Source organism: Mesorhizobium sp. WSM4822, from assembly GCF_055811155.1.
Window position 1 is genome coordinate 220,147 of the sequence record NZ_JBVVQM010000003.1, and the last position, 43,991, is coordinate 264,137.

41 protein-coding genes and 1 other RNA gene (1 of these 42 running past the window's edge) are annotated in these 43,991 nt (G+C 63.4%); 10 read left to right on the forward strand and 32 right to left on the reverse strand.

All coding sequences use genetic code 11. The annotated features are described in order from the left end of the window. Together AC0L3E_RS09140 and ssrS are read right to left on the reverse strand one after the other, a co-directional pair. On the reverse strand, positions 1-210 hold the start of the coding sequence (locus tag AC0L3E_RS09140; protein ID WP_127270386.1) for a 5-formyltetrahydrofolate cyclo-ligase. Its footprint begins 378 nt before the window's first position; only the first 210 of its 588 coding nucleotides appear in the window; the start codon lies at positions 208-210; the stop codon falls past the left edge of the window. A gap of 96 nt (positions 211-306) precedes the next feature. Continuing rightward, positions 307-462: non-coding RNA, 6S RNA (gene ssrS, locus AC0L3E_RS09145), on the reverse strand. A 148-nt stretch (positions 463-610) separates the two neighbouring features. Here ssrS and AC0L3E_RS09150 point away from each other — a divergent pair. The 4 genes from AC0L3E_RS09150 to msrB all read left to right on the forward strand — a co-directional run bounded on the left by AC0L3E_RS09150 (position 611) and on the right by msrB (position 3,937). Beyond that, entirely contained in the window at positions 611-1,450 is an 840-nt protein-coding gene (locus AC0L3E_RS09150) for an AAA family ATPase (protein ID WP_128306876.1), read from the forward strand. Positions 1,451-1,536: 86 nt separating this feature from the next. Beyond that, complete coding sequence (locus AC0L3E_RS09155; protein ID WP_473604636.1) at positions 1,537-1,983, forward strand: GNAT family N-acetyltransferase; 447 nt, start codon at positions 1,537-1,539, stop codon at positions 1,981-1,983. A gap of 7 nt (positions 1,984-1,990) precedes the next feature. Further along, positions 1,991-3,181: a vWA domain-containing protein gene (locus AC0L3E_RS09160; protein ID WP_473604637.1), complete on the forward strand. Its 1,191-nt coding sequence runs from the start codon at positions 1,991-1,993 to the stop codon at positions 3,179-3,181. A 351-nt stretch (positions 3,182-3,532) separates the two neighbouring features. Beyond that, a complete protein-coding gene (gene msrB / locus AC0L3E_RS09165) occupies positions 3,533-3,937 on the forward strand; it encodes a peptide-methionine (R)-S-oxide reductase MsrB (RefSeq protein ID WP_127270383.1) in 405 nt (134 codons plus the stop codon). A gap of 83 nt (positions 3,938-4,020) precedes the next feature. Here the strand turns inward: msrB and AC0L3E_RS09170 are convergent, their stop codons facing one another. From AC0L3E_RS09170 to AC0L3E_RS09230, 13 genes are all read right to left on the reverse strand, one after another. Further along, entirely contained in the window at positions 4,021-4,332 is a 312-nt protein-coding gene (locus AC0L3E_RS09170) for a hypothetical protein (RefSeq protein ID WP_127270382.1), read from the reverse strand. A 7-nt stretch (positions 4,333-4,339) separates the two neighbouring features. Further along, positions 4,340-4,780, reverse strand: coding sequence for a hypothetical protein (locus tag AC0L3E_RS09175; protein WP_128306878.1), 441 nt, complete (start codon positions 4,778-4,780; stop codon positions 4,340-4,342). A gap of 175 nt (positions 4,781-4,955) precedes the next feature. Beyond that, entirely contained in the window at positions 4,956-5,216 is a 261-nt protein-coding gene (locus tag AC0L3E_RS09180) for a DUF2312 domain-containing protein (protein ID WP_013529099.1), read from the reverse strand. A 157-nt stretch (positions 5,217-5,373) separates the two neighbouring features. Continuing rightward, on the reverse strand, positions 5,374-8,832 hold the full coding sequence (gene pyc / locus AC0L3E_RS09185) for a pyruvate carboxylase (RefSeq protein WP_473604638.1): 3,459 nt from the start codon (positions 8,830-8,832) through the stop codon (positions 5,374-5,376). A 284-nt stretch (positions 8,833-9,116) separates the two neighbouring features. Next, a complete protein-coding gene (locus tag AC0L3E_RS09190) occupies positions 9,117-10,235 on the reverse strand; it encodes a branched-chain amino acid ABC transporter substrate-binding protein (protein ID WP_027037229.1) in 1,119 nt (372 codons plus the stop codon). Positions 10,236-10,372: 137 nt separating this feature from the next. Further along, a complete protein-coding gene (locus AC0L3E_RS09195) occupies positions 10,373-10,720 on the reverse strand; it encodes a DUF6867 family protein (RefSeq protein WP_023811804.1) in 348 nt (115 codons plus the stop codon). A 112-nt stretch (positions 10,721-10,832) separates the two neighbouring features. Next, positions 10,833-11,561, reverse strand: a complete 729-nt coding sequence (locus AC0L3E_RS09200; RefSeq protein WP_127296224.1) for an ABC transporter ATP-binding protein — start codon at positions 11,559-11,561, stop codon at positions 10,833-10,835. Next, complete coding sequence (locus AC0L3E_RS09205; protein ID WP_473604639.1) at positions 11,561-13,129, reverse strand: ATP-binding cassette domain-containing protein; 1,569 nt, start codon at positions 13,127-13,129, stop codon at positions 11,561-11,563. Before AC0L3E_RS09205 ends, AC0L3E_RS09200 begins: the two co-directional genes overlap by 1 nt. After that, complete coding sequence (livM, locus tag AC0L3E_RS09210) at positions 13,129-14,724, reverse strand: high-affinity branched-chain amino acid ABC transporter permease LivM (RefSeq protein ID WP_128309784.1); 1,596 nt, start codon at positions 14,722-14,724, stop codon at positions 13,129-13,131. Before livM ends, AC0L3E_RS09205 begins: the two co-directional genes overlap by 1 nt. 4 nt (positions 14,725-14,728) lie before the next feature. Next, the gene (locus tag AC0L3E_RS09215) at positions 14,729-15,631 is read right to left on the reverse strand and encodes a branched-chain amino acid ABC transporter permease (protein ID WP_127267457.1); all 903 of its coding nucleotides are present in this window, start codon (positions 15,629-15,631) and stop codon (positions 14,729-14,731) included. Between the two features lie 334 nt (positions 15,632-15,965). Continuing rightward, entirely contained in the window at positions 15,966-16,967 is a 1,002-nt protein-coding gene (locus AC0L3E_RS09220; RefSeq protein WP_127327602.1) for a 4-hydroxyproline epimerase, read from the reverse strand. Positions 16,968-16,998: 31 nt separating this feature from the next. Next, on the reverse strand, positions 16,999-18,318 hold the full coding sequence (locus tag AC0L3E_RS09225) for an NAD(P)/FAD-dependent oxidoreductase (RefSeq protein ID WP_473604640.1): 1,320 nt from the start codon (positions 18,316-18,318) through the stop codon (positions 16,999-17,001). 63 nt (positions 18,319-18,381) lie between these two features. After that, positions 18,382-19,275: a dihydrodipicolinate synthase family protein gene (locus AC0L3E_RS09230; protein ID WP_473604641.1), complete on the reverse strand. Its 894-nt coding sequence runs from the start codon at positions 19,273-19,275 to the stop codon at positions 18,382-18,384. 111 nt (positions 19,276-19,386) lie between these two features. On the opposite strand from AC0L3E_RS09230, the gene AC0L3E_RS09235 reads away from it, so the two are divergent. After that, on the forward strand, positions 19,387-20,037 hold the full coding sequence (locus AC0L3E_RS09235) for a GntR family transcriptional regulator (protein WP_245472866.1): 651 nt from the start codon (positions 19,387-19,389) through the stop codon (positions 20,035-20,037). Positions 20,038-20,091: 54 nt separating this feature from the next. Here AC0L3E_RS09235 and AC0L3E_RS09240 read toward each other — a convergent pair whose 3' ends face one another. Both AC0L3E_RS09240 and AC0L3E_RS09245 read right to left on the reverse strand, forming a co-directional pair. After that, positions 20,092-20,391: a hypothetical protein gene (locus AC0L3E_RS09240; RefSeq protein ID WP_256747316.1), complete on the reverse strand. Its 300-nt coding sequence runs from the start codon at positions 20,389-20,391 to the stop codon at positions 20,092-20,094. A 414-nt stretch (positions 20,392-20,805) separates the two neighbouring features. Next, positions 20,806-22,302, reverse strand: a complete 1,497-nt coding sequence (locus tag AC0L3E_RS09245; RefSeq protein ID WP_023811796.1) for a CoA-acylating methylmalonate-semialdehyde dehydrogenase — start codon at positions 22,300-22,302, stop codon at positions 20,806-20,808. Positions 22,303-22,680: 378 nt separating this feature from the next. On the opposite strand from AC0L3E_RS09245, the gene AC0L3E_RS09250 reads away from it, so the two are divergent. The 3 genes from AC0L3E_RS09250 (at position 22,681) to AC0L3E_RS09260 (ending at position 26,257) form a co-directional block, all read left to right on the forward strand. Continuing rightward, entirely contained in the window at positions 22,681-23,562 is an 882-nt protein-coding gene (locus AC0L3E_RS09250) for a LysR family transcriptional regulator (protein ID WP_473604642.1), read from the forward strand. A gap of 98 nt (positions 23,563-23,660) precedes the next feature. After that, positions 23,661-24,104, forward strand: a complete 444-nt coding sequence (locus AC0L3E_RS09255) for a hypothetical protein (RefSeq protein ID WP_473604643.1) — start codon at positions 23,661-23,663, stop codon at positions 24,102-24,104. Continuing rightward, the gene (locus tag AC0L3E_RS09260) at positions 24,101-26,257 is read left to right on the forward strand and encodes a phospholipase D-like domain-containing protein (protein ID WP_473604644.1); all 2,157 of its coding nucleotides are present in this window, start codon (positions 24,101-24,103) and stop codon (positions 26,255-26,257) included. The genes AC0L3E_RS09255 and AC0L3E_RS09260 overlap by 4 nt, the downstream gene beginning before the upstream one ends. Positions 26,258-26,694: 437 nt before the next feature. Here AC0L3E_RS09260 and AC0L3E_RS09265 read toward each other — a convergent pair whose 3' ends face one another. The 10 genes from AC0L3E_RS09265 to rsfS form a co-directional block, all read right to left on the reverse strand. Further along, positions 26,695-27,951: a D-amino acid dehydrogenase gene (locus tag AC0L3E_RS09265; RefSeq protein WP_473604646.1), complete on the reverse strand. Its 1,257-nt coding sequence runs from the start codon at positions 27,949-27,951 to the stop codon at positions 26,695-26,697. Between the two features lie 119 nt (positions 27,952-28,070). Next, positions 28,071-28,613: a GreA/GreB family elongation factor gene (locus AC0L3E_RS09270; protein ID WP_473604647.1), complete on the reverse strand. Its 543-nt coding sequence runs from the start codon at positions 28,611-28,613 to the stop codon at positions 28,071-28,073. 14 nt (positions 28,614-28,627) lie between these two features. Beyond that, positions 28,628-29,050: a nucleoside diphosphate kinase regulator gene (gene rnk / locus AC0L3E_RS09275; protein WP_127267089.1), complete on the reverse strand. Its 423-nt coding sequence runs from the start codon at positions 29,048-29,050 to the stop codon at positions 28,628-28,630. A 274-nt stretch (positions 29,051-29,324) separates the two neighbouring features. After that, complete coding sequence (gene alr / locus AC0L3E_RS09280; protein WP_473604648.1) at positions 29,325-30,464, reverse strand: alanine racemase; 1,140 nt, start codon at positions 30,462-30,464, stop codon at positions 29,325-29,327. Between the two features lie 77 nt (positions 30,465-30,541). Then, positions 30,542-31,063 (reverse strand): RNA pyrophosphohydrolase, encoded by a 522-nt coding sequence (locus AC0L3E_RS09285; RefSeq protein ID WP_473604649.1) that lies wholly within the window; start codon positions 31,061-31,063, stop codon positions 30,542-30,544. 30 nt (positions 31,064-31,093) lie between these two features. Continuing rightward, on the reverse strand, positions 31,094-32,263 hold the full coding sequence (locus AC0L3E_RS09290; RefSeq protein WP_473604650.1) for a divergent polysaccharide deacetylase family protein: 1,170 nt from the start codon (positions 32,261-32,263) through the stop codon (positions 31,094-31,096). Positions 32,264-32,475: 212 nt separating this feature from the next. Beyond that, positions 32,476-33,807 carry a S41 family peptidase gene (locus AC0L3E_RS09295; RefSeq protein WP_024502881.1) on the reverse strand — a complete coding sequence of 444 codons (1,332 nt, stop codon included), beginning with the start codon at positions 33,805-33,807 and terminating at the stop codon, positions 32,476-32,478. Continuing rightward, positions 33,808-35,145 carry a murein hydrolase activator EnvC family protein gene (locus tag AC0L3E_RS09300; RefSeq protein ID WP_127267093.1) on the reverse strand — a complete coding sequence of 446 codons (1,338 nt, stop codon included), beginning with the start codon at positions 35,143-35,145 and terminating at the stop codon, positions 33,808-33,810. Between the two features lie 124 nt (positions 35,146-35,269). After that, complete coding sequence (gene rlmH / locus AC0L3E_RS09305; RefSeq protein ID WP_292655702.1) at positions 35,270-35,752, reverse strand: 23S rRNA (pseudouridine(1915)-N(3))-methyltransferase RlmH; 483 nt, start codon at positions 35,750-35,752, stop codon at positions 35,270-35,272. A 27-nt stretch (positions 35,753-35,779) separates the two neighbouring features. After that, entirely contained in the window at positions 35,780-36,157 is a 378-nt protein-coding gene (gene rsfS, locus AC0L3E_RS09310) for a ribosome silencing factor (RefSeq protein ID WP_013529073.1), read from the reverse strand. A gap of 242 nt (positions 36,158-36,399) precedes the next feature. Here rsfS and AC0L3E_RS09315 point away from each other — a divergent pair, with 242 nt between their 5' ends. Then, complete coding sequence (locus tag AC0L3E_RS09315; protein ID WP_473604651.1) at positions 36,400-37,251, forward strand: mechanosensitive ion channel family protein; 852 nt, start codon at positions 36,400-36,402, stop codon at positions 37,249-37,251. 9 nt (positions 37,252-37,260) lie between these two features. Here the strand turns inward: AC0L3E_RS09315 and AC0L3E_RS09320 are convergent, their stop codons facing one another. From AC0L3E_RS09320 to obgE, 5 genes are all read right to left on the reverse strand, one after another. Beyond that, positions 37,261-38,544 (reverse strand): MFS transporter, encoded by a 1,284-nt coding sequence (locus AC0L3E_RS09320; RefSeq protein ID WP_256747308.1) that lies wholly within the window; start codon positions 38,542-38,544, stop codon positions 37,261-37,263. Between the two features lie 68 nt (positions 38,545-38,612). Beyond that, positions 38,613-39,200, reverse strand: coding sequence for a nicotinate-nucleotide adenylyltransferase (locus tag AC0L3E_RS09325; protein WP_127327663.1), 588 nt, complete (start codon positions 39,198-39,200; stop codon positions 38,613-38,615). A gap of 72 nt (positions 39,201-39,272) precedes the next feature. Next, positions 39,273-40,559, reverse strand: coding sequence for a glutamate-5-semialdehyde dehydrogenase (locus AC0L3E_RS09330; protein ID WP_473604652.1), 1,287 nt, complete (start codon positions 40,557-40,559; stop codon positions 39,273-39,275). A gap of 3 nt (positions 40,560-40,562) precedes the next feature. After that, entirely contained in the window at positions 40,563-41,738 is a 1,176-nt protein-coding gene (proB, locus tag AC0L3E_RS09335; RefSeq protein WP_473604653.1) for a glutamate 5-kinase, read from the reverse strand. A 4-nt stretch (positions 41,739-41,742) separates the two neighbouring features. Beyond that, positions 41,743-42,774: a GTPase ObgE gene (gene obgE, locus AC0L3E_RS09340; RefSeq protein ID WP_473604654.1), complete on the reverse strand. Its 1,032-nt coding sequence runs from the start codon at positions 42,772-42,774 to the stop codon at positions 41,743-41,745. Between the two features lie 134 nt (positions 42,775-42,908). On the opposite strand from obgE, the gene AC0L3E_RS09345 reads away from it, so the two are divergent. After that, positions 42,909-43,778, forward strand: coding sequence for an endonuclease/exonuclease/phosphatase family protein (locus AC0L3E_RS09345; protein WP_128307902.1), 870 nt, complete (start codon positions 42,909-42,911; stop codon positions 43,776-43,778). Positions 43,779-43,991: the final 213 nt, after the last annotated feature.

The window sequence follows — 43,991 nt, forward strand, 5'->3', positions numbered from 1 at the left end:
GCGCAAGGCAAACATCAGCGGCCGAACGTCGACTTCCGAACGCATCGGCCAGAAGCCGGAAACGATCTGGCCCGGCTCGACATGGAGGTGATCGCGTGCCGTCTCGGCCATTTCAAGCGCGACCTCCACCCGCCAGAACTCATCGAGCGCATCGCGGCGTCCGAGGGCCTCACGGCGAAGCTGCTTTTTCAGGTCTTTGAGAGAGGTCATTCAGCCAGGGTAGAAAAGGTCAGATCTGGATGGAGTTTTGGGAGCGACGTTTTCCACCGCAATCATCCACCGAAATGCGGGACGCGTGGCAATAAGTGACGATCCACACAACCGGTGGAGAGAGCGATCCCGGGAACCTACAAAGTAGGTGGGCGCCGTGTGAGAAAACCCACGGGTCTTCCCAGGGACAGCTCCCTAAGGATCGTTAAGGCCCCGGGGAAAATGTTCTCCTGCCGGGAAGCACAGACCGTCCCGCCCAATATAGGCTGCCGGCCGGCTAAGCGCCAGTGAGACGGGCATATGTTTCCATCAGGGTTCAAGCCCATTCGCCGCGGCCGGCGCACCCTTGCACAGGGTGAGCCGCGTCCTTACGGTTGCCATGACCAACCGAGGAGCAAGAATGCGTTTCGAAGGCACGGCGGCCTATGTCGCCGACAAGGATCTGATGGTGGCAGTCAACGCGGCGATCGCGCTGGAGCGGCCCTTGCTGGTCAAGGGCGAGCCAGGCACCGGCAAGACGGAACTCGCCCGCCAGGTGGCTGCTGCACTCGGCCTCGACCTCATCGAATGGCACGTCAAGTCGACGACGCGGGCGCAGCAGGGCCTGTACGAATATGATGCCGTCTCGCGGCTGCGCGACAGCCAGCTTGGCGACGAGCGCTTCAACGACATCAGGAACTACATCAAGCGCGGCAAGCTCTGGGAGGCGTTCGCCGCCGGCAGGAAGGTCGTGCTTTTGATCGACGAGATCGACAAGGCCGACATCGAATTCCCCAACGACCTCCTGCAGGAACTCGATCGGATGGAGTTCTTCGTCTACGAGACCGGCGAAACCATCCGCGCCGCCGTCAGGCCGATCGTCATCATCACCTCCAACAACGAGAAGGAGTTGCCGGACGCGTTCCTGCGCCGCTGCTTCTTCCACTACATCCGCTTTCCCGACGTCGATACGCTGCACAGAATCGTCGATGTCCACTATCCCGGCATCAAGCAGAACATGGTGCGCGCGGCGCTGACCCAGTTCTACGAAATCCGCGACGTGCCCGGCTTGAAGAAGAAGCCGTCGACCTCCGAGGCGCTCGACTGGATAAGGCTGCTGGTCGCCGACGATATCGCGCCGGAAGATCTGCGCGCCGATCCGAAGAACGCCCTGCCCAAGTTGCATGGCGCATTGCTGAAGAACGAGCAGGACGTGCATTTGTTCGAGCGGCTGGCGTTCATGGCACGAAGGCAGCAATAGGTCAGCAGCAGCGCTTTCCCTCCTGTGGACCGTTGCCCGCAGCCGAACAGGCAGGCAGCCTCGGCCAAACCTTCAGAGGAGATGACATGTCTGAGATTATCGTCCGCCCGCTCGCGCAGTCCGACCACGCCGATTGGCGGCGGCTGTGGACCGACTACCTCACCTTCTATGAGACGAAGCTGCCGGAAGAGGTCTATGCCGTCACCTGGAAGCGGCTGTTCACCGAAGGTGAGTTCGAGCCGAAAGGCTTCATCGCCACGCTGGACGGCAAGGCGGTTGGGCTCACCCACTCTCTCTACCACCGCTCAGGCTGGTCGGAAAAAAACAACTGCTATCTGCAGGACCTGTTCGCCGACCCTGACGTGCGCGGCAAGGGCATCGGCGCGGCGCTAATCGAGGCGGTGAGACAGGAAGCCGAAAAAGTCGGCGTCAAGAACGTCTACTGGATGACGCACGAGACCAACACCACCGCGCGCAAACTCTACGACCACGTTGCGCGCCGCACGGGCTTCATCGAGTATGATCTGCTGTAGATAGACAATGTTCATCCCCTTCTTCCTCGAACTGAAGGCCGCGCGTGTTCCCGTTTCGCTCAGGGAATATCTGTCGCTGCTGGAGGGGCTGAAAGCCGGGCTGGTCGACTACGACGTCGAAGGCTTTTATTACCTCGCCCGTGCGGCGTTGGTGAAGGACGAGCGCCACATCGACCGCTTCGACCAGGTGTTTGCCCATGTCTTCAAGGGCATCGAAGCACTGGGCGGGCCGGATGCCGTCGATGTCGCCAATATCCCCGAGGAATGGTTGCGCCGCCTCGCCGAAAAGCACCTGAGCGACGAAGAGAAAAAACTGGTCGAGGCGCTGGGCGGTTTCGAGAAACTGATGGAAACCTTGAAGCAGCGGCTGCAGGAGCAAAAAGGCCGCCACCAGGGCGGCTCGAAATGGATCGGCACCGGCGGCACCTCGCCCTTCGGCGCCTATGGCTACAATCCCGAAGGTGTGCGTATCGGCCAGCATGAAAGCCGCAACCGCCGCGCGGTGAAGGTCTGGGACAGACGTGAGTTCAGGAATTTCGACGATGCCGTCGAACTCGGCACCCGCAACATCAAGATCGCGCTGAAGCGCTTGCGTCGCTGGGTGCGGGAAGGCGCCGAGGAGGAATTCGACCTGCCCGGCACCATCCACGCCACCGCCGAACATGGCTATCTCGACGTGCAGACGCGGCCCGAGCGGCGCAACGCGGTGAAGCTTTTGATGTTCTTCGATGTCGGCGGCTCGATGGACGACCACATCAAGAGCGTCGAGGAGCTGTTCTCGGCCGCCCGCGCCGAATTCCGCCAGCTCGAATATTTTTATTTCCACAACTGCCTCTATGAGGGCGTGTGGAAGGACAATCGCCGCAGGCATGCCGAGGTGATTCCGACCTTCGACCTGCTCCACAAATATGGGCCGGGCTACAAGGTGATCGTTGTCGGGGACGCGTCGATGAGCCCTTATGAGATCGCTCACCCCGGCGGTTCGGTCGAGCACTCCAATCCGGAGGCAGGCAGCGTCTGGCTCGGCCGCCTGCTGCAGCAATGGCCGAACGCGGTATGGCTGAACCCCGAAGACCCCAAGAACTGGGGCTACACCCATTCGATTGCGATGATCCGCGACATCTTCGGCGGCCGCATGTTCCCGCTGACGCTGGCCGGGCTCGAAGGCGCGACCAAGCAGCTTTCAAGGAAGCATTAGTTGTCAGAGGTGCGGAACCATCACCTCAGAGACCATCAATCGTGAAAGTTGGCGCCGCCCCTCACTGTCCTGCCGGACATCTCTCCCCGTAAACGGGGCGAGAGGGCCTGGCCGCAACGCCGGCGCCTTTCTTGCAACGCTGAAAATTGGCGAAATCGCGGACGACAGGGCCCCTCGCCCCGTTTACGGGGAGAGGATGCCGGCAGGCAGGTGAGGGGCGGCGCAGACGCCTGAAGAAGGGGGAATTCAACCTTGGAACGTCAGACACTGGGCAGTCGTGTAACAAATGCCTATCTTGACGCGAATATCCGGTTGCAATCAACAACGAGCCGGCAAGGCTGAGGAGATCACATGGACACCCATACCTACCCTGTAACTCGCACCGACGCCGAATGGCGCGCCCGGCTGACGCCGGAGCAGTATGCCGTCATGCGCGGCCACGGCACCGAACGGCCGGGAAGCTGCGCCTTGCTCTACGAGAAGCGCGCCGGCACCTTTTCCTGCGCCGGCTGCGACCAGCCCTTGTTCGAATCCAAGCTGAAGTTCGAGAGCGGCACCGGCTGGCCGAGCTTCAACGACCCGGTGCCGGGCTCGGTCGAAAACACCGTCGACCGCAGCTACGGCATGGTTCGCACCGAATGTCATTGCGCCCGCTGCGGCAGCCATCTCGGCCATGTCTTCGAGGACGGCCCGCCGCCGACCGGCCTGCGCTATTGCATCAACGGGGTGGCGCTGAAATTCGAGCCTTCGGCCTGAGCCATCCGGGTTCGACACTATGAAAGGGCGGCATCTGTCGCCCTTTTCGTTTAAGTATCCGTTGCCCCCCTCTGGGCAGACGATCAGACCACGATCATCGCCACCAGCCACAGCGTAGCGCCCAGCGTCATCATCCAGGCCTTGGCACCGGGTATCTTTTCGGTGGTCCGCCACACCGCCAAGGTCAGGAACAGGCTGTAGGGCACCGACGCGAAATGCACTGCCAGCACAAGCCCGAGCGGCAACTTCAGTCCGAGCAAGACGAGCGCCAGCACGGATGCGGCGATGCTGACCGCAGTGCCGACGAGGACAAGGTCGCGCCAGAACAGCCGGTCGAGCGGCACCTGGCCTTGCCAGCGTGAGCGGAAAAAGGAGCCGATACCCTCTGGCAACACCGGATGTCTATCCCTGCCTCAGGACTTCGGTTACCGCGCGCTCGATACGCGAGCATTCGGTCACCAGCCAGTCGGCCATGGCTGGCCAGTTATCCTCGGCATAGCAGTTTACCCGCCACATCGAATTGATGCCGAGGCCCTCGCAACTCTGTTCCGGCCTGAGCTTCAGCCTGGCCTCGATATCGGGCTGGAATGGCTTCAACCGCGACCAGGCTTGCGTGGCGCCGAACTTCTCGTTGCGGCCGAAGAAGACGCCGACCTGGCTCTGCGCCGGCGCGACATACATGGAAAGGACCAAGGCGAAGTCGGGCAGCCCGCGCTGCCAGAACCAGGGTCCGCGCCTCGCCATCGAAGCCGTTTCTTCCGGATGCCGCTCGGCGAACAGCGTCCAGAAGCCGCGCTGGCGGAATTCAGAGGCGCGGCGGGCGCCGAAGTCGAATTCGCTCATGGCTCGATGCTCGCTTCGGCATCATGCTCGGCCCGAGACTGTTTCGAAATTCGCTCTGGCGAGTCATATGGTGGTGGTTTCGAGAACCGGAGCGGAGCGTACTTAAAGTACGCGAGCACCGGAAGCGCAGAAAACGCCAACAGATGGCCGCCAGAGTAGAATTTCCAGACAGTCTCTACACCATACCGAGTGCGGCCTTGTACAGATCGAGGATGGTTTCCTCTTCCTGACGCTCGGCCTGGTCCTTCTTGCGCAGCCGGATGATCGTGCGCATCGCCTTGGTGTCGAAGCCGGTTCCCTTGGCCTCGGCGAACACTTCCTTGATGTCGTCGGAAATGGTCTTCTTCTCTTCCTCGAGCCGCTCTATGCGCTCGATGAAGGCACGCAGCTGGCCGGCGGCAACAGTCTGGCTGGTATCGGTGATATCGTCGGCCATATTTTTCTCCAAAAGAATCGGCTCCGCGACTCGCGGACGACTGCGCCAAAATTTGAGCCGGTTCGATGCCCGACCGGCGGCGGCGGGTCAAGCCGTTATCGAGCAAGCCACAAGGGGCTGCCGCCAGAAGCCGACAGCCAGTCCGTTTTGCGAACTCTTAATTGAAAGCGATCAGCAGATCCTTGGCATCGATCTGGTCGCCTGCCTTGACCAGCACCTCGGCGACCGTGCCGTCGCGCTCGGCATGCAGCGCCGTTTCCATCTTCATCGCTTCGATGGAAAGCAGCACGTCACCGGCCTTCACAGCCTGGCCGGCAGCCACCGAAAGCGACGAGACGACGCCCGGCATCGGCGCGCCGACATGCGCCTCGTTGCCGGGCTCGGCCTTGCGGCGGGCCTTGGCGGCGGACGCGCCATGCGCCCGGTCGGGCACCTTGACACGACGTGGCTGGCCGTTGAGCTCGAAGAACACGGTGACCATGCCCTTCTCGTCGACATCGCCGATGGCCAGGCAGCGCACCACCAGCGTCTTGCCCTTCTCGATGTCGACGAAGATCTCGTCTTCCGGCTTCATGCCGTAGAAATAGGTCGGCGTCGGCAGGACGCTGACCGGCCCATAGGTTTCCTGCGCGCCGGCGAAATCCGTGAACACCTTCGGATACATCAGCCACGAGGCGAATTCGAACTCCGACAGCTTGCGCTCGAGCTTTTCCTCGATTTCCTTGCGGTTGGCCTTGAGGTCGGCTGGCTTGAGCAGCGAACCGGGCCGCACCGTGATCGGCTTGTCGCCCTTCAGCGCCTTCCTCTGCAGCGCCGTCGGCCACCCGCCTGGCGACTGGCCAAGATCGCCGCGCAGCATCGAGACGACCGAGTCCGGAAAGGCGATATCCTTGTCCGGGTTTTCGACATCGGCAACGGTCAGGTCCTGGCTGACCATCATCAATGCCATGTCGCCGACGACCTTGGAGGACGGCGTCACCTTGACGATGTCGCCGAACATCAGATTGACGTCGTGATAGGTCTGCGCCACCTCGTGCCAGCGCGTCTCCAGTCCGAGCGAGCGCGCCTGTTCCTTCAGATTGGTGAACTGCCCGCCCGGCATCTCGTGCAGATAGACTTCCGAGGCCGGTCCCTTGAGGTCGCTTTCGAAGGCGGCGTACTGGTTGCGCACCGCTTCCCAGTAGAACGAGATTTTCCTGATCCATTGCGGGTCGAGACCGGGGTCGCGTTCGGTGCCCTTCAGCGCCTCGACCAGCGAGCCAAGGCATGGCTGCGAGGTGTTGCCGGAGAAAGCATCCATCGCCGCGTCTATGGCGTCGACGCCGCTTTCCACCGCCGCCAGCACCGTCGCCGCCGACAGGCCCGACGTGTCGTGGGTGTGGAAATGGATCGGCAGGTCGGTCGCCTCGCGCAGCTCCTTGAACAGCACGCGTGCCGCCGCCGGCTTCAACAGTCCGGCCATGTCCTTGACGGCGATGATGTGGGCGCCGGCCGCCTGCAATTCCCTGGCCAGGCCGACATAGTATTTGAGGTCGTATTTCGCCCGCGCCGGATCGAGGATGTCGCCGGTATAGCAGATCGCCGCTTCGATCAGCTTACCCTCGGCGCCGACCGCATCCATGGCGACGCGCATGTTGTCGACCCAGTTCAGGCAATCGAAGACCCGGAACAGGTCGATGCCACCGCTTGCTGCCTGCTTGACGAAATGCTGCACGACATTGTCGGGATAGTTGGTGTAGCCGACGCCATTGGCGCCGCGCAGCAGCATCTGCAACAGCAGATTGGGCGCCGCCTCGCGCACCAGCGACAGCCGCTCCCACGGATCCTCGGTGAGGAAGCGCATGGCGACGTCGAAGGTGGCGCCACCCCAGCATTCCAGCGATAGAAGCTGCGGCAAGGCGCGCGCATAGGTACCGGCGATGCCGGCAATGTCATGCGTTCGCACACGGGTGGCGAGCAACGACTGGTGGCCATCGCGCATCGTCGTGTCGGTGACCAGCACTTGCCTCTGATCGCGCATCCAGGCGGCGAACTTCTCCGGCCCGAGCACATCCAGCTTCTGCTTGCTGCCGCCGGGCACATTGCCGTTGAGGTAAGGCACCACGGGTGCGGCCGCATCGGCCTTCGGCTGCGGCCGGCCGCGCGTCTCGGGATGGCCGTTGACGCTGACGTCGGCGAGATAGTTGATGAGCTTGGTGGCGCGGTCCTGGCGCTTGACCTGCTGGAACAGTTCCGGCGTCGTGTCGATGAACTTGGTCGTGTAGGAATTGTCGGCGAAGCTCGGATGGTTGATGATCGCTTCGAGGAAAGTCAGGTTGGTGGCGACGCCGCGGATGCGGAACTCGCGCAGCGCCCGGTTCATGCGGGCGATCGTCTCGGCCGGCGTAGGCGCCCACGCCGTCACCTTTTCCAGCAGCGGATCGTAGAAGCGGGTGATGACAGCGCCCGAATAGGCGGTGCCGCCATCGAGGCGGATGCCGAAGCCTGTTGCGCCGCGATAGGCGGTGATGCGGCCGTAATCGGGGATGAAATTGTGTTCGGGATCTTCCGTGGTGATGCGGCACTGCAGCGCGTGGCCGTTCAGCCTTATGTCCTTCTGCGCCGGCACGCCTGATTCCGGTGTGCCGATGGCAAAGCCGTCGAGGATGTGGATCTGCGCCTTGACGATATCGATGCCGGTCACCTGCTCGGTGACGGTGTGCTCGACCTGGATGCGCGGATTGACCTCGATGAAATAGAATTTGCCGGTGTCGGCATCCTGCAGGAACTCGACCGTGCCGGCGCCGATATAACTGGTCTCGCGGGCGATCTTCAGCGCATGGCCGCAAAGCTCCTCGCGCTGCGACATTTCGAGATAGGGCGCCGGCGCCCGCTCGACGACCTTCTGGTTGCGGCGCTGGATCGAACAGTCGCGCTCGAACAGGTGCACCGCATTGCCATGGGTGTCGCCCAGCACCTGCACCTCGACATGGCGGGCGCGTTCGATCAGCTTTTCAAGATAGACCTCGTCCTTGCCGAAGGCGGCTTTCGCCTCGCGCTTGCCCTCGGTGACTTCACGGGCAAGGTCGGCTTCGGCGCGGATGGCGCGCATGCCGCGGCCGCCGCCGCCCCATGACGCCTTCAGCATCACCGGATAGCCGATTCCCTTGGCCAGTTTCTTGACCGCCTCCATGTCATCCGGCAACGGATCGGTGGCGGGGATCACCGGCACCCCGACCTCGATGGCGAGATTGCGCGCCGCGACCTTGTTGCCGAGCCGCCGCATTGTGTCCGGCTTCGGCCCGATGAAGGTAATGCCGGCTTCGGCACAGGCGTCGGCGAATTCGGGACTTTCCGACAACAATCCGTAGCCGGGATGAATAGCATCGGCACCCGACAGCCTGGCGACGCGGATCACCTCCTCGATCGACAGATAGCTTTCGATCGGCCCCATGTCCCGGGTCAGATGCGGCCCGCGTCCGACCTGGTAGCTCTCGTCGGCCTTGAAGCGATGCAGGGAGTATTTGTCTTCCTCGGCCCAGATCGCCACGGTTTTGAGGCCGAGTTCGTTGGCCGCGCGAAAAACGCGAATGGCGATTTCGGACCGGTTGGCGACGAGGATCTTCGTGATGGCCAAGGACTGGGCTCCAGCAACGGAAGGAAGAGAAATCGGCGCAATGATTAGCGTGAAAATGCTGCAGTGCAAACAAAATTGACGTGCGTTTAAACCGATTGAAATGGAATCATTGCGCCAGAAGCCCTTCGCATTCATCCGAACAGCAAGAAAAGCGCCGGCTTTGCAGTTAGCGCACGATCATTCACCGGCTAAGAACCCGGCTCTATCGGCCGCCCCCCGTGATGGCAAAAGAAAATGCCCGGCGCGAGCGCCGGGCATCGTACATGGTCTGGAGACTGACGAGCTTACATCTTCTGGATGTAGGTGTACTTGCCGTCGTCGCCCTTCTTCCATTCGTACATGACGTAGCCGGGCAGCGTCGGGTCGCCCTTGGCGTCATAGGACAGGTCGCCGAGCACGGTCTTGAACGGGCCGTTTTCATGCAGCGCCTTGGCAACTGCCTGCGGATCGTTCGACTTGGCAGCGGTGGCTGCCGCGGCGATCGCCTGCATGGCTGCGTAGGAGTAGAGCGTGTAGGCTTCCGGTTCGAAACCCTGCGCGCGGAACTTCTCGACGAGTTCCTTGTTGGCGGGGATCAGGCGCGGATCCGGACCGAACGTGTTGAGCGTACCCGCAACCGCGTCGCCCGCGATCGAAGCCAACTCGTTCGACACGATGCCGTCGCCGGAGACCAGCGTCGCCTTGAGGCCCTGGTCGGCGGCCTGGCGGATGATCAGGCCGGCTTCGGTGTGCAGGCCGCCCCAATAGATGATGGAAACGCCGGCTTCCTTCATCTTGGCGATCAGCGCCGAGAAGTCCTTGTCGCCGACATTGATGCCTTCGTACATGACTTCCGTCAGGCCCTTGGCATTCATCGCCTTCTTGGTTTCGTCGGCAAGGCCCTGACCGTAGGTGGTCTTGTCGTGCACGACGGCGATCTTGGCATCCTTGAAGTTGGCGGCCAGATAAGCGCCAGCAATGCTGCCCTGCTGGTCATCGCGTCCGCAGGTGCGGAACACGTTCCACAGGCCGCGTTCGGTGAACTGCGGGTTGGTTGCGGCCGGCGTCACTTCGACGATGCCGTTCTCGGCATAGACTTCCGAGGCCGGGATCGAGACGCCGGAGTTGAAGTGACCGACCACGAACTTGACGCCGTCGCCGACGAACTTGTTGGCGACCGAGATGCCCTGCTTCGGATCGGAAACGTCGTCGCCGACTTCGAGCTTGATCTGCTCGCCATTGATGCCGCCAGCCGCATTGATGTCGGCGACAGCAGCTTCGGCACCCTTCTGCAACTGCGCGCCGAAGGCGGCATTCGGACCGGTGATCGGGCCAGCGACGCCGACCATTACGTCAGCCCACGCGGCACCGCCGAACGCGACAAGCGCGGTCAGGGCGACGGCGGACAAAAGTGACTTTTTCATTTAAACGCTCCCATTAACGGAGTGGGCGTGGATGAAGCTTTCATGCGATGCCCACCCTTATCGCAGAAAGCATAGTTTGCCGATTTTCAGGCACTTGTCACGCCGATTCAATTTCGAGACGGCGTTAATGATGAACGTCAACCTTTCGGTTTCCAGCTCAAGAGTGAAGCTCTTTCGTAGAGCCAATTATACTGTGTCACCATCTGGTTGGTGCGCGTGTATTGATAGCCGACGAAGCCGAGGATCATCAGCACGATGGTGTCGACGACATAATAGTGCAGCGAGAACATGGTGCCGCCGAACAGCGCGTGATGGATGAAGCGGATCGCGATGCCGAGGCCCAGCATATAGGCGAACAGCTGGATGAAGCTGCGCCACGTCTGAGCACTGGCCTTGCCCGTCATCCACGCCGCCCAGCCGCCGAGCAGACAGGTGACGAAGAAGAACTGCCAGATCGAGGGTTCCTCGTAAAGAATGCCCTGCATGGTGAAGTCTCCTTAGCATGATCCCGAAAAGTTGCGGACTTTCCGGACAAAGATCATGCGACAAACAAACAATCTGGAGCGGAATGGCGGATGCACGCATTCCGCTCCGAACTCAGTGGTGTCCGCCTTCGAGATAGGCGGCGCGCACTTCCGGATTGGCGAGCAGTTCCTTGCCGGTGCCGCTCATCGTCACATTGCCGTTGACCATGACGTAGCCGCGCGTGGCGAGCTTGAGCGCGCCGAAGGCGTTCTGCTCGACCAGGAACACGGTCAGCCCCTGGGTGCGGTTCAGTTCGCGAATGGCATCGAAGATCTGCTTGACGATCAGCGGCGCGAGACCCAGGGACGGCTCGTCGAGCAAAAGCAGCTTCGGCCGTGCCATCAGCGCGCGTCCGATCGACAGCATCTGCTGCTCACCGCCCGACAGCGTGCCGCCGCGCTGGGTGATGCGCTCTTTCAAACGCGGGAACAGCGTGAACACCTTCTCGACGTCCTCGTCATAGTGCTTGAGGTTGTCGAGACTGGCGCCCATCTGCAGGTTTTCCATCACCGTCATGCGCGGAAAGATCCGCCGGCCCTCGGGCGACTGGGCAATGCGCATGCGCGCGATCTCGTGCGTCGGCATCTGGGTGATGTCGGTGCCGGCAAAGGTGATGGTGCCGGCGCGAGCCCGCGGCGCGCCGAAAATAGTCATCATCAGCGTCGACTTGCCGGCGCCGTTGGCGCCGATCAGTGCCACGATCTCACCTTCCTTCACAGTGACATCGACGCCGTTCAAGGCTCGGATGTTGCCGTAGTAAGTCTGCACGCCCTTGATATCGAGCAGCGTTGTCGCGGCCATCACTTGCCTCCTCCGCGCTTGCCCGCCACGGGCTTGGCAGCGGTCTTGCTCCCGGTCTTTCCGGTGGCTGCCTTTGCAGTCTTTGCGGAAGCATGGCTTGTCGCCACCTTGCCCGCATCGACGCGGCGCGAGAATTCCGTGTCCTTGCCCTGGCCGAGCAGCCTGGCCTGTTTGACCCATTCCTCGCGCGCGATACGTCCGTCAAAGGCGAGATAGGCTTCGGCGGCCTCGACGTCGGCCTTTTTCCAGGCGCCGATCTGGTCGAAATGGAAGATGCCGTGATCGTTGAGCTTCTTCTCGTTGACCGCGCCGATGCCCTTGATGCGGGTCAAATTATCGGCCTTGCCGCCGCGAGGTGCAGCCAGCCGGTTGGAGATCTCTCCAGCCTTTGCCGGGGCCTTGGCTGCCGGCTTGGCCGACGCGGTCGACGTCGCCGCCGCGCCGGTTGCCGCCTTTGAAGCCGCTTTCGGAGCAGGCTTTGCCTTCGCTGCCGGCACGGCTGCCAGCGGGGCTGCCTTGTTTGCCGCGGCGAGCGACCTGGCGTCGACCTGACCGGCCTTTGACGCTCCCTTGGCCACCGTAACCCGCTCGCCCGAACTATGGCCGACCGTGTCGGTCACCGGCCCGGCGAGATAGGACGACGACGTTCCCGGACCATGCGCGGCATCCGGCCCTGTATCGAGCTGTTCGATGACATCTTCGTCGCCGACTTCGGTAAGGACCGCTTCGACTTCCTCGTCGTCGACGCCGAGATAGGCGGCGATGACGCGCGGGTCGGTGCGCACCGACTGCGGACTGCCGTCCGAGATCTTGCGGCCGTACTCCAGCACCACGACATGGTCGGAGATCTGCATGACCACCGACATGTCGTGCTCGATCAACAGGATCGAGGTACCGGATGTGTTCTTGATGTCGATCAGCAGCTCGTTCAGCGCCGCCGATTCCTTCGGATTGAGGCCGGCCGCCGGTTCGTCGAGGCACAGAAGCTCGGGTCCCGTGCACATGGCGCGAGCGATCTCGAGGCGGCGCTGCGCGCCATAGGGCAGGTCGCCGGCCGGGTCGTCGGCACGGTCGACAAGATCGGCCTTTTCCAGCCAATGCTTGGCGAGTTCCACCGATTCGGCCGAGGCCTTGCGATAGCCGCTGAAGCCGAAAAGGCCGAGGACCGTGTAGCCCGATGCCTTCATCAGTTTGTTGTGCTGGGCGACCAGCAGGTTCTCCAGCAGGGTCATGCCGGAGAACAGCCGAATGTTCTGGAAGGTGCGCGCCACCTTGGCGCGCGCCGGGATTTCATGGTTGGGCAGCCGCTCGAGCAGGAAGGTCGAACCATCGTTCCGGTTGAGCGTGATCATGCCTTCCGACGGCTTGTAAAAGCCGGTGATGCAGTTGAACACCGTGGTCTTGCCGGCGCCGTTGGGGCCGATCAGCGCGGTGATCTCGCCGCGCTTGGCGGCGAAAGACAGATCGCCGATGGCCACCAGGCCACCGAACTTCATCGACAGATGATCGACCTGCAGGATAGCGTCGTTCGCGCCGGAATTGGCCTTCTGAACAGGGTTCGCATTCATCAGCCGTGTCCTTCCTTGGTGAAGGAGCTTGAGACAGCCTTTCGCTCCTTGAGGAAGGCGGTTGGTTCACGACTGCCGACGAAACCACGCGGCTTCCACAGCATGACGATGACCATGGCCATGCCGAACAGAAGCATACGGTAGAGTTCCGGGGTGAAGTCCGGCCCGAAGACCTGCTTGAGGAAGTCGAGTTCGCGCAGCGCCTCGGTGCCGCCGATCATCACCATGGCGGCAACCGCAATGCCGACCAGCGAACCCATGCCGCCGAGAACGACGATGGCCAGAATGATGGCCGATTCCAGGAAGACGAAGGATTCCGGGCTGACGAAGCCCTGCCGTGCGGCGAAGAACGCGCCGGCGAAGCCGCCGAACATCGCACCCGTGGCGAAGGCTGTAAGCTTCGTGGTGGTGGTGTTGATGCCGAGCGAGCGGCAGGCGATCTCGTCCTCCCGCAACGCTTCCCAGGCACGGCCGACCGGCATGCGCCGCAGCCGGATGGTGACGAAGGCTGTCAGCAGCGCCAGCGCCAGGATCAGGTAATAGAGGAAGATCTTGTAGTAGGCGCTCGAGGTCGCGAGATTCAGCACCTTGGCGATGTAATTGGGGTCCGACACGTTGAAGGTCATCAGGCCGAAGAAGGTGACCTTCGGGATGCCGGAAATACCGGCCGAACCGTTGGTGACCTCACGCCAGTTGATCAGCACCAGGCGGATGATCTCACCGAAAGCCAAGGTGACGATCGCCAGATAGTCGCCGCGCAGGCGCAGCACCGGGAAACCGAGCAGCACGCCCCAGAAGGCGGCCATGGCGCCGGCGGCCGGCAAAAGGATCCAGAACGACAGGCCGTATTGCGTGCCGAGCAGCGCATAGGCATAGGCGCCGACCGCGTAGAAAGCGACATAACCGAGGTCGAGCAGGCCGGCGAGGCCGACGACGATGTTCAGGCCCCAGGCCAGCATCACATAGATCAGGATCTGGATGCCGAAATTGTCGACCCATTTCAGCGAACCTTGCAGCCCGCCGACGAATGACCAGGACATCAGCGACAGGATCGCCACCACCAGGATCGGATAGAGGATCAGTGCGGCAATGCCGAGTTTGGTGAAGTTGGCGTGAATGAAACCGCGGAAATAATAGATCACGCAGGCCAGCACGTAGACGATCGCCAGGGCGCGCAGGAACTGCAGATAGCCGGCCGGCACGGCTCCCACCCATCCGACGAGAGAGCTGTTGACCGCAAACAACACCACCGCCGCGACCAAGGCCACAATGAAGGCCGGCAACTGGAAGAAACGCGACGCCACGCTGGCCGGCAACAGGCCAGTGGCGATGTCGGTGATCTTCTGGTTGGCGAGGAAGGGCTGGCCATAAGCGACATAGAAGAAGCGCCCGATGGCCGTGGCGATCACCACGGCGGCAAGCAGGCCCCAGCGCGTCGTCAGGACCAGTTCATTGGAAATGTTTTGACCGGTCTTCAGGCCGATGAACAGCACGAACAGGCCGAACGATATGGCAGCGGCATAAAGTGACTCGCGCAACGCGCGCTGCATAGGCGTGGCGACGGTGTCGCGCTCCGGAGATACGGTGACGGCCATGGTCTCAGACCTTTTCGACTTCTGGCCGGCCCAATATGCCGGAAGGCAGGAAGATCAGCACGATGGCCAGGATCGAGAACGCCGCGACGTCCTTGTAGTCGATCGAGAAATATGCCGACCACATGCTCTCGATGAAGCCGATCATCAGCCCGCCGAGCACAGCACCCGGCAACGAACCAATGCCGCCCAGCACCGCCGCCGTGAAGGCCTTCACGCCCGGCGTGAAGCCATCCGAGAAGGCAATGACGCCGTAATACATCAGGAACAAAGTGCCGGCGACCGCGGCAAGGGCCGCACCCATGATGAAGGTGATCGAGATCGTGCGGTCGACATCGATGCCGAGCAGCGCCGCCATCTTGCGGTCCTGCTCACAGGCCCGTTGCGCTCGCCCGAGCGAGGTCTTGTTGACCAGATACCAGAACAGCGCCAGCAGCAGCGCCGTGACGACGACGATGATGATCTGCTTCAGCGACACGCTGATGCCGTTGATGTTGTAAACCTGGCTGACCATCGGCGGGATCGGCTTGTTGCGGGGACCCTGCGTCACCTGGACGAAGTTCGACAGCGCGATCGACATGCCGATGGCGGTGATCAGCGGGGCCAGTCGGAACGAACCGCGCAGCGGCCGGTAGGCGACTTTTTCAATCGTCCAGTTGTAGAGGCTGGTGAGCAGCATCGCCACGATCATCATGACCAGCAGCGCCAGCACAACCGGCACGGAATAGAACAGCGCGCCAAGGGCGAGGAAGACGATCAGTGCTGTGAAGGCACCCACCATGAAGATGTCGCCATGGGCGAAATTGATCATGCCGATGATGCCGTAGACCATCGTGTAGCCGATCGCGATCAGCCCATAGATCGATCCCAGCGTCAGCCCGTTGATAAGCTGCTGGACAAAGTACTGCATGTGTACATGGCTCCCCTGGAATGTCGCCCATGCAGACGCATTCCTTTTCGTATTTCCCCTAGTCGTAAAGTTTCGAGCCCGGATTGCAACGTCATTTTTCAATCGTCATGCGTGTTTTCGAAGCACGCTGTCCGATTGCCCGTTTTCCATCATCCGGCCCCTGGACTATCGCGGACCCTACCATTGGCATAACGCAATGTCTTTGACGATTCGACCGCATCATGCGCTCCGTTTCGAAGAAATCGCCGTCAAAATTAGGTGATGAAAGGAATCCTTGCGTTTTTGGCACGATCCATTTTTCAAGCCCTCGCTTTCCGCAGGGTCAGGATTCCCATCACTTGACAACAAATCCATGCGCGAACGGGTCGCGGTCGTCGATGAAGATGGTGTTCAGTCCGGTCATCCGCGCCCAGCCGCCGATCGAGGGAATGATGGCCGGTTTGCCGGCCACGGTGACGTCCTTTTCGACCTTGCCCTTGAACAGCGAACCGATGATCGATTCATGCACGAAGCTGTCGCCGGCCTTGAGTTTGCCCTTGGCATGAAGCTGCGCCATGCGCGCCGAGGTGCCGGTGCCGCAGGGCGAGCGGTCGATCGCCTTGTCGCCGTAGAACACGGCATTGCGGGCATCCGCCCCATCCACCGTCGGAGCACCGGTCCACAGCATGTGCGACAGCCGGTTGATGCCAGGATTCTCGGGATGGACGAAGGAATATTTCTCGTTGAGCCGCTGGCGCACCACCGGGCTCCAGGCGATGAAGTCGCCCGCCGAATAATCGGCCATGTCGCGATAGTTCTTCTGCGGTTCGACGATGGCGTAGAAGTTGCCGCCATAGGCGACGTCGACGGTGATTTCGCCGAGCCCAGGGCATTCGATCGTCAGCCCCTCGGCATGGAGGAAGGACGGCACATTGGTGATGCGCACCTCCTCGACATAGTCGCCGACCTGTTTGTATTCGGCGATGACAAGTCCGGCCGGCGTGTCGAGCCGAAGCACGCCCGGCGTCTTCGGCTTGATCAGACCGTGCTCGATCGCCATCGTCACCGTGCCGATGGTGCCATGGCCGCACATCGGCAGGCAGCCGGAGGTTTCGATGAACAGGATGGCGATGTCGCAATCCTCGCGCGTCGGCGGATAGAGGATCGAACCGGACATCACGTCGTGGCCGCGCGGCTCGAACATCAGGCCGGTGCGGATCCAGTCATACTCGGCCAGAAAATGCGCACGCCGCTCCATCATCGTCGCGCCCTGCAGCAGCGGGCCGCCCCCAGCGACCAGCCGCACCGGATTGCCGCAGGTGTGGCCGTCTATGCAGAAGAAGGATTTCTTGGCCATGACGCTCCTCGAAAATCAAAACCCGAAAATATCAAAATCGTTGCGGACTGAAGGGGCCCAGTTCGATCGGTGGAGTCTGCCCCAGGACAAGATCCCTGATCAACCGTCCGGTGGCCGCCGCCTGGGTCAGGCCGAGATGGCCATGGCCGAAGGCATAGACCACCGACCGCTTTCCCGGCGCGCCGCCGATGACTGGCACTGAATCCGGCAGCGAGGGGCGGAACCCCATCCATTCGCGCCCGCCCGAGGGATCGAGCCCCGGCAGGAATTTCTGCGCCTTCTGCAGCAGCGCCTTAGACCTGGCATAATTGGGCCGCCGCTCGATGCCGCCGAGTTCGACGGCGCCACCGACACGCAGGCCCGTTGCGAGCGGCGTGACGACGAAGCCATGGCCGGAGAAGATCAGCATCCGCTTCACGTCGAAGGCACTCGTCGGCAACGTGGTGTTGTAGCCGCGCTCGGTCTCCAGCGGAATGCGATCGCCGAGTTGCTTCGCCAGCAGATGAGACCATGCGCCTGCTGCGACGACGAGGTGTCGCGCCTGTCTGGTCGTGCCGTCTGCCAATGTCAGCGTCGCACCATCCTGATCCGCCGCGACTTGGCCGATCCGAGCCATCTCAAAGCGGGCACCCTTGCTTTGTGCGTAGGCCCACACCGCCTTGCCCAGCAGTTTCGGGTCGGCGACCGTCTTCCATCCCGGCACGAACGTGCCTTTGATGAAGCGCGGCGACAGCCCCGGCTGCAAGGCGGCCAGTTCCTCGCCCTCGACATGGCGGAAACCGATGCCGAAACGCTCACGCGCCGCCCAGCCGCGCAGCCCGGCCTGGAACTCGGCTTCGCTTTCATAGAGCTCGAGCGAGCCATCCTCGCGCAACATCGACCGCGTGCCGGAGCGATCGAGCAGGCCCATCCACTCCGCCTCGGCGAGCTTCATCATGCCCGCCTGAGCAGCAAGGCTCGCCTCGTATTTTCCCGGCGCACCGGCGCGCCAGAAGCGGATCAACCAGGGCAGAAGCTTCGGCAGATAGGCGGGCGGAATGCTGAGCGGGCCAAGCGGATCGGCCAGCCATTTCGGCAGCTGCCGCATCATGCCCTTGTGGGCCAGCGGCAGCACATCGGAAAAGGCAAAGGCGGCGGCGTTGCCGGAGCTCGTCTCCTCGCAAATGCCGGTGCGGTCGAAGATGGTGACCCTGCGTCCGGCCTCGGCGAGAGAAGCGGCTGCACAGATGCCGATGATGCCGCCACCGATGATGGCGATGTCGAGCCCTTCTCCCCGTTCACGGGGAGAAGGTGCCCGAAGGGCGGATGAGGGGCGGCGCGCCGCTTCTGTCGACTTGGAATTTCCTGACACGTAGGCGCTGCCCCTCATCTGGCTGCCGCCATCTTCTCCCCGTGAACGGGGAGAAGAAAGCCATCAAAATGTCGGCAGCTTCGGCCGAACCGCGAGCGCATCCTTGATGATCTTCTCGACAGCCTTGCGGCGCTCGCCCGACAGCGGCTGGCGCGGCATGCGAACGCGGTCATTTGTGTTGATCGCGAACACTTCGGCAAGCTTGATGTTTTGGACCAGATAGGTCGAGACATCGAGATCGAGCAGCGGCCGGAACCAGCGGTAGATGGCGAGCGCCTCCTCGCGGCGGCCCTGCTTCATCAGCTGGAAGATGGCGACGGTCTCGCGCGGGAAGGCTGTGACCAGTCCGGCGACCCAGCCGATGGCGCCAACCGACAGCGCCTCGAAGGCCAGATTGTCGACGCCGGTGAACAGGTCGTAGCGAGTGCCCAGGCGATTGATGATCTCGGTCGAACGACGGATGTCGTCGGAGGATTCCTTGATCGCGACAAAGCGCTTGTCCGACGCTAGCTCCTCCATCTGGTCGACGGTGACGTCGACGCGGTAGGCAAGCCGGTTGGAGTAGATCATGACCGGCAGGTCGCCCGCCTGCGCGACCGCGCGCAGCGCCGCGACCGTCTCTTCCGCATTGGTGTGGTAGATCGGGCTCGGCACGACCATGAGGCCATTGGCGCCTTCCCGGCTCGCGCGCTTGGCGATGCTGGCCGCCTCGCGTGTGCCGGCCTCGTTGACGGTCAGCAGCACCGGCTTCTTGCCGGTGACCTTCTGTGCGGTCTTCAGCACCTCTATCTTCTCGTCGGGCGACAGCATCGGCCCCTCGCCGAGCGATCCGCAGACGATGATGCCGTCGCAGCCGGCCTCCATCTGCAGGCTGAAGCAGCGCTCCATCTCGGCATGATCGAGACGATCGTCCGCGGTGAATTTGGTCGTGACGGCAGGAAAAACTCCGGTCCACATGATCATCTCTCCATCTGATATATCAGTGGTATATCTATTAACAAACCCGCTGTCAATGCGGATTCCGTTATGATATATTCAAGATATATCAGGAGAGCGCATTTGATATCCATGGCAGCAAGCATCCCGGCAGAGCCGGCCGCGACCAGGGCCTACCATGTGCTCGAGCACATGATCGTCACGCTCGAACTGGCCCCGGCAAGCTTCGTCACCGAGGGCGCTCTGATCGACAGGCTCGGGCTTGGCAGGACACCGGTGCGCGAGGCGATCCAGCGGCTGGCATGGGAAGGGCTGCTCGACGTCAGGCCGCGCGCCGGCATCGCCATCGCCCCGCTCCATCCCGGCGACTGGTTGCGCGTCCTCGATGCACGTCGCGGCGTCGAGGTGGTGCTGGCCCGCTCGGCCGCCCGCTTCGTCACCCGCGAAGCCGCCGACCTGTTTCACGAAGCAGCGCTTGCCATGCAGAAGGCGGTGATCTCGGGTAATGTGCTTGCCTTCATCCAGGCCGACAAGGCTCTCGACGAAGCGCTGGCGCTGGCTGCCGACAATCCCTTCGCCGCCCGTCTGGCCGCCCCCTTGCAGACCCATAGCCGCCGCTTCTGGTTCCGCTACAAGGCCGAGACCGGTCTTGCCGAATCCGCCGAGCACCATGTCGCGCTGATCCGCTCGATCCTTGCCGGCGACGAGGAGGCCGCGGCCAAGGATGCCAAACGCCTGATGGCGCTACTGCGCGGCCACGCCGAGACGGCCGCCACGCGCTGAACGTCCTTTTATATCCGGTGCGCTTTCGTCGCCGGCGCTTCCTCGAAGCTCGGGTCAAGTCCCTGGCAAGGCAGCCGCCGCCATCAACGGACCGTCCCAGCCTTCGCCTGCCGTGATGACGCAGCTCTGACCATGCGTGTCGGTGGCAAGAATTGTCCAGGTGCCCTGGTCGGAGACGAATATCTCAAGAATCAGGCTCGGGTTGACCAGGCCGCGCGCCGCCTCGCTTTCGTGGAATTTTTCGCCGAGCGCTTTGATCATATCCGCACGGGCCGCGCATTGCGCCGCCAGCGCCGGGACGGCGGGAAACGCAGAAATTGCCACGAAAAATAGCGTTGCCACAAGACGGGTCATCTGACATCTCCTTGCGCCAGACGATGTCCCCGAAGCTGTCGCCAGCGCCGTTGCTTGATCTGCCGTACCTCCTTGCGGCAGGACTGCAGAACCAAGACGGCAGATGCCTACTTGGTTCCATCACATTAGCGTTCAAGCGGATAGGGTCGCCACCGGATTGCAAAAAAACGCCCGGGCGCGAGCGCCCGGGCCTTGAATCCAAATCAATTTGTTGTCCGGTCAGTTCATCGTCGGGATGACGAATTCAGCACCGTCCTTGATGCCGCCCGCGCGACCGCAGCCGAAGGCGAGGACGCGCAACCAAGAAATCGTCCGGTCAATTCATCGTCGGAATGACGAATTCGGCACCATCCTTGATGCCCGCCCGCGCGACCGCAGCCGAAGGCGAGGACGCGCAACCAAGAAATCGTCCGGTCAGTTCATCGTCGGGATGACGAATTCGGCACCATCCTTGATGCCGGACGGCCAGCGCGAGGTCACCGTCTTGGTCTTGGTATAGAAGCGGAACGCGTCCGGGCCGTGCTGGTTGAGATCGCCGAACGAAGATGCCTTCCAGCCGCCGAACGTGTAGTAGGCGATCGGCACCGGGATCGGCACATTGATGCCCACCATGCCGACCTGGACACGGCTTGCAAAGTCGCGCGCGGCATCGCCGTCACGGGTGAAGATGGCGACGCCATTGCCCATCTCGTGATCGTTGGCGAGCTTGATCGCGCTCTCATAGGTCGGGGCGCGCACAACAGAGAGCACCGGCCCGAAGATCTCTTCCTTGTAGATACGCATGTCCGCGGTGACGTTGTCGAACAGGCAGCCACCCATATAGTAGCCGTCTTCATAGCCCTGCATGGAGAAGCCACGGCCGTCGACGACCAGCTTGGCGCCTTCCTTGACGCCGGTGTCGACATAGCCCTTAACGCGTTCCAATGCCTGCGCCGTCACCAGCGGGCCGAAATCGGCGGAAGAGTCCGTCGAAGGACCGACCTTCAGGCTCTCGACGCGCGGGATCAGCTTTTCCATCAGCCGGTTGGCGGTATCGTTGCCGACCGGGACGGCGACCGAGATCGCCATGCAGCGCTCGCCGGCCGAGCCGTAGCCGGCGCCGATCAGCGCGTCGACGGTCTGGTCCATGTCGGCATCGGGCATGATGATCATGTGGTTCTTGGCACCGCCGAAGCACTGCACGCGTTTGCCGGCGGCTGTGCCGCGCGAATAGATGTAATGGGCGATCGGCGTCGAGCCGACAAAGCCGATGGCCTTGATGTCGGGATCATCGAGGATGGCGTCGACCACGTCCTTGTCGCCATTGACGACATTGAGGATGCCTGCCGGCAGGCCGGCTTCGAGGAACAGTTCGGCAATGCGCATCGGCACGCCCGGATCGCGTTCCGACGGTTTCAGGATGAAGGCGTTGCCGCAGGCGATGGCCGGCGCGATCTTCCACAGCGGGATCATCGCCGGGAAGTTGAACGGCGTGATGCCGGCGACGACGCCGAGCGGCTGGCGCATCGAATAGACGTCGATGCCGGGGCCGGCGCCGTCGGTGAATTCGCCCTTCATCATGTGCGGTGCGCCGATGCAGACCTCGACCACTTCGAGGCCGCGCTGGATGTCTCCCTTGGCGTCGGCGATCGTCTTGCCGTGCTCGCGCGCCAGGATGTCGGCCAGTTCGTCATAGTCGCGCGCGACCAGTTCGAGAAACTTCATCAGCACGCGTACGCGGCGCTGCGGGTTGGTCGCGGCCCATTTCGGCTGCGCTGCCTTGGCATTCTCGACCGCCGCGCGCAGTTCCGCCTGCGAGGCCAACGCCACCGTGCCGCGCACGGAGCCGTCCATCGGCTGCATGACATCCTGCTTGCGGCCGCTGGTCCCGGCGACATGCTTGCCGCCAATGAAATGACCATAGTCGATCATGATTTCTCTCCCTTGTTTGTGATGCTGCATTGTCCGCCTTTGGCCGGCGGATGGCAACGCGACGGAGAACGCAACCGTTGTGCGGATAATAGATAACGATTGACGAGCGAGCATCAATTCCCGCAAATGGTGCTATCCCGAGACGACGCCGGAGGATTGACAGGTTGAGTTCCTTCGCGCCCCCCTCTGTCCTGCCGGACATCTCCCCCTCTAGGGGGGAGATTGCGCTGTTGTCTTCGGCTTCGCCAATCCTTGAGGCTGTTAGCGAAGAGCTGTCGGCGAGGCTGCCAATCTCCCCCCTTGAGGGGGAGATGTCCGGCAGGACAGAGGGGGGCGCCACGGAACGCAACGGCGGCGATTGTCACCTGGACCATCCCCATGAACTGGGATGACGTCCGCATCTTCCTTGCCGTGGCGCGTGCCGGCCAGATCCTTGGCGCGGCCAAACGGCTGGAGCTCAACCACGCCACCGTCTCACGCCGCATCGCCGCACTCGAGGAAGCGCTGCGGACAAAGCTGTTTCGCCGCTTGACCACCGGCAGCGAGCTGACGCCCGCCGGCGAGCGTTTTCTCGACATTGCCGAGCGCATGGAGGGCGACATGATCGCCGCGCGCTCGACCATTTCAGGCGAAGGCGACGACGTTTCCGGCACGGTGCGGATTGGCGCGCCCGACGGTTTTGGTGTCGCCTTCCTGGCCAAGCGCCTCGGCGAACTGACCGCCCTGCACCGCGAACTGACGATCCAGCTTGTGCCGGTGCCGCGCTCCTTTTCCTTGTCGCGCCGCGAGGCGGACATCGCCATCACCGTCGAGCGGCCGACAGAAGGCCGGCTGGTGGCGGGAAAGCTGGTCGACTACTCGCTCGGCCTGTTTGCCTCGTGCGCTTATGCTGAAGCGCATGGCTTGCCCAAAACCGCCGCCGAGCTCGGCCAGCACACGCTCATTGGCTACGTACCCGACCTCATCGTCAGTCCCTCGCTCGACTATGCGGGCGAATTCAGCGCCGACTGGCGCACCAGCTTCGCCATCTCCTCCGCACTCGGCCAGGCGGAGGCGGTGCGCTCGGGCGCCGGCATCGGCATCCTGCACACCTTCGTCGCCCGCTCGATGCCTGAATTGGTATCCGTCGACGTGGTCGCGCCGATCCGCCGTGCCTACTGGCTGGTCTATCACGAATCGGTCAGGCCGCTGCGCCGCGTCCAGATCGTCGCCAGCTTCATCACCAAGGTGGTGGAGCGGGAGCGGAGCCTATTTGTTTAGCCGTGCCGCCTTTTCCTTGCCACAAAACCGGCCAGAGTGGCATCAGACGTGCAGCCGCCGCGTAGAGACGATCCCTTAGAAAGCTGGCGCGGATAGACATGCGAGCCGTTCTTGCCATCCTGCCGCTGCTTTTCGTTTCCGCTTGCGCCAATCCGTGGACGAAGGTCCCGGAGGCCGAACTGCCCAAGCCGATCCGCTACGCCATGGCGCGGCCTTCACCTTTCGTCTTCGGCAATTATTGCGGCCCCGGCACCCGCACCGGCGACCTGTCGGCCCGGCCGGCCGACCGACTCGATGCGGCCTGCCAGGTGCATGATGCCTGCTACATCGCCCGCCACAACCATTGCGACTGCGACGGCACCCTGGTCGCCTCGGCGAAAGCGATCCGTGACGACGAGACAGCGCCACGCAAAATGCGCGGCGAGGCCGAACTGTTGATCGCCACCTTCGCCATTCCCGTCTGCAAGGTCTTCCCGCAGGGCTTCATGCCGCCGCGCGATCCCGCGCAATTGAGCGCCCTGAAGGCCGGAGACGCCGGGTGAAGGGTCGCGCATCCATCGCCATCGTTCTGTTCGGGCTGGCTGTCCTTGCCGGCTGTGCCGGCGCTGGCCGCAATGCCTGCGATCTCCTGCAAGGCCAGAGCGCTTGCGCGCGACCCGCTCTCTCCGCCGGGACAGCTGGGCCGCGGATCGCCGCCGCGCAGTTTTTCGGTGACGCCGGCACGAGCGACTATGAAAAACGCTTCCTGGCGCTGCTCGCCCACCACCAGCTTGGCGCCATGGACCGCGCCAACGGCACCGGCCCTTTCGGCCATGACCGCCATGAGATCGCCAACAGCGATTTCCAGGCGACCTACCGGACACTGCAAAAACTGGCCGGACCGGTTGCCGAAACGCATCTGCCGCCGGCCGGCGCCAGCAGCGGCGAGGGCCATTTCGATGGACGCTGGCGGGTGTCGCGGCAGACACTCTACATCGATGCGGCTGCGCGGCCCTCGGCGCCCAGGATCTTCGATTTCTCCGGCCTGCAGGCGCGCAGCGTCGAGATCGTGCTGCGCCAGGCCGGCAAGCAACCGGCCGACATCGAGGGCACTTGCGACGGCACGCTGGCGATCCGTGCCGGCGGCGGTTCACGCACCATCGCCACGGGCACGGCATTCCGCTTTCGCCTGTCCGGCGAGGATGACACGGTCAGCCTGTTTCCAAGTGACGGCCTGAACCGCTGCACGGCAAGGATCCGCTCCCGCCTCGCCCCGGCCGGCGCGCTGCTCACCATCCGGCGCGAAGAGACCGCCGATCCGGCTCTCGCCGCCTTCGACAGTCGCTACGAGCGTTGCCCGACGCCCAACCCCACCGGCCTCGATGCGCTCAGCCGCGCCTTCTATGCCAGCCGCTGGCTGTCGCAGACCTGTGCCTTGCCGATCGGAAAGCCGCGCCTGCTGCGGAAGTCGCGCGATGGCTTCAACGCCAAGGTCGAGGCGTTGATGGGAGCGCCGCTGTCCGACAGCGCCATCGACAAGGGCGACCCGGAGCTGCCGCTCGATTTCTCCAAGGCGCCAAGGCTGAAGCTGATCTATCTGTCGTCGCTGGAGTTCAAGGCCGACTTCTCCGGCCGCATCATCGAACGGCTGATCCGCCACCATGCGGCCCTCGGCACCAAGGTGCGCATCATGGTCACCGACGTGCTGGAGCGCGACAAGGACGACGCCCTGCTGCATCGGCTGGCGGCCGAATTCCCCAATGTCGAATTGCAGGAATATCGCTGGCGGGCGGACCATGGCGCGCCGATCGACGAGCAGATCTCACAACTGCACAAGGTCCATCACGTCAAGATGCTGGCGACGCTTGCCGACGATCCCACGCGCTCGCGCGCCATCATCGGCGGCCGCAACATCCATGACGGCTTCCTCTTCCACCAGCCGATCGATCTGTCGCGCTATCCCGACCTTGAGCAATACGGCAAGACCGACGGGCTCTCACTGAACTACTATTCGAACTGGAGCGACTTCGACATCGAGTTCGCCGATCCGGCCACGGTCGAGACACTCGCCGCGCATCTTTCGACAGTGTGGCTGCGCGACGCCGACACCAATCTGGCGCGCCCCTTCTCCATTCCGGTCCGGTCCGACGGCGCCCGCCCCTCAGGCACGGCGCGGCACTTCATTTCGGTGCCCTACGAGGATGGCCATGCGCTGGAGGATTATTTCGTCGAGCTGGTCGATGCGGCCCAGCACCATATCCAGATCGTCAATCCCTACCTCAACCTGACACCGAAACTTGCCCAGGCTGTTGACCGGGCGCTCGCGCGCGGCGTCAGGATCGACATTGTCGGCCGCATCGATCTCAAGGGCGATATCGGCGGCAAATTCCTCACCGCGCTCAACAAGTTGTTCGTCGAGAAATATGGCGACCGCATCAACATTCGCGAGTTCAAGGCGCCTGACGTGGTGCTGCATTCCAAGATCATGATGATCGACGAAAGGCTGGTCGCCATCTCGTCGGTCAACCTCAACAACCGCAGCTTCTTTCACGACAGTGAGAACGGCATGATGGTGCTCGATCCTGCCTTCTACACCAGGATGAAGCCGATCTATGACGACTATGTCGCCCACTCCAATCCGGTCGCCACCAATGTGACGATCCCATGGGCCTACCGGCTGCTGTTCGACGAGGACTGGGTCCGGCAGGCATTCTGACGGCGATTGTATCTGACCAACCCAAAGTGAAAGCAGGAATATGGTCCTAGCTGGCCGGCGTCTAGCTCGTTCGACGCAGCGAGCGGATAAAGAGCATGAGGGATACGAGAGTGAACGCTGGGTTGCGATTGAAGCCCCACCATCCTCCTGATCGTTCTAGGAGTTCCGCCTCTAGTGGGTCTGTCGGACCGAGCGGGCCGCCTGCGATATGCTCTCCCTCAGGATGAGGCCGCCTTGCGGCCTTAAGTTCTGCAACGCGCGCGCCCAGTTGGTTTAGCCGCGCTCGCAACTCTCTATCAGTGAAGTCTGAACCCATTCATATATCATCGCACTACGCAGGATCGGACGCTAGGCGCTACCCAGCCGTAGGGAAGTGGCTAGCAAGCGCCTCATAAGTAGAAAATAGCGCGCTCTCGCCATTCTGACCAACACATGCCCTACCGAAAATAGCGCTCCTGCGCGAGGTCGCGGACGTCGATATCAGGCACCCGGCTGGAGATGATGTCGGCCAGCACCTTGCCGGAGCCGCAGGCCATGGTCCAGCCGAGCGTGCCGTGGCCGGTGTTGAGATAGAGATTGGAGAGCTCGGTGCGGCCGATCAGCGGCGGACCATCCGGCGTCATCGGTCGCAGCCCGCACCAGAACGTCGCGTCCCGCATCGCGCCGGCGCCCGGAAAGAGATCGCCGACCGAATGTTCCAGCGTGCGCCGCCGTGATTCGTGCAGCCTGAGGTCGAAGCCGGAAATCTCGGCCGTACCGCCAACCCGGATGCGGTCGCCGAGCCGGGTGATCGCCACCTTGTAGGTCTCGTCCATCACCGTCGACACCGGTGCCGCCGCGGCGTCCTTGATCGGCACAGTGATCGAATAACCCTTGACCGGATAGACGGGGATCGGCCGCTTCACCCTGCGCATGAAACCTGCCGAATAACTGCCCAGCGCCATCACATAGGCGTCGGCGGCCTTCCAGCCCTTGCTGGTGCTGAGATTGGCAATGCGGTTGCGGCTGCGGATGACGCGCCAGATCGTCACGTCGTATTCGAACTTGACGCCGCGCGCCACGCAAAGCTCGGCCAGCCTGTCGGTGAACATCTTGCAGTCGCCGGTCTCGTCGTGCGGCAGCCTGAGGCCGCCGACGAACTTTTCACGCACCCCGGCAAGGCCCGGCTCCGCCGCGATGCAGCCGTCCTGGTCGAGGATCTCGTAAGGCACGCCATACTTCTTCAGCACCTCGACATCGCCGCCGGTGCCGTCGAGCTGCTTTTGCGTACGGAACAGCTGCAACGTGCCTTGTGTCCGCTCGTCATAGGCGATGCCGGTCGCTTCGCGCAGCGCCTTCAGCGTGTCGCGGCTGTATTCGGCGAGCGGCACCATGCGCGCCTTGTTGATCGCATAGCGCTCGGCCGTGCAGTTGCGCAGCATCTTGATGAGCCATGTCCACATATGCGGATCGAAGGCCGGCCGCACCACCAGCGGGCCATGCTTCATCAGCAGCCATTTGATCGCCTTCAGCGGAATGCCGGGTCCGGCCCAGGGCGAGGCGTAGCCGGGCGAAATCTCGCCGGCATTGGCGAAGCTGGTTTCCAGCGCCGGGCCTTTCTGGCGGTCGAGAACCGTCACCTCGTGGCCGGCCTCGGCAAGAAAGTACGCCGTGGTCACTCCGATGACGCCGCCGCCCAGCACCATGATCTTCATCGTTCACTCCTTGCCGCCGCACGTCCTTGAGGACGCCTGGACGCGGCCGCATTTCCGATTTGCGCACGATCCCCGGCGAAAATCGATGCCGATTTTCGAGATCATGCAGTGTTGCCTGTTCACGCCGCCGCAGGACCGGGGTCGTCATCCCCTGTCTGCCGCATTCCGGCCCGCTCGCCAAGGGGCCGCCAATCGGCTGCGGCGCTGTAGACGAGAGTGAGCCCATGCGGCCGTCGCGCCTCGGCTTGGGATTTCTCCCTGACGGCACGCCGCGCAGCCTCCGGCTGGTAGAGCACGGTCGCGATCAGGAGCGACTCCCGCCTGCCGTCGGCCTGTTCGATCCATGCAGTCTGGCCCTCGGCCATGCCGAGCATGCAAAGCCCCCGCCTTGTCATGATCGACAGGCTGGAGCCGACCGGACCGCGCACCTCGTTCTGCACCAGGGTCCGGGTCTGGGCAGGGCCGGCATCGACACGAAACACCAGCCTGCTGTTCAGCGTCACGATATCGGGTCCGACCGAATCGATCGCGACGACCTCGGCTTTGGAAAGCTTCTCTTCAAGCATTGGAACAATCGGATCCGCGAAAGCCCGCCAACGCTCCAGCATGATCTCGAGGACGGCGAAGTCCTTCGTCGTCAGCCGGAAATTCGCGCCTGTCATCGCCGTCTCCATGCTCAGGACCCTTCCCGCCCGCAGGCCGGCGCATCGACCGCTTCGATGGTCGCCGACAGTTCCCGGCCGCCACGGCTGCTCCAGCACACTGTCTGCCCGATCGACGCGCCGATAAGCGCCGTCCCCATCGGCGTCAGCACCGAGATCCTGTTTTCACTGATGTCTGCTTCGCCGGGATAGACCAGCGTGATGCGCTGGGTGTGGCCGCCATCGTTGCGGATTGTCACCGTCGAACCCATCCGCACCACGTTGGCCGGCATGGAAGCCGCTGCCGTCACGAAGGCACGGTCCATCTCCGAAAGCAGTTCTTCGGCCGTCTCGGGCACGCGGTCGAGCGACGCCCGCGCCAGGCCCGTCAGCCGGTGGTGGTCGGCATCGCTGACCAGAAGCCGGCTCGGTGGACGCAATCCTGTTGCATGTTGCATGGCAAACCTCATGACTTGGCGCATCCAACAGACGCGCGCCTGCCCCCGCACAAACGGTGGCTTGATGAAAAGCCGGCAGCCGCGAAGCTGTCTGGCTCGGGAATGATGATGTCAGGTAGAAATGCCCCGGTTCGGACGAACGCCAAAAGGCGACCGCGCCGGGGCTACGATCCCGCGATCGGGCAGACCCTGAACAAGGTTCTGATATAAGCTGGGTTGCTCATGCAAGGAGCCTTGCCGACAGGCGTCCGCTTGTCAAGCGCGGCCAAACCGCTCAACTGCCGACATAGCGCCGATGGAAGCGCGGGCCGAGGCTGGTCAGGATCTCGTAGCCGATGGTGCCGGCATGGCCGGCAGCGTCATCGACACTTTGCGAGGGACCGAGCAGTTCGACGAGATCACCCTCGCGCAACCTGCCGGCCGGCAGGGCGGAAATGTCGAGAATGATCGAATCCATCGACACCCGCCCGAGGAAAGGCAGGCGCGTGCCCTCGAACCACGCAGCCGACGCGGCCCGGCGCTGCCAGCCATCCGCGTAGCCGAACGAAATCGTCGCCAGCCTGAGCGGGCCTTGCGCTTGATAGGTGTGGCTATAGCCGACGCCGGCGCCTTTTTCGATGCTGCGCGTCTGTGCCACCTTTGCCTGCAACCGCACCACCGGCAGCATCGGATTGGGCTTTGCCGGCGTCGGATTGATGCCGTAGAGCGCGGCACCGGGGCGGGCGAGATCGTAGTGAAAGCGCTCCCCAAGAAAGATGCCGGAGGAATTGGTCAGCGAGGCCGGTGCCGCCGGCAGCATCTTGCGCAGCTGCTCGAATGCCAATCGCTGCCGCTCATTGGCCGGGTGCTCCGGCTCGTCGGCGCAGGCCAGATGACTCATCACGAACCGGATGTCGATGCCGTCGAAGGCCTGCGGATCGGCGGCAACGCGCTCTACATCCCGGGGCGCCATGCCGAGCCGCGACATGCCGCTGTCGAACTGGATGGCGGCCGGCAGTTTTCGGCCGGCGCGGCGAGCCGACACACGCCAAGCCGCCAGTTGCTCGGGGCTGTTGATGACAGCGCAAACGTCCGCTGCCACGGCGTCCGTCTCGGCACCGGACGGAATGCCGTTCAACACGAAAATGGCAGGGCCCGCACCAAGCGAGCGGCGCAGGGCGACGCCTTCGCCCAGAAGCGCAACGAAGAAGACATCGCAGCCTTCGCGCAGCAGCGCCGCCCCGACCTGGCCGGCGCCAACGCCGTAGCCGTCCGCCTTGAGCACACCAGCGCAGGCAACATCGCCCAACCGCGCCTTCAGCCGCCGGTAGTTTTCACGGATTGCACCGAGATCGATGGTGAGGATGGCCCCAGCCGCCACTTCGCTTGTGGCGGTGGCCTCTTCTGGCAGCGACCTTTTGGGGGCGTCGTCCATGGCGACCCTTCGCGTGGGAGGGGATACATCAATAGGACCGCCGGGCCGGCGCGGCAACCGCGGTTGTTGTATCGCGGCTATCGCACCAGATGCCGGAACGCCGCCACCACATCCTCATAGACATGGCGCTTGAACGGCACGATCAGGTCGGGAAGATCCTGCATGGGCCGCCATGCCCATTTGTCGAATTCGGCGGTGTGGCCACCCGGCGGCGGATTGATCTGGATCTCGCTGACATCGCCATGGAAGCGAAAGGCGAACCATTTCTGCGTCTGGCCGCGATACCGGCCCTTGAAGGCGATGCCGACGAGATGGTCCGGCAAATCATAGTTGATCCAGTCCGGCGCCTCGGCCAGCAGCGAGACGCCCCGCATGCCGGTCTCCTCATAGAGCTCGCGCTCGGCCGCCTGCAGGGGCTCCTCGCCCTCGTCGATGCCGCCCTGCGGCATCTGCCAGAGCTGCGCCGTGCCGGCAAATTCGCTGTCCGGTTCGGCAATCCGGTGCCCGACCCAGACAAGGCCCTCGGCATTGAGGATCATCAGCCCGACACATGGACGGTAAGGCAGCGTTTCGCGGTCGATCTTGTTCGTCTTTGGCATCAGTCAGTCTTTCCAGCCGTCTTACGATGGCTAGCCTTTTTGCGGATCTATAGCCACCGCTGAAATCGGCACGATCTCTATGCCGCGCTTCTTGGCCTCGACCACCCAGGACGACACGGTATCGACCGTCAGGTCGAAGGCCGAACCGATGCCGACGGCAGTGCCTTTGGCCCGCGCGGTCGCCTCCAGGCTGTCGAGCTTCTTCAGGATTTCGCCGCGATCCTGCACGGCATCGATCGCCATGTCGCCGGCGACGAAGGGCACGCCGTCCTTCAGCGCCAGGTCCGGCGCCAGGCTGCGCGCCGACGAGCCGTCATCGATATAGGCAAGGCCGCGTTTGCCGAGCTCGGCGATGAACGGCTCCATCGCCGCCGCATCGGCGGAAAAGCGGGCGCCCATATAGTTCATGACGCCGGTATAGTTGGTCGTCCGCGACAGCGCCCAGTGCAAGCTCTTCAGGTTCTCATCCGCGCTCGCCGCCACCGTCAGCGTGTTGCGGCCCGGATTTACCTTCGGATAATCGAACGGTTCGAGCGGCACCTGCATGACGATCTCGTGGCCACTCTGCCTGGCTGCCTGCATCCACCGGCCGATGCTGTTGCCTTGCGGCGCGAAAGCCAGCGTCACCTCCGCCGGCAGCTTGGCGATGGCCGCCTGGGTGCCGGTCTGCGAAACCGAAAGCCCGCCGATGACGATCGCCACCCGTGCGCCGCGCCCGCCCGACCAGGGCCGCGCATAGACGTCGAACGGCCGCCTGCCATCCGTGGCGCGCACCGGCAACGGCCCGGTCACGCTGGTCTCGATCAGCGCCTTGTCTGGAATATGCGCGATCTTCAGGTTCTGGCCGATGGTCGACGGATCGCGAATGACGATCGCTGCCTTGGGCGGCCCATCGCCCTCCTCCGTCTGCACATGGATGATCTGCGGCCCGCCTGATTTGACCGGCGCCTCCGGCTTCGGGGTCGATGCGGGCGGCGCAGGGGCAGGCTCGGCCGCCGCGGTCACTTTCGGCGTTGAAACGGCAACCTCTTGCGGCTTTCTAAACGGCTTTTCCCTGAGCGCGATCGCGCCGGAGACGCCGGCCACCGCCAGCACGGCCACTGTCGCCATGATCGCACTGCCGCTGATCTTGCCGGCGGCGCGCGGCGACCGGACTGCCTGTCCGAGCGGGCGTTCGATGTCCTTGCCGATATCAGCCAAGCCTAATCCCCGGGCACATGGCTCCGAAGACGAAGCCGCTTCGAAAAGACATGCGCGAATTCATCAATCCCGGCGCACCCCGCGCCATGTCTCGGGAGCTTTGCCTCGCCCCCCGAATCAAACTGCCGGAACCTCTCGGTCCCGGCAGCATCGCATTGCTTCCATCTGGCTCAAACAGAAAGATGGGGCGGCGCGTGCGCCGCTCCAGATCCTTACTGGTTGAGAACCGCCTTTTGCGGATTGGGCGGGAAGGACGGATCGGTCTTCTGGCCACGCAGCAGCTGCTCGGCATAGATGAGCTGCAGATCGTCTTTCGGATCCGGCGGCACATAGGCCGCCGAGCCCGAACCCGTCGTGCTCTCGTCGGCGCCCTTGATATGGCCCTTGAGATCGGATTCGCCACGTGTCAGATCCCTGCCCTGCAGTTCCGGCGGCAGTGGCTGTTCGACCTTGATGTCCGGCGTGATGCCCTTGCCCTGGATCGACTTGCCGGACGGCGTGTAATAGAGCGCCGTCGTCAGCCGCAGCGCACCATTCTCGCCGAGCGGAATGATGGTCTGCACCGAACCCTTGCCGAAGGACTGCGTGCCGACCACCGTGACACGGCGCAGGTCCTGCAGCGCGCCGGCGACGATTTCCGACGCACTGGCCGAACCGCCATTGACCAGGACGATCATCGGCTTGCCGTTGATGTCGTCGACCTGCTTGGGCTTGGCGTCGAAGCGGGTGACGTCCTTGGGGTCGCGGCCGCGCGTCGAGACGATCTCGCCGCGGTTGAGGAAGGCATCGGACACGCTCACCGCCTGGTCGAGCAGGCCACCTGGATTGAGGCGGAGATCCAGAACGTAGCCCTTCAGCTTGTCGTCGGGAATCTGCTTCTTGATGGTGTCGATGGCGTTCTCGAGGTCGTCATAGGTCTTTTCGGTGAAGGAGGTGATCTTCATATAGCCGATGTCGTTCTCGACCCGGAACTTGACCGCCTTGACCTTGATGATGTCGCGCACGACCGTCAGTTCGATCGGCTTGTCGGCGCCCTGGCGCAGGATGGTCAGCTTGATCGGCGTGTTGACCAGGCCGCGCATCTTGTCGACCGCATCGTTGAGGGTCAGACCGCGAACCTCTTCGCCGTCGATCTTGGCGATGTAGTCGCCGGCCAGCACGCCTGCCTTGGCGGCCGGCGTGTCGTCGATCGGCGTGATCACCTTGACCAGATCGTTCTCCATGGTGACCTCGATGCCGAGGCCGCCGAACTCGCCCTTGGTCTGGACGCGCATATCCTGCGCCTGCTCGGCATTCATATAGGAGGAGTGCGGGTCAAGCGAGGCCAGCATGCCGTTGATGGCATTCTCGACCAGCGACTTGTCGTCGGGCGGTGTCACATACTGTGCCCGCACCCGCTCGAAGATATCGCCGAAGATCGCCAGTTGCTTGTAGGTCTCCGACCCTGCAGCGTTCGCCGCCGAGCCGGGCGCGCCATAGACCAGGCTCATGGCGGACGCGCCCATCAGCGCACCGGCAAACAGAAGCGACAGTTTCCGCATTATTCACGTCCTTCCAGAAAAACGGTCCGCCCACCATGGGGCCGGATCGACGGGTTTTCCATCCTTGCGGAACTCGACATAGAGTTCCGGCGTGGCATTTCCATTCTTCGAAACCGAGGTGCTCGCCACCCGGGCCTCTCCCATCGCACCGATCGGCTCTCCTGCAAGCACTGATTGACCGGTCGCGACGCTGATTCTGCTCATCCCCGCCAAAACGACATGATAGCCGTCGCCTGCGTTCAGGATCAAGAGTTGACCATAAGAGCGAAACGGCCCCGCATAAAGCACATTTCCATCCGCCGGCGCGGTAACGATGGCTCCCGATTGTGTCGCAACCATGTCGCCAAGCATCACCGCGCCGTTACCGTCATCGGCGCCGAATCGCCGCTTGATACGGCCGGTCACCGGCAGCGCGATCTGTCCCTGAAGGGCCGAAAAGGGCACCGCGGCGGCAAGTTGGTTGCTTTCCGGAACGGGCAGCGACGCCAGTTCCGCCGGCGCCGATGTGTTGTCGCCGCTTGCCGTCTTCTGCTCGGCGGCCTTGGCAGCATCGGCAGCCTTGCGGCTCTTGTCGGCCTGCGCTTCGAGCGACGCGATCAACTCCTTCAGGCTGCCGGCCTTGGCCGCCAGCGCTTCGGATCGCTGCTTTTCGGCGGCCATTTGCGTCTGCGTGTCGGCTTCGAGCTTCTGCTTGGCCTCCAGCAGCATGCCGAGCCGCTTCTTTTCCGCCGTCTGGTCGCCGACCGCCGCCGTCAGCCGCGCCCGTTCGGCCTCGATCGACGCCGTGATCCTGGTCTGTTCCTTGAGATCGGCAAGCAGGCTATCGGTCTGCTGGCGCAGTTCCGGCACCACCGCGCCGAGCAGGATGGCGCTGCGCACCGACGACAGCGCGTCCTCGGGCTTGACCAGGATCGCCGGCGGCGGGTTGAGGCCCATGCGCTGCAGCGCGCCCAGCACTTCGGCCAGAACGTCGCGCCGCGCCATCAGCGAGGCGCGGATCTTCTGTTCCTGGCCCTTCAGTCCTTCCAGCCGGGCGCCGATGTCCTCGATGTCCTGGCCGAGCTTCTGCTCGGTCATCGCCGACTGGATCAATGCGGCGGTGATCGAGGCGTGATCCTTCTTGATCGTCGCGATATCGGCGGAGAGTTTGGCCAATCGTTCCGACGACAGCGTGATCTCCTTCGAGACCCGTTCATATTCGGCCCGGCTCTGATCCGGATCGGGAGCCATGTCGAGCGTGTTTTCCGCCCGCCCCGCATGCAGCGACAGCACAAGCACCGCCACCGCGATGCCGCAGCGCGCGCGCCAGGAGCCCGTTCTTGATTTTCTGTCTTCAGACATTGAAGCCCGACTCTATGCGTGGCTTCGTTAACGAACAATCAACCATGTTCGAAACCGCCCACTCGATGCAATCTTGCCTCGGCATTGGGGCGGAAATCCGGGTGTACTGCACCAATTCACCGGTTTACGAGCGATGATAAGGATGTCCCGAAAGGATGGTGGCCACCCGATAAAGCTGCTCTCCCAGCATCACGCGCACCAGTTGATGCGGCCATGTCAACAATCCGAACGACATCACCAGTTCGGCCTGGTCGCGCAGCGACTGGTCGTGACCGTCGGCGCCGCCGATGGCGATGACCAGTCCCTTGCGGCCACCGTCACGCAACAGGCCGAGGCGCCCGGCGAAATCTTCCGAAGAAAAGCTTTTGCCGCGTTCGTCCAGCAGGATCAAAGCGGTGCCGGGCTGCAACTGCGTCTGCAGTTTTTGGCCTTCCTCACGCCGGCGCTCGTTGGCGGTCTGGCTGCGCCCCTCGGCAATCTCGGCAATGCCGCCAAATTCAAGCCCCACGGCCGGGCCGCTCTTGGCGAAGCGCTCGAAATAGCGGTCGGCAAGCAGCTTTTCGGGGCCGGCTTTCATCCGGCCCACGGCATGAACTGATATCTTCATCCTCGCCTTGTAAGCCGCGCGAACGACTTAGTGGAGCGTTTCTTCCTCGAGGTCCGGCGCCTGCCACATCTTTTCGAGATTGTAGAATTCGCGGACTTCGGGGCGGAAGACATGGACGATGATGTCGCCAGAATCGATCAGGACCCAGTCGGCGCCGGACAGCCCCTCAACGCGCGCGGTGCCGAGACCGGCATCCTTGATCGCTTTGAGAAGATGATCGGCGACAGCCGCGACATGACGGTGCGATCGGCCCGAAGCGACGACCATGTAGTCGCCGAGGCTCGATTTCCCCTGGATGTCGATGGAGACAATGTTTTCGGCCTTGGAGTCTTCCAGACTGGCAAGGACTGTCTTGATGGCGCGGGACACGGCGTCGTCTACGCTGATCCTGGCCGGCGAAGGCATGATATCGGCCTTCTTCCGCAGTGCTGTTCTCAGTGTATTTCCTTTCGCAGCAAGAACAACCAAATCACCCCTTGAAGCAGGTGACACCACTTAGATAGGCAGAGTTCCCTGACAGTTTCAAGACGGGACCCTGCCTCGCACGAACGTATTGTCGCTCTTGTGGTTCCGCTGCACGCCGGAAAAGATCGGAACCCTCACCGCCCGCATGGGTTATCGGCTCACCGACCAACCGGATTCCCCCCATGCCGATCGACCCGCAAAACGCCTTTCTCAGTGTCCAGGCTGGCCTCGCCCAACTGAGCACGCTGATTGTTTCGTACTCCTTCTCGGCCATCGGTGCCGTCATCCTCTTGATTGTCGGCTACATCGTCGCCGGTCTTGCCGAACGTTCGATCTTCGCCGGTCTCGGCCATATCCATGGTTTCGATGCGACGTTGCGGCATTTCTTCTCCAAGATCGTCCGCTACGCCATCCTGATCCTCGTCACCATCATGGTGCTCGGCCAGTTCGGCGTGCAGACGGCCTCGATCATTGCCGCGATCGGTGCCATTGGCCTCGCCATCGGCCTGGCGCTGCAAGGCACGCTGCAGAACATCGCCGCCGGCATCATGCTTCTGGCGCTGCGGCCGTTCCGCATCGGCGAATCCGTCGAGGTCGGTTCGATCGCCGGCACGATCGAGGAAATCGGTCTGTTCGCGACCAAGCTCAGGACCGCCGACGGCGTCTACATCCTGGCGCCCAACTCGACGTTGTGGAACCAGCCGGTGCGCAACTTCTCGCGCAACGGCGTGCGCCGCGGCGACATCACGCTCAGCATCGGCTCCTGGAACGACATCGACAGGGCGCAGAAAACCTTGCTTGCCATTGCCGCGGCCGAGCGGAGGATCAAGCGTGAGCCGGCGCCGATCGCTTTCGTCTCGACATTGGGTGACAGCACTGTTTCGATTGCCTTGCGCTATTGGACATCGTCGGCGGACTTCTTCGCCACCCAGACCGATCTCACCAAGCGCGCCAAACAGGAATTCGATAGCGAAGGCATATCGATCCCGCTGCCGCCGCCGGAAGCGCCCCAACCCGAAGCCCGCCGGCAATAATCGGTTGGCTCAGTGCCGGCCCTCATCGTCCGGTGCGAAGGCAAGTTCGACCGGCAAAGGCGCCTGCGCCGTCATCGGTGCGAAACTGCCGGTTTCACCGACCGGGACCGCACGCGTCGTGAACACACGCAAAAGCACGAACAGGCAGAAGGCTGCGGCGATGAGAACAGCCACATAGATGAAAGCCTGCGTTCCAAAGACGGCCGAAAGCGCCGTCACGATGCCGGGCACGACGAAACCCGACAGCGACCAGGCAAACAGAAGCGAACTGGACAGCGCCACCATGTCGTCCTTGCCGGCGCGGTCGGCGGCATGTGCGCTGGCCAGCGAATAGATCGATTCCGAGGCGCCGTCCCACACGATATAGATCACAACCAACGCGGCCAACGCGCCGCCATCGAACCCGAGGGCAAACAGGCCGGCAACCATGGCGAGCGCGGATGCGGCGATCAGCACATAGCGGCGGTCGGTTCGGTCGGAAATCCAGCCAAGCGGGATCTGCAGGATCAGCGTGCCGAGAGGCATCGCCGAAAGCAGCAGCGCCACATCGGCCTGGCTGTAGCCCTTGGCCGTGGCGTGGATCGGCGCGAAGCCCGCAATCGACATTGACAGGCCGCCGACCGCAAGCATGCCGGCGACGCCGACCGGTGAAACCCGCCAGGCGCGGCGCAGCGCCACCGAGGCCGCCTGCGGTGCCGGCGGCTGGGCAAGTCGGGTCATCCCGACGGGAAGGATCGATAGCGCCGTGAAGGCGATGCCGATCAGCGGCGCATCCGCTGTCCTGATATCGACCAGCGCCAGCGTCGCGTAGCCGACGCCAAGCCCGGCGACATAGGCAACGTAGAAGAAAGCCATGACCCGGCCACGGATGGCGTTGGCAACGGCGTCGTTGAGCCAGCTCTGCGCGACGATGAACAGGCCGCAGATGGCAAAGCCGTAGAGCGCGCGGGCGGCTATCCACAGCAGCGGATGGACCCCGGCGCCGACAGCGGCGTTGGCCAGTGCGATCAGCGCCGACAACACCATGAAGGCACGGGCATGGCCGACCCTTCGCACCAGCGGTCCGGTCAGGATGCAGCCCGCCAGCCCACCGGCCGAAAGTCCGGTGATGATAAGTCCGGCCCAGGTCGGATCGAAACCCTCGGCGCCGAGCCGAACCGGGATATAGGCAAACATCAGCCCGTTGCCGACGGCTATCAGTGCCATCGACACGATGACGCTGGCAATCGCGATCAGCGGTGTGGGCTCGGCGCCCTGCTCGGCTTCGCTGCGGGTTTTCCTGGGAATCGACATGCCTGCTCAGGATTGCCCATGAAACGGGCAAAGGGAGCGATAAAAGCGACATGGGCGGGCGGTCGGGCTCACCCCTTCGCCAGCTTGCGGATCGCGCTCGACGACAGCGACGAGCGCGGGCCGTGGATGAAGGTCCAGGCCGGTGCCTTCATGCGGGCAAGCCGCGGCGCATCGCCCTCGTCGATGCGGGCATAGTCGAAGGTCTTGGCGACGACGGAGGACAGGAACGACAGCGTCGCGCCCGGGCGGTCGATGACGGCGATCGGGAAGGTCATAACGATCTCGCGCCAGCGCTGCCAGCGGTGGAAATCGCGCAAACTATCCGCCCCCATGATCCAGACGTAGTCGACGCCGGGATTGCGCGCCTTGACCAGCGCCAGCGTGTCGGCGGTGTAGCGGACGTGATGGGCGGCTTCGAAGGCGGTGACCTTGATCTTCGGGTTCTTGGCGATCTGCTCCGACAGCTGCAGCCGTTCGCCGAGCGGCGCCAGTTCCCTGGTGTTCTTCAGCGGATTGCCCGGCGTGACCATCCACCACAATTGGTCGAGCGCCAGGCGTCTGAGCGCGATCTCGGCGACCAGCGCATGGCCGGCATGCGGCGGATTGAACGAGCCGCCGAACAGGCCGACGGCGAGGCCTTTCTCGGCATGCGGCATCTTCAGGTAACGGGAGGGTACCGCCGGTTCGGAAGATGCCAGCATTGCCTCAGGCTCTGACAACGAAAAGATTCAAGGCCTCACCTGTCCCGACCCGCGAACGCGGTATTTGAACGAGGTCAGTTGCTCGACGCCGACGGGTCCGCGCGCATGCATCTTGCCGGTGGCTATGCCGATCTCAGCGCCCATGCCGAACTCACCGCCATCGGCGAACTGCGTCGATGCGTTGTGCAGCAGGATCGCCGAATCGATCTCGTTGAAGAATCTTTCGACGGTTTGCGCGTCCTCGGCGACGATCGCCTCGGTGTGATGCGAGGAAAACGTCTCGATATGCTCGATGGCACCGGCAACGCCGTCGACCAGCTTCACCGCGATGATGGCGTCGAGATATTCGGTCACCCAGTCGGCATCGATCGCCGGCTTGGCATCGAAAAACACTTTCAGCACGTCGGCATCGGCATGGATTTCGCAACCGGCGGCGCGCAGTGCGTCGAGGATCGGCACCAGATGGGTGGAGGCGACCGCCTGGTCGACCAGCAGCGTCTCGGCGGCACCGCAGACGCCGGTGCGCCGCATCTTGGCGTTGACGGCTATCCGCACCGCCATGTCGAGATCGGCCGAGCGGTCGATGTAGAGATGGCAGATGCCTTCGAGATGCGCGAAAACCGGCACCCGTGCCTCAGCCTGCACGCGCCCGACGAGGCTTTTGCCGCCGCGCGGGATGATGACATCCAGCGTGCCGCCGAGGCCCTTCAGCATCTCGCCAACGGCGGCGCGATCGGTGGTCGGCACCAGCTGGATGGCGTCTTCCGGCAGGCCGGCTTCCTTCAGCCCTTCGACCAGGCAGGCATGGATGGCGGCCGACGAATTGAGCGAATCCGAGCCGCCACGCAGGATCACCGGATTGCCTGCCTTGAGGCACAGCGCGCCGGCATCCGCCGTGACGTTCGGACGGCTCTCATAGATGACGCCGACGACGCCGAGCGGCGTGCGCACACGCTCGATATGCAGGTCGTTCGGCCTGTCCCATTGCGCCATCACATCGCCGACCGGATCGCGCAGCGCGGCGATTTCCCTGATGCCGTCGGCCATGGCGCGAATGCGCGCCGGATCGAGCTTCAGCCGATCCATGAAGGAGGCGGAAAGCCCGGATTCCTGGCCGTTCGAGACATCGATGGCGTTGGCGTCGAGAATGTCCTGCTCCCGAGCGACGATCGCCTCTGCCATGGCGAGGAGTGCGGCGTTCTTGGCGGCGGTCGTGGCAATGGCCAGCGGTCGGGCGGCAGCGCGGGCACGACGGCCGATATCGGCCATCGTTGCTACGGTGTCATCCCCGGATTTTTCATGCAGTTTCAGCATGGCTCATCCTCCGCTGGTTACCTGGTCACTGGCCAGTACTTGGTCGCCGGCCCGTACTTGGTCACCCGAATGGCTCACCACAAGGTCGTCGCGGTGGATCATCGCCGAACGCGCCTCGTAGCCGAGCACGGTTTCGATCTCGGTCGTCTTCAGGCCCGCGATCCTTACGGCATCGGCTGCATCGTAGGCAACCAGCCCGCGCGCGATCTCGCGGCCCTCGGGCGACAGGATCGCCACCGTGTCGCCGCGCGAGAAATTGCCGCTGACCAGCTTGACGCCGGCCGGCAGCAACGACTTGCCCGACAGCAGCGCACCGATGGCGCCGGCATCGACCGTAAGCCGGCCGGCCGGTTCGAGCTGGCCGGCGATCCAGGTCTTGTAGCCCTTGACCGGGTTGCTGCTCGGCCGAAAGAAAGTAGCGCGCTCGCCGCGTTCGATCGCCATCAGCGGCGACAACCGCGTGCCCGACGTGATGATCATCGCGGTGCCGGCGGCGGTGGCGATCTTGCCGGCATCGAGCTTCGTGCGCATGCCGCCGCGCGACAGCTCGGAAGCGGCCGCACCCGCCATCGCCTCGATATCGGGCGTGATGCGGTCGACCACCGGAATGAATTTGGCCTGGGGGTCACGCGCCGGCGGCGCCGTATAGAGGCCATCGATGTCGGAGAGCAGTACCAGGAGGTCGGCGCCCATCATGGTGGCGACGCGAGCCGCCAGCCGGTCATTGTCGCCATAGCGGATTTCGGACGTCGCCACCGTGTCGTTTTCGTTGATGACCGGCACCGCCTTCATCTTGAGCAGCGTCGAGATCGTTGCCCGCGCATTGAGATAGCGGCGGCGCTCCTCGGTGTCGCCGAGCGTCAGCAGGACCTGGCCCGATTTCAGGCTGCCCTTGCCGAGCGCATCCGACCACGCGCCGGCCAATGCGATCTGCCCGACGGCTGCCGCGGCCTGGCTCTCTTCGAGCTTCAAGGCGCGCTTGCCGAGACCAAGGATCGTGCGGCCAAGCGCGATGGCGCCGGACGAGACGACAAGGATTTCAGCGCCGCCCTTGGCCAGCGCCGCAATGTCGTCGGCGAGCGAGGCCAGCCAGTCGCGCTTCAGGCCTGTCGCGCGGTCGACGAGCAGCGCCGAGCCGATCTTGACGGTGATGCGCCGATATTTTCCCAGCGACTGCATCGTCCTACTTTTCCCAGCGCGTCTCGACTGGCGCAGCGATCTGCGCACGCGCCTCGGCCACCACCGACATCAGCGCCCGCAGCACCGCCTCGACACCCTCGCCGGTGACGGCCGACAACAGCATCGGCGCGCGGCCGGCGGCGCGCTTCAGCGAGGCGACTTTCTTCTTGCGCGCATCGGCGTCGAGCGTGTCGACCTGGGAAAGTGCCACGATCTCGACCTTGTCGGTCAGGCCGTTGCCATAGGCCTCGAGCTCCGCGCGGACGGTCTTGTAGGCTTTGCCCGGATTTTCCTCCTGCGCCGAAACCAGATGCAACAGCACACGCGTGCGCTCGACATGGCCAAGGAAGCGGTCGCCGATGCCGACGCCCTCATGCGCGCCTTCGATGAGGCCCGGAATATCGGCGATGACGAATTCGCGCGCGTCGATGCGGGCAACGCCGAGGCCGGGATGCAGCGTCGTGAACGGATAGTCGGCGATCTTCGGCTTGGCTGCGGTGACCGCCGCCAGGAATGTCGACTTGCCGGCATTGGGCAGCCCGACCAGCCCGGCATCGGCGATCAGCTTCAGCCGCAGCCAGATGTTGAGCTCCTGCCCCGGCAGGCCGGGATTGGCGCGGCGCGGCGCCTGGTTGGTCGAGGTCTTGAAATGCTGGTTGCCGAAACCGCCATTTCCGCCCTTGGCCAGCAGAAAGCGCTGACCGACCACGGTCAGATCGCAGATCAGCGTCTCGTTGTCCTCTTCGAACACCTGCGTTCCTGCCGGCACCTTCAGCGTGACATCGGCGCCCTTGGCACCGGTCATGTTGCGGCCCATGCCGTGGACGCCGGTCCTGGCCTTGAAATGCTGCTGGTAGCGGTAGTCTATCAGCGTGTTCAACCCGTCGACGGCCTCCAGCCAGACATCGCCGCCACGGCCGCCATCACCGCCGTCCGGCCCGCCGAACTCGATGAACTTTTCGCGCCGGAACGACACCGAACCAGCGCCACCGTCACCGGAGCGGATGTAGACCTTGGCTTGATCGAGAAATTTCATGGGATTGTACAGTTTCTACTAGTGGCCTTGCGGCATTGCTCTAAACCTTGGCCCTTGCTCTAAACCAAGGCGCGGCGAAGGGCGAGGCCGTTTTGTGACAATGGCCGCGCGGGATCGGCCGGAGAGATGCCGGAATGAAGCTTGTAACCTACAACATCCAGTACGGCATCGGCCTCGACGGGCAGTACGATGTCGGACGCATCGCTGATGCTGTTCGCGGCGCCGATGTGATCGCTCTGCAGGAAGTGACCCGCAACAATCCCAGGAACGGCGGCCGCGACATGGTCGCCGAGATCGGCGAGGCGCTGCCCGACTACTTCGCCGTCTATGGCAGCAATTTCGAGGCCAATATCGGTTCGCACATCGACAATGGCCGCGCCATCACGAAAACCTTCCAGCTCGGCAACATGGTGCTGTCGAAAACGCCTATTCATCTGTCGCGCAACCTGCTTTTGCCGCGCAGCCGCAGCTTCGAGATGATGAACTTCCAGCGTGGCGCGCTGGAAGCGCTGATCGAGACGCCGCTTGGTTTCATCCGCTTCTATTCCATCCATCTCGATCACCGCAGCCCCGTCGAGCGCGCCAGCCAGATCCAGTTCTTGCGCCAACGCATGCTGAACTACGCCCTCGAAGGCGGCGCGCTGTCCGGGGTCGCCGAGATCGGCCTGCCGGAACTGCCGCATCCCGAAGCCTTTGTCGGCATGGGCGATTTCAACATGCTGGCCGGCTCGCCCGAATATGTCGAACTCGCCGGCCGGCCGGACCACGAATTCGGCATGCCGCTGACCGCCGACTTCGCCGTCGATGCCGCCTTGCGCCTGAACGCCACCGGCGACGATCTCATCAGCTGGGTCGATCCCAAGCAACCCACCGATCCCAGCCGCCACAAGCGCATCGACTACATCTTCACCAGCGCGTCGCTCGCCAAATCCCTGCAGCGCCTGTGGGTCGACCGGAAAGCGGACGGTTCGGACCATCTGCCGGTGTGGGTCGAACTGGGCTGAGCCTCAAGTCCCGACGCAATCGCGTATGAGAAAGGCCCCTCATCCGTCCGCTACGCGGCCATCTTCTCCCCGATGGGGAGAAGATGCTGACGTCAACGCGGGCGACCTCCTCTCCCCTCGGGGAGAGGTGGGGTTTGCCCCCAAAAACTGGGGGAATATGGTGGGGTTGCGGGGGTGGGGGGGGGGGAAATTGCTGCCGACGGAGCGGCTCAA

What these genes read in the sequence shown, in the direction of transcription:
- AC0L3E_RS09150 (WP_128306876.1), top strand. Translation starts at nt 611, where the DNA reads ATGCGTTTCGAAGGCACGGCGGCCTATGTCGCCGACAAGGATCTGATG.
- AC0L3E_RS09155 (WP_473604636.1), top strand. Translation starts at nt 1,537, where the DNA reads ATGTCTGAGATTATCGTCCGCCCGCTCGCGCAGTCCGACCACGCCGAT.
- AC0L3E_RS09160 (WP_473604637.1), top strand. Translation starts at nt 1,991, where the DNA reads ATGTTCATCCCCTTCTTCCTCGAACTGAAGGCCGCGCGTGTTCCCGTT.
- msrB (WP_127270383.1), top strand. Translation starts at nt 3,533, where the DNA reads ATGGACACCCATACCTACCCTGTAACTCGCACCGACGCCGAATGGCGC.
- AC0L3E_RS09175 (WP_128306878.1), bottom strand. Translation starts at nt 4,780, where the DNA reads ATGAGCGAATTCGACTTCGGCGCCCGCCGCGCCTCTGAATTCCGCCAG.
- AC0L3E_RS09180 (WP_013529099.1), bottom strand. Translation starts at nt 5,216, where the DNA reads ATGGCCGACGATATCACCGATACCAGCCAGACTGTTGCCGCCGGCCAG.
- AC0L3E_RS09190 (WP_027037229.1), bottom strand. Translation starts at nt 10,235, where the DNA reads ATGAAAAAGTCACTTTTGTCCGCCGTCGCCCTGACCGCGCTTGTCGCG.
- AC0L3E_RS09195 (WP_023811804.1), bottom strand. Translation starts at nt 10,720, where the DNA reads ATGCAGGGCATTCTTTACGAGGAACCCTCGATCTGGCAGTTCTTCTTC.
- AC0L3E_RS09200 (WP_127296224.1), bottom strand. Translation starts at nt 11,561, where the DNA reads ATGGCCGCGACAACGCTGCTCGATATCAAGGGCGTGCAGACTTACTAC.
- AC0L3E_RS09205 (WP_473604639.1), bottom strand. Translation starts at nt 13,129, where the DNA reads ATGAATGCGAACCCTGTTCAGAAGGCCAATTCCGGCGCGAACGACGCT.
- livM (WP_128309784.1), bottom strand. Translation starts at nt 14,724, where the DNA reads ATGGCCGTCACCGTATCTCCGGAGCGCGACACCGTCGCCACGCCTATG.
- AC0L3E_RS09215 (WP_127267457.1), bottom strand. Translation starts at nt 15,631, where the DNA reads ATGCAGTACTTTGTCCAGCAGCTTATCAACGGGCTGACGCTGGGATCG.
- AC0L3E_RS09220 (WP_127327602.1), bottom strand. Translation starts at nt 16,967, where the DNA reads ATGGCCAAGAAATCCTTCTTCTGCATAGACGGCCACACCTGCGGCAAT.
- AC0L3E_RS09230 (WP_473604641.1), bottom strand. Translation starts at nt 19,275, where the DNA reads ATGTGGACCGGAGTTTTTCCTGCCGTCACGACCAAATTCACCGCGGAC.
- AC0L3E_RS09235 (WP_245472866.1), top strand. Translation starts at nt 19,387, where the DNA reads ATGGCAGCAAGCATCCCGGCAGAGCCGGCCGCGACCAGGGCCTACCAT.
- AC0L3E_RS09240 (WP_256747316.1), bottom strand. Translation starts at nt 20,391, where the DNA reads ATGACCCGTCTTGTGGCAACGCTATTTTTCGTGGCAATTTCTGCGTTT.
- AC0L3E_RS09245 (WP_023811796.1), bottom strand. Translation starts at nt 22,302, where the DNA reads ATGATCGACTATGGTCATTTCATTGGCGGCAAGCATGTCGCCGGGACC.
- AC0L3E_RS09250 (WP_473604642.1), top strand. Translation starts at nt 22,681, where the DNA reads ATGAACTGGGATGACGTCCGCATCTTCCTTGCCGTGGCGCGTGCCGGC.
- AC0L3E_RS09255 (WP_473604643.1), top strand. Translation starts at nt 23,661, where the DNA reads ATGCGAGCCGTTCTTGCCATCCTGCCGCTGCTTTTCGTTTCCGCTTGC.
- AC0L3E_RS09265 (WP_473604646.1), bottom strand. Translation starts at nt 27,951, where the DNA reads ATGAAGATCATGGTGCTGGGCGGCGGCGTCATCGGAGTGACCACGGCG.
- AC0L3E_RS09270 (WP_473604647.1), bottom strand. Translation starts at nt 28,613, where the DNA reads ATGACAGGCGCGAATTTCCGGCTGACGACGAAGGACTTCGCCGTCCTC.
- rnk (WP_127267089.1), bottom strand. Translation starts at nt 29,050, where the DNA reads ATGCAACATGCAACAGGATTGCGTCCACCGAGCCGGCTTCTGGTCAGC.
- alr (WP_473604648.1), bottom strand. Translation starts at nt 30,464, where the DNA reads ATGGACGACGCCCCCAAAAGGTCGCTGCCAGAAGAGGCCACCGCCACA.
- AC0L3E_RS09285 (WP_473604649.1), bottom strand. Translation starts at nt 31,063, where the DNA reads ATGCCAAAGACGAACAAGATCGACCGCGAAACGCTGCCTTACCGTCCA.
- AC0L3E_RS09300 (WP_127267093.1), bottom strand. Translation starts at nt 35,145, where the DNA reads ATGTCTGAAGACAGAAAATCAAGAACGGGCTCCTGGCGCGCGCGCTGC.
- rlmH (WP_292655702.1), bottom strand. Translation starts at nt 35,752, where the DNA reads ATGAAGATATCAGTTCATGCCGTGGGCCGGATGAAAGCCGGCCCCGAA.
- rsfS (WP_013529073.1), bottom strand. Translation starts at nt 36,157, where the DNA reads ATGCCTTCGCCGGCCAGGATCAGCGTAGACGACGCCGTGTCCCGCGCC.
- AC0L3E_RS09315 (WP_473604651.1), top strand. Translation starts at nt 36,400, where the DNA reads ATGCCGATCGACCCGCAAAACGCCTTTCTCAGTGTCCAGGCTGGCCTC.
- AC0L3E_RS09320 (WP_256747308.1), bottom strand. Translation starts at nt 38,544, where the DNA reads ATGTCGATTCCCAGGAAAACCCGCAGCGAAGCCGAGCAGGGCGCCGAG.
- AC0L3E_RS09325 (WP_127327663.1), bottom strand. Translation starts at nt 39,200, where the DNA reads ATGCCGCATGCCGAGAAAGGCCTCGCCGTCGGCCTGTTCGGCGGCTCG.
- AC0L3E_RS09330 (WP_473604652.1), bottom strand. Translation starts at nt 40,559, where the DNA reads ATGCTGAAACTGCATGAAAAATCCGGGGATGACACCGTAGCAACGATG.
- proB (WP_473604653.1), bottom strand. Translation starts at nt 41,738, where the DNA reads ATGCAGTCGCTGGGAAAATATCGGCGCATCACCGTCAAGATCGGCTCG.
- obgE (WP_473604654.1), bottom strand. Translation starts at nt 42,774, where the DNA reads ATGAAATTTCTCGATCAAGCCAAGGTCTACATCCGCTCCGGTGACGGT.
- AC0L3E_RS09345 (WP_128307902.1), top strand. Translation starts at nt 42,909, where the DNA reads ATGAAGCTTGTAACCTACAACATCCAGTACGGCATCGGCCTCGACGGG.